The organism is Luteimonas panaciterrae (assembly GCF_020511115.1).
GTDB lineage: Bacteria > Pseudomonadota > Gammaproteobacteria > Xanthomonadales > Xanthomonadaceae > Luteimonas > Luteimonas panaciterrae.
Genome location: NZ_JAJAVH010000003.1, coordinates 1 through 41,364, shown reverse-complemented (window position 1 = coordinate 41,364; position 41,364 = coordinate 1). Strand labels below are relative to the sequence as shown.

Genomic DNA, 41,364 nt, shown 5'->3' with positions numbered 1-41,364 from the left:
GGTTGGCGCGCTGCATCCGAATGAGCAGCGGACGTTTTCGTTGGCGGTGGAGATGTTTACGCCTGCTGTTAAGGGTGGGCGGCGGCATTGAGTCACGCCTGGCCTTTTTTGGCATCCGGCCCTAACTTCGTTGAAGAGCAGAAGCGTTTCGCCCCTTCGGGGCGAGTTCATTTCTTTTGGTAAGCCCCAAAAGAAACGAACCAAAGAAAAACGCTTTTCTCGACACAGCAATCCCATGGCGGAGAACGCCCCAGGATTTTCCGACTCGCCATCCATGGCTCGGTCGGAAAACGGCGGGCATCCTGCCCGCCGCCCTTCGGGTCTAGAGGCAATCATGGCTCGCAAGGTTTAGACGCCAAGAGCAAAAAGCTTTGCTCGGCTTCAGCTTTGCCTTTCGCTTCTAAAGACGAACCACCCTCAGACCCTGGAGACCCGGAGGGCGGTGCACAGGATGTGCGCCGTTTTTCGACCGAGCCGTGGATGGCGAGTCGAAAAATCCTGGTAGCAATGATGCTATGGGGCTGATTTGTCGGGGAAAGCGTTTTTCTTTGGTTCGTTTCTTTTGACGCTTATCAAAAGAAATGAACTCGGCCGCGCAGCGGACGAAACGCTTTTGCTCCCCCCAAAAACAATTCACATAACCGGCAGACTAATGAAACTCGCCTGCTGCGGCGTATGCCACACACGCTGCGTCGCCTTCCGATAATCCTCCGGCCTGGCAAAGAAGATGTTCGGCACAAAGGTCTGCGGGTTGCGGTCGTACAACGGGAACAGAGTCGACTGCACCTGCACCATGACGCGATGCCCCGGCAGGAAGACGTGGTTGGCCGTTGGCAGTCCGAAGCGATAGAGCAGCGTCTGGTTGGAGGCGATCGCCTGCGGCTTCTCGAAACTCTCGCGATAGCGGCCGCGGAAGATCGCCAGCGAGACTGCCAGTTCGTATCCGCCCATCGCCGGGCTCGAGGCCACCTGATCGGGATAGACGTCGATCAGCTTCACGATCCAGTCGCTGTCACTGCCGCTGGTGGAGGCCTGCAAATTCACCTGCGGCGCACCGCCAATACGCAGCGGCGCTGTCAGCGGCTCGCTGACGAAGGTGAGCACGTCGGTACGGCCGTCGACGAAGCGCTGATCCTGCACCAACCAAGTCGTCCACATGTCGCGATCGCTGAAGCGCACCGGCCGCTGCGCGAACGGCACCGGCTTGGCGGGATCGGAAACATATTCGTCGTATTCGGCCTGTCCCGCCACTGGCGCGTCGAACGACAGTTTGCCGCCGGCAAGCAGGTACAGTGGTTTCGGTTGCGCGCCACAACCTTGCTCGCAACTGCGTGGCCACGCCGTGTAGCGATCCCAATGATTCTCGCCCGTGTTGTAGATGAACACCGGCGGCGTATCGGCTTTGGGTGCGCCCTCGACGAGATACTGATCGAAGAACGGCTTGAGCACGTCGCGGCGGAACTGCAGCGCGGTATCGCCGTTCCACTTCAGCGCACCCAGCGACGAAGCGTCGTAGTTCACCTGACTGTGACGCCAGGGCCCCATCACCAGATAATTGAGATTGTTGCCGCTGTCGCGCGGCTCCATCGCCGCGTAGCTGTGGATCGCTCCCCACATGTCCTCCTGGTCCCACAGGCCTTGCAGCCACATCGTGGGCACCTTGAGCGGCGTGCGCGCCATCACCTTGTCGAGCGCTTGTTCCTGCCAGAAGGCGTCATAGCTCGGGTGTTCGCTGATCTTGAGCCAGTACGGCAACTGATCAAGCCCATTCGCTTTCGCATAGGCACCGGCGGAGCCAGCGCGCAGCAGATTGGTGTAATCGTCGTAAGCCGAATTGACGATCGATGCGCCCTTGCCGCGCGCCGACGTCTGTCCGGTGAAGTAACCGAAATTCACCTGCCGGAAGGCGCCGTAGTTGAACCAGTCGTCGCCCATCCAGCCATCGATCATCGGGCTTTCCGGCGCCGCCACCTTCAACGCCGGATGCGGGTCGACCAGTGCCATCACCACGGTGAAGCCTTCGTACGACGATCCGATCATGCCGACGCGGCCATTGGACTCGGGCAGGTGTTTCACCAGCCAATCAATGGTGTCCCAGGCATCCGTGGCGTGGTCGACCTTGGTGTTGTTGAGCGGTCCGCGCAGTGGACGCGTCACCACGTAGTCGCCTTCCGAGCCGTACTTGCCGCGAATGTCCTGGAACACGCGGATGTAACCCGCTTGCACGAACACTTCGTCACCCTGCGGCAGCACATCGATCATACGCGGCGAATCCATGCGGCTGGCTCGCCCGCTGGCGTCGTAAGGCGTGCGCGTCAGCAGGATCGGCGCGTTGCGCGCACCCTTCGGCACCACGATCACGGTGTGCAGCTTCACGCCGTCGCGCATCGGGATCATCACCTCGCGCTTGTCGTAATCGTAGCTGCTTGTGGGGGTGACGAACTTCTTGCCGGTGATGTCCGGCGTCATCGGCGGGGTCTGCGAAAAGGCCATGCCCGAGAGCAGGACGGCCAACGCGGGAACCAGCCAACGAATCGATGCAACGCGCATGGAGGTGCCTCCCGAAGGGAAGCGCCGACTGTATGTCACATGCCGCCGGGCTTCACAGTGACGAATGGCATATCCGCATGCCCGCTAAGGCAGGTTGCGCGTCTGTCCCGTACCGCGCACGACGAAGCGTTCCACCGTCAGCGACTCCGCGCCCATCGGCCCGTAGGCATGCAGGCGCGTGGTGGAGATTCCGATCTCGGCCCCCAGGCCGAGTTCGCCGCCGTCGGAAAAACGCGACGAGGCATTGACCATCACCACCGCGGCACGCAGCGACTGCACGAACTTCTCGGCATTGGCCTCATCGCGCGTGGCGATGACCTCGGTGTGGTCAGAGCCGAAGCGGCGGATGTGCGCGATGGCCTCGTCCAGCGAATCGACCACCCGCACCGCGATGATCAGATCGAGGAATTCGGCCGCGTAATCGTCATCGCTGGCGGGTTTGATGCCTTCGATCGCGGCCTGTGTGCGTTCGTCGCCGCGCAGTTCCACCCCATGCTCGCGCAGCATCGCCGCCGCCTTCGGCAGGAAATCGGCGGCGATATCGACATGCACCAGCAACGTCTCGAGCGCATTGCACACCCCCGGTCGCGACACCTTGCCGTCGAGCAGCAGGCGCAACGCAAGCTCCTGATCGGCGCTCGCATCCACGAACAGATGACAGACACCCTTGTAATGCTTGATCACCGGCACGCGCGCATGCTCGGCCACGAAACGAATCAACCCCTCGCCTCCGCGCGGGATGGCGAGGTCGACGATATCGTTGAGTTGCAGCAGTTCCAGCATCGTCTCGCGGCTCAGATCCTCGACCAGCGTCAGCGCGGCATCCGGCACTCCCGCCTCGCGCAGCGCCCGCTTCAGTGCCGTGGCGATCGCGGTGTTGGAATGGATGGCCTCACTGCCGCCACGCAGGATCACGCCGTTGCCCGCCTTCAGGCACAACGCTGCGGCGTCCGCGGTGACGTTGGGGCGCGCCTCGTAGATCATCACCACCACGCCCAACGGCACGCGCACGCGCTCGATGCCGATGCCGTTCGGACGAGTGTCGCGGCGCGTGATCAATCCGACCGGATCGGGCAACTCGGCCACTTCGCGCAACGCCTGGGCGATGCCGGCGAGGCGTTTTGGATCCAGCTTCAGGCGGTCAAGCATCGCGCCAGTGATGCCCTTCTCCGTCGCGGCCGCGAGATCACGCGCATTGGCTGCGAGGATCGCAGCCTCGTCGGCCTCGAGCGCGGCGGCCATCGCCCGCAACAGGGCGTTCTTGTCGTCCGTGGACAGCTGCGCGACGGCTTGCGCGGCGTCACGACACGCGATGGCTTGTGACTTGATGTCGCTCATGACTGTGTCTCTCGAACGTTCACCCATCCACCTTTCGCGGAAGAAGCCTACAAAAGCGTCAGATCGTCGCGATGGATGATCGTCTCGCCGTAGTTGTACCCCAATGTCGCCTCGATGTCGCGCGAATGGCGGCGCGCGATGCGGCGGATATCGGCCGCGGAATACTGGCTCACGCCGCGTGCGATGCGCTGCTCGCCACGTTCGTTGCGCCAACGCACCTCTACCATGTCGCCACGGCGGAAATCGCCCTGGGCATCCAGGACGCCACCGGGCAGCAGCGACGCGCCTTTCTCGATCACCGCATGCGCGGCGCCATCATCGACGAAGATGCCACCGGGTTCGGCAGGCGCGTTCTGCAGCCAGTGCTTGCGCGCGGCCAGGCGGCTGCGCGCGGCGTGGATGCGTGTGCCGGTCAGGCGATCGCGCGCCAGGCCTTCGAGCACGTCCGCGCGCGTGCCGTTGAACAGCACCGTCGCCACACCGGCCGCCGCCGCGCGTTGCGCCGCTTCCAGCTTGGTGCGCATGCCGCCGGTTCCCACGGAACTGCCCGCTCCGCCCGCGACGGCCAGCAGCGATGCGCTGAGTTGCGCAACGACCTCGACCGGCTTGGCATTGCGATCGGTACGCGGATCGGCATCGTAGAGGCCGTCGATGTCCGTGGCGATGAACAGCACTTCCGCATCCACGAGCGCGGCGACGATCGCCGCGAGCGTGTCGTTGTCGCCGAGTTTCAATTCGTCGACGGAGACCGTGTCGTTCTCGTTGACGATCGGCAGCGCCGATCGACGCAACAGTTCGCCCAGCGTGGCACGCGCATTCAAATAACGGCGGCGATTGCGCAGGTCATCGTGCGTCAACAGCACCTGCGCCACGGGGCGGTCGAAGAATCCTTGCCAGAAACCCATCAGCTGCGCCTGCCCGAGCGCGGCCAACGCCTGACGCTCGGCCATCGCCGCGCCCGGCGCCGGCTGCCGATGCGCGATCGCACGTCCCGCGGCCACCGCCCCGGAAGAAACAATCACCACCTCGCGGCCCGCGCGATGGCTTGCAGCTACGAACCCCGCGATCGCCTCGGCGTAATGCGGCGACAACCCACCGCCGTTGGCAGCCAGCAAGCTGCTGCCCACCTTGAGCACGGCGCGTCGCCAGGGCGGCAGTTGTTGTTCGGTGAAACCGCTCATGCGTCCTGCTTCGTTTCGATGAGTTCATCCAGACGCGCGCGCAGCACGTCCAGACGCAAGTCACCAGCCGCACCCGGCGAAATACGCGCCGCGAGGCTGGCCGCGGGATCGCCGCCCGCCCAGCGCTGCGGATCGGCGGCCTGTTTGTAGGCATCCCGGAACGGTACGCCCTGCTTCGCCAGATCGATCGCCAGATCGGTGGCGTACATCGACGGCTCGATCGCCGCTTGCATCCGCTGCTGGTTCCACTCCAGATTGCGCAGCAGGTCCGGCAGCAGCGCCAGCGCCGGTACGCCCTTGCCGAAAGCGTGGAACAGCGCGCCCTTGCTCGTCTGCAGATCGCGGTGATAGCCGGACGGCAGTGACAGCAGGTGCTCGATCTCGCTGCGCGCGGCAGCGACGCTGGCATGGCTGCCACGCATCAGTTCGACCACGTCGGGATTGCGCTTGTTCGGCATGATCGAACTGCCGGTGGTGTATTGCGGAGGCAACTTCACGAAACCGAATTCGGCGGCGGTGAACAGACTGAGATCCCACGCCAGCCGGCGCAGATCGAGCGTGGCACTGCCGAGCGCCTCGATCGCCGCCATCTCGAACTTTCCACGCGAGAGCTGCGCGTAGAGCGGCGAGACCTGCAAACGCGCGAAGCCGAGCGCTTCCGTGACCTCATCGCGCGCGAGCGGCAGGTTCACGCCGTAGCCGGCCGCGGTACCGAGCGGATTGGCGTCGATCCAGGCGTGCGTATCGCGCGCGCGGCGCGCGTTGTCGATGTAGGCCTCGGCCCAGCCGGCCCACCACATGCCCAGCGAAGACACCACGGCACGTTGCAGATGGGTATAGCCAGGCAGCGGCACGTCGGCTTCCGCCTGCGCGCGCGCGAGCGCGATGCCGGCCACTTCGATGCACAAGGCATCGATGCGCGCCAGCTTTTCCTTCAGCCAGAGCCGAGTGGCGACGAGGATCTGATCATTGCGACTGCGGCCGGTGTGGATGCGACGGCCGGCATCGCCCAATCGCTCGGTCAGGCGCGCCTCGATCGCGCTGTGGCCATCTTCGTAACGCGCGTCGAGCTCGAAGGCGCCGCTGCGAAAGTCCGCCGCCAGCGCATCGAGTTCCAGTGACAGCGCGCCAAGCTCGTCCTCGGACAGGATACCGATACGCTGCAGCCCTTCTGCGTGCGCCTTGCTCGCCACGATGTCGTGCAGGAAGAACTCACGGTCGAGCAGCACGTCGTCGCCGGCCAGGAATGCCTGGATTTCCGCATCGACGGTGACGCCGGGTTTTTGCCATAGCAGATCAGACATCGGGAATGCCCTCAAATTCGTTGAAGCCGAAGGCCAGGTTGAGATTCTGCATCGCCTGCGTCGCGGCGCCCTTGAGCAGGTTGTCGAGTGTGGAGACGACCACCAGACGGCGCCCGTCCGGCGACAGCGTGAAGCCGCCGATCTCGACGCCATGCTTGTTGGCGATCTCGCTGACCCAAGGTGCGCGATCACTCACCTGCACCAGCGGTTCGTCGGCGTAGTGCGCGACATAACGCGCCTTGGCGTCTTCCAGCGTTACTTCTTCGCGCAGATGCAGGTTGGCCGTGATCGTCAGCCCACGGAAATGCGGCGCGACATGCGGCATGAACTCGACCGGGCGCCCGAGCTGGCGCGTCACTTCGCGCTCGTGCATGTGATCGGCCAGCGAATACGGCATCAGGTTGTCGCGCAGCTTATCGGGATCATTGCGATCCGACGGGGTGGTGCCGGCACCGGAGTAGCCGGAAACACCGAAGCACTGCACCGGACCGTCGATCAGTTCCAGCATCGGCGCGATGGCGAGTTGCATCGCGCTGGCATAACAGCCTGGATTGCTGATGCGCTTCTGTCCCGCGTAGCGGTCGCGCGTCAGTTCCGGCAATCCGTAGTACCAGGCATCGTCGAAGCGGTAATCAGCGGAAAGATCGACGATCACAGGCCCCGAATCAGCATGACCGGCACCCGCAGCATCGAAGGCCGCCACGCAATCGCCGGCCTTGCCGTTGGGTAGCGCCAAGACCACGGCATCCGCACCCAGCGTCGGCAAAGTTTTGTGCGCGGGTGCGCTGTAGCGCAGATCGCCGCGATATTCGGCCACATGCGCCGAGACCGGTTGTCCGTCGAGTTCCCGCGACGACACGAAGGCGAGGTCGAAGTGTGGATGCCCCGCGATCAACCGGATCAGTTCCGCGCCGGTATGGCCGCGCGCACCGACGATGCCGACCGACTTGCTCATGGCTGCCCCGCTCCTTCACCGACGCGGTGATTCGCCAGCTTGTATTGCAAATGCCGCCTCGCGGCTGGCCATTCGGACTCGATGATCGAGAACACCACGGTGTCGCGGATGCTGCCATCGGCATGACGTTTGTGGCCTCGCAGCACACCATCCTGCTTGGCGCCAAGACGCGCGATGGCCGCGCGCGAAGCATGGTTGAACCAACTCGTTTCGAAGAACACCGAGATGCAACCCAATGTTTCGAAGGCATAACCCAGCAACAGCAGCTTGGCCTCCGTATTTAGCCCGGTCCGCTGCACGCGGGGCGCGTACCACGTGTAGCCGATGCTCAGCTTCGGCACTTCGGATTCCATGGCGTAGTAGCGCGTACTGCCGACCACTTCTCCTGTTGCATCGCGCACCACGAATGCAAGCGCATCGCCGGCCGCCTGCATCTTCAACGCCGCCGCAACGTAGGCGTCCACCGTTTCGGGTTTGGGCACATTGGTGTACCAGGCGCGCGACAGCACCCCATCCCCTAGCGATGCTCGCAATTCGTCGGCATGCGCTTGGGCCAGCGGCTCCAGCAGGACATGCTCGCCACACAGCGTCGGCACTTGCGACCACAGGCTCATGCCGCCACCGCACGATCAAACAAGGTCGGCTCACGCGTCGCGCAGTGCGCCACCGCCTGCTGGATCTCGTCGAAGCTTTCCAGCCCGTACCAGAACACCTTCCATTTCTCCTGCTTGTAGCAACCGTCGGACTCGGCGTAATAGAAATGGTTGACGGCGTTATGGTGGCGTGAGCGCCAGAACAGCTTCGGTGTCTCCTCGCGCATGACCTGCCACACCGCGCGCCCGAGCCCTTCGCCCTGCGCATCGTCCAGCACGGCGAACTTGTCGAGATACGGCAGTCCGTCCTCCTCGGTCAGGATGACGGCCGTGCGGTAGTTCTCGCTGACGTAGGCGCGCAGCAGCCGGGTGCGTTCGAAATAGTCATCCACCAACTGGCGGCCGAAGCTGGATTCGATCAGGCCGCGCAGGCGATCGAGATCCAGATCACTCCAGGACGTGGCGCGCTGCACGCGTTCGCCGCGCCGCACCAGCGTGCCCGACCCCTTGTGGGTGAACAATTCCTTGGCAAGATCGGCCGGACGCGTGATCGAGACCGACGATGCCAGCGGCAGATCATCGAGCAGATCCTTGATCTGTTCGATCTTCACGCGCATGCCGCCGTTGATCCACGGCTGCTGCATCAGATGCTCGTATTCGGTCGACAGATTGATCGAATCGATCACCTTGCCCTTCTCGTCGAGCAGCCCACCTGTGCCGGTGAGGAAGATGATCTTGTACGGCTGCAGTACCTGCACCAGCTCGTTGGCGGCGAAATCGGCGTTGACATTGAGAATCTGCCCGCCGGGCGTCTCGCCGAGACTGGCGATCACCGGGATCGAACCGGCCTGCAGACTGGCTTCGATCGGCGCCAGATTGACGCGCTTCACCTCACCGACCAGGCCATAAGTGTCGCGATCGAGGTATTCGGCTTCGAACACGCCTGAGGTGATCGAAGTCGCACGCGCGTCGGCGGCTTGCAGGGCTTCGACCAGCTTGAGGTTCGACGACTGGAACACGCGGCGCACGATCGCCAGTGCTTCCGGCGAGGTGACGCGCAGTCCGTTCACCGTCTTCTTCTCGATGCCGGCGGCGGACAGTTCCTCGTCGAGCTGCGGGCCTGCCCCATGCACGACGATCGGCGTCAAGCCGACCTGTTGCAGGAACGCCAGTGACGAGGTCAGCGCGTCGAGATCGTCGCGCAACACCGCGCCGCCGACCTTGACCACGGCGAAGCGCTTCGCATCCAGCTGCGAGAAGCGCTTGAGGTACTGGCTGATCTCCTTCGCGCTGGCCATGCTGGAGAGCAGGCGCACGATGGTTTGACGGGTCTGTTTATGCGCTTGCATGTTCGATGATCCGGGCAACGTGCTGCGTGTAAGTCTGCAATTGTTCGAGCGACACCCACTCGTCCGCGGTATGCGCCTGGGCGATGTCGCCGGGGCCGAAGACGACGGCGGTGAGGCCGGCGTCGGAGAACAGCGCCGCCTCGGTCCAGAAATCCACGGCGTTGCCGATCGGCAGGCCGAGCGCGTCGGCGAGATCACGCGCGATCAAGCGCCGGTTTTCCGCATCAGCGGTATCGCCGGCCGGCAGCGGCAAGCCCTGGAAGGTCGGTTCGTAGAGCGTGCCTTCGGGCGCGAGCGCGTGGAAGCGCGCATGAAGAGCATCGAGTCCTTGCGACGGCAGCGGCCGGAAGCCGAAACGCAGTTCCGCCTGCGGCGCGATCACGTTGGCCTTGATGCCGCCGTCGATGCGGCCGATGTTGAAGCGCAGGCCGGTGAGTCCGCCGAAGCGCTGGTGCGATTCGGCGGTGACGAGCGCGAGCGCGTCCGAACCCCAGCGGATCACCTGATGCAGTGCGCTGGTCTGCAGGGCTTCGGCGCCGGAGGCATGCCCCGCCCGCCCCTTGAACTCCATCCGCACCGAAGCGATGCCGCGATGCGCGAGCACCGCCTCGCACTGCGTCGGCTCGGCGACCAGGACTTCGTCGAAGCCGTGGTCCGTCTTGAGGAAAGCGTCGATGCAGCGCGCATCGTTGGCTTCCTCGTCGGTGGAGAACAGGAACGCGGCATCGCCTTGCACCGCGTTCGCGGCCGCGATCAGGCAGGCGGCGGCGCCCTTGATGTCGCAGGCACCGAGGCCGATGGCGCGATCGCCGGTGACGCGCAGCTTCAACGGATCATCCGACCACGCCGGCGAACTCGGCACCGTGTCCAGATGCACGTTGAACAAACGCTTCGGCGCACCGCGCACGGCGAACAACGTGACCGCGCCGGCGCCATGATCGCGCACGTCGATGCGGAAATCCGGCAGCTGCGCGCGGATGTAGTCGAAGATACCGCCGGTGCCGATGGCACGCGGCGGATTGCGAGTATCGAAGGACACCAGCGCGGCGAGGTGTTCGAGGACGGAAGGCAGCATGTCGGTCTCGATTACTTTCGGTTCACTTCCGCCCACAGCGTCGAACTCATGCCGTAGAGCTTGATGAAACCCTCGGCCTCGGCCACGCCCCAGTCCGCCGATTGCGCGTACGTGGCGCCCTTGGCGTTGAGGATGTGCGGCGAGGACACGGCGACGGCATCGACGCGTCCACCGCGCGTTTCCAGCACGACTTCGCCGTTGACGGTCTTCTGCGACGTGGCGAGGAAGGCTTCGAGATCACTCTTGAGCGGATCGTGGAAGAAGCCTTCGTAGACCAGCTCCACCCACTTGCGTCCGATCTCCGGCTTGAAGCGGTTCTGCTGCTTGCTCAGCACGGCTTCCTCGAGCGCGCGATGCGCGGCGAGCAGTGCGGTCAGGCCCGGCGCCTCGAACACGATGCGGCCCTTGAGTCCGATGGTGGTGTCGCCGGTGTACAAACCACGGCCGACGCCGTACTGCGCGAACATGGTGTTGAGCTTGGCCAGCAGCTTGGCGCCGGGCAGTTCGACACCGTCGAGCGCCACCGCTTCACCTTCGACGAAACGCACGGTGGTCCGCAGCGACTCCACCGGCCAGGCGCTGCGCGGCGCACACCAGCCGCGCGCGCCCTCGCCCGGCGCTTCCCAGCGGTCGATCTCGCCGCCGGACATGGTCAGGCCCAGCAGATTCTCGTTGATGGTGTAGGCCTTCTGCTTGGCGCGCACGCCGAAGCCGCGTTCCTCGAGATAACTCTGCTCGTAGGCGCGCACCTCGGTGTGCTCCTTCTGGATTTCGCGGATCGGCGCGAGGATGCGGTAGTCGCCGCTGGCCTTCACCGCCAGGTCGAAGCGCACCTGGTCGTTGCCCATGCCGGTGCAGCCGTGGGCGATCGCGTTCGTGCCGAGGTCGTGCGCGCGCGCAAGCGCGGCGTCGACGATGAGATAGCGGTCGGACACCAGCAATGGATACTGGCCCTGATACGCCTCGCCCGCCCACACGAACGGCTTGACGAAGCCGTCCCAGATCGCCGGGCCGCCATCGACGGTGACGTGGCTGGCCACGCCCAGCTCCGCGGCGCGATCCTCGATGAACTTGCGCTCCTCTTCATCCACGCCGCCGGTGTCGGCGAACACGGTATGCACGCGCCAGCCGCGCTCCTGCAGGTAAGGCACGCAGAAACTGGTGTCGAGGCCGCCGGAAAACGCCAGGACGACGTCGCCCTGGGCGCCGGGTTCGGAAGATTGAGGAGCAGTCATGGGGGTACTCGTGATAACGGGGTGGGGGCAAACCGGAAAGGGATACAACAGGCAGATTGCAGTCTTTGGACACCGATGCCGCTGGTGGGTCAGCCCTGTGCGGCCAGGGCGGCCATCACCGCCTTCTGGACGTGCAGGCGGTTTTCGGCTTCCTCGATGGCGATGCAGCTCTTGGAGTCCATCACCGCATCGGTGGCCTTGACGTTGCGGCGCAGCGGCAGGCAGTGGCTGAAGACGGCGTTGTTGGTCTTCGCCATCTTGGCCTCGTCGACGATGAAGTGCTTGTAACGGTCGCGGATGGGCTTCTCGGGCTCCCAGTTGCCGAAATACGGCAATGCCCCCCAGCTCTTGGCGTAGACGACGTCGGCGCCGGCATAGGCGCTGTCGATGTCGTGGCTGATCGTGAGCGAGCCGCCCGATTCCTGGACGTTGTCGCGTGCCCAGCCCATGTAGCGTTCGTCGAGCAGGTATTGCTCGGTGGGACACAGCAGGGTCACATCCATGCCGAGGCGGGTGGCGATGGTCAGCGCGGAGTTGGCGACCGCCGTGTTCAAGGCCTTCGGGTGGTAGGTCCAGGTGAGGACGTACTTCTTCCCGCGCAGGTCGGCGGTGCCGAAATGCTCCTGCAGCGCCAGGGCGTGGGCCAGCTCCTGGCAGGGATGGGTGATGGTCTCCATGTTGATCACCGGCACCGTCGCGTACTTGGCGAAGCCGGCCAGCACCTTGTCCTGGCGGTCAACGGACCAGTCGACGAACTTCGGGAAGGCGCGCACGCCGATCATGTCGACATAGCGGCTGAGCACGCGCGCCACCTCGGCGATGTGCTCCTCGGTCTCGCCGTCCATCACCGTGCCGAGTTCGAACTCGATCGGCCACGCGTCCTTGCCGGGCGCCAGCACCACGGCATGCCCGCCGAGCTGGAAGGCGCCCAGTTCGAAGCTGGTCCGCGTGCGCAGCGACGGATTGAAGAACACGAGCGCGATGGACTTGCCCTTCAGCGCATCGCCGAGCTTGTTGCGCTTGTAGAGCGCCGCCTGCGTCAGCAGCGCATCGAGATCGGCGCGGCTCCAGTCCTGGGTGTTGAGGAAGTGCTTCATGGTGGCAAGAACCCTAGCTGTTGCATTGAAAAGTCCGCACATGAAAGTGCGGGCTCTTGCGGAGGGACCCGCATAACACATAAACGAAAAAACCCGGCATTCGCCGGGTTTCTAGCTCGAGACGCGAAACCGCCTCCGGCTTACCCAGCGAGCAATCGGGTTTCCGGTCGGCGCGCGCGCGACGTCATTCCGGCCGCCATGCGGGCGGAGGTGAGGATGTCGGCGGCGGCAAGGGTCTGGCGCATCGTGTGCGCATGGTCGCATGGGGCGGCGGAGCACGCAAGAAACCCCGCTCGGCCCGGCGATGGTTTGCCTAGTCGTTGTCGGTACCGGCCACGATCGGGGTCACCGACACCCGCACGCGCAGGCGGTTGCCCGGATCGTATGGCAGGCGCGACCGGTATTTGATGCCGTGATGGACGTAATCGACGTCGTAGGCGATCGGCCGGCGGAATTCCTTGTCGACCGGCACCAGCCGGCACTTGCGGCCCTTGGCGGGCGGCGTGCCCGCCGTCTCCTCCTCCGGCTGCCGGGTTTCGGCATTGGAATCGGACGTGAAGACGCCCTTGACCGAATCCAGGAACTTCATGAAACCGCGCGGCTCCTCGCCGTTTTCCGGCTTGTTCTTGCGCTTCTCCGCCCGTGTCGGCTCCTCGCATTCCTCCGTCATGCCGGTGGCGCGCAGGGTCTGGTAGATCGGCTGCGCCCGCAGCACTTGCGCGAACTCGGTGCGCACGTTCTCCGGCTGAGGCATCACCAGTTCCTGCCCCGCCGCCGGGAGCGCCACGGCGGCAAGCAACACGACGGTGGTAAGGAGACGGCTGTGTGGCATTAACCTTGGACGGAATCCGGGATGGCAGCAGTGTAGGTGCTCGTTTCGCGACGGGGGCTGAATCTCGGCTGTCATGGCTCCGCCCCGGCCGGTAGAATCCCTGCTCCTCCCGCCTCTCCTCCCGATGAGCCTGCGTCTTTTCAACACCCTGACCCGCAGGGTCGACCCGTTCGTGCCCCTAGACCCGGCCTGCCCGACGATGTACGTCTGCGGCCCGACCGTCTACAACTACGTGCACATCGGCAACGCCCGCGGCCCCGTGGTGTTCGGCGTGCTGGCCGCGCTGCTGCGCCGGCGCTTCGGGGCGCTGAAGTACGCGCGCAACATCACCGACATCGACGACAAGATCAACGCGGCCGCCGGCGAACAAGGTGTGCCGATCAGCGCGATCACCGATCGTTTCGCTGCCGCCTATCGCGAGGACATGGCCGCGCTCGGCGTCACGCCTCCGGACATCGAACCCGAGGCCACGCGCCACGTCGCGCAGATCATCGCCATGATCGAGACGCTGATCGCGAATGGCCACGCCTACGCCGCCGAAGGCCATGTGCTGTTCGCGGTCGATACCTTCGACGGCTACGGCAAGCTCTCGCGCCGCGATCCCGAGGACATGCTGGCCGGCGCCCGCATCGAAGTGGCGCCGTACAAGCGCGGCCCCGGCGATTTCGTGCTCTGGAAGCCTTCCAGCGACGATCTCCCCGGCTGGGAGTCGCCCTGGGGACGCGGCCGCCCTGGCTGGCACATCGAATGCTCGGCCATGGCCGCCGCGCATCTGGGCGACACCATCGACATCCATGCCGGCGGCGTCGACCTGCAGTTCCCGCATCACGAGAACGAGATCGCACAGAGCGAATGCGCGCACGGCGGCAAGACCTTCGCGCGGTTCTGGCTGCACAACGGCATGCTCAATTTCGCCGGCGCGAAGATGTCGAAGTCGCTGGGCAACATCGAGAAGGTGCACGACCTCGTGCGCGCACACCCGCCCGAGGCGCTGCGCTACGCGCTGCTGTCGGCGCACTACCGGCAGCCGCTGGACTGGTCGCCGGCGCTGATCGAGCAAAGCATCCGCACACTGGATCGGCTGTACGGCACGCTGCGCGATCTGGTGGACATCGAGGCGGCGCCCGAGATCCCGGAAGTCGTCGAAGCGGCGCTCGAAGACGATCTCAACACGCCGCAGGCGCTGGCCGAACTCTCGGCCATTGCCGCCGATGCGCGCAAGACCGACGACGTGGAAGCCAAACGCCGCCTGAAATCGCAGCTGCTCGGCGCCGGACTGGCGCTCGGCCTGTTGCAGCAGCCGCCCGCGGACTGGTTCGCGCGCGGCGTGTCGGAAGACGACGACGAACGCATTCAGGGCCTGATCGACGAACGCGCGGCCGCGAAGAAGAACCGCGACTTCGCCCGCGCCGATGCGATCCGCGACCAACTGGCCGCCGAAGGCATCCTGCTGGAGGACACGCCGCAAGGCGTGCGCTGGAAGCGCGCGTAACCCCGCTTTTCCTTCCCCCTCTGGGGCAAGGTGGCGCGAAGCGCCGTATGAGGGAAGGAAATCACTGACCGATGTACGTTTTCTCGCAAGTCATCCTCCCGCCCTCATCCGCCCCTGCGGGGCACCTTCTCCCGAGGGGAGAAGGGAAAAGCTGAAGCCGTTGCATAAGCACTTTTATCCCCCATTGTTGCCGTAATGAACGCTACCGCTCCCCTGTTCCCGCTCGAAGCCACCGCGACCGAAGCCCAGGCCGCGATCAAGGACGAGTTCGCCTTCTTCGGCGACTGGTCCGAGCGTTACCAGTATCTGATCGACCTGGGCCGCAAGCTGCCGGCCTTCCCCGAAGCATGGAAGACGGAAGAACATCGTCTGCACGGCTGCCAATCGCTGGTCTGGATCGTGCCGTCCGGGGATGCCTCACGACTCGATTTCGCGGCGGTCAGCGATTCGGCCATCGTCTCCGGCCTGATCTTTCTCGCCTTGCGTGTGTACTCGGGACGCAGCGCGCAAGAGATCCTCGATACCTCGCCTGACTACATCGCCGCCGTCGGCCTGGCCAAGCATCTGTCGCCGACGCGCAGCAATGGGCTGGCGGCGCTGCTCGCCTACATCCGCGACACGGCACAGCGCAAACTGTGAACACCGACGCTTCCGCCGCCGTTGGGGCGGAAGCTGTTTCGCCACTGCGCAACCGCGGCTTCCTGTCGCTGATGCTGTACCGCATCTGCACGATGCTGTCGTACCAGATCGTCGCGGTCACCGTCGGCTGGCACGTCTACGAAGTCACGCGCCAGCCGTTCGCGCTCGGCCTGATCGGATTGGCGGAAGTGCTGCCGTATTTCTGCGTGGCGCCGTTCGCCGGTTATCTCGTCGATCATTTGCCGCGACGCAAGCTCGGCATGGTGGCCTGTCTCGGCCTGGCGCTGACGCCGTTGCTGCTGATGGTGTTGACGATCGGCCTGCTCCCGATCGTGGGCGTGTGGCCGATCTATGTGGCGATCGCCTTCACCGGCATGGTGCGTGCGTTCCTCGGTCCGGTCTATAACGCGCTATTCGCGCGCGTGCTGCCGCGCAAGCAGTTCACGCGCGGTGCCAGCCTTGGCAGCGTCGTGTTCCAGACGGGCCTGGTGATCGGGCCGGCGCTCGGTGGTGCGCTGGTTGGCGTGGCCGGCAAGGCGGCCGCCTACGGCACGGGCGCCGCTATCGCGCTGCTGGCCGTCGCCGCGCTGGCGTCGATGCGCGTCACCGAGCCGCCGCAGCTGCTGCAGCGCGCGCCGATCTTCTCCAGCATCGGCGAAGGTCTGCGCTTCGTGTTCGGCAACCAGATCATGCTCGCGGCGATGGCACTGGACATGTTCTCGGTGCTGCTCGGCGGCGCGATGTCGATGCTGCCCGCCTTCATCCACGACATCCTGCATTACGGACCGGAGGGCCTCGGCATCCTGCGCGGCGCGCCGGCGCTGGGTTCGATCGTGGTCGCGCTGTGGCTGGCGCGACATCCGTTGCAGAAGCATGCGGGCCGCGTGCTGCTGATCGCCGTCGCCTGCTTCGGCCTGTGCACGATCGCGTTCGCGCTGTCGCGGCAATTCTGGCTGTCGGCGGCGATCCTAGTGGCCTATGGCATGTGCGACGGCGTCTCGGTGGTGATGCGCTCGACCATCATGCAATTGGTCACGCCCGACGACATGCGTGGCCGCGTTTCCTCGATCAACGGCATTTTCATCGGCTCCTCGAACGAACTCGGCGCCTTCTACGACGGCGTGATGGCGCGATTGCTCGGCCTGGTGCCTGCGGTGATCGTGGGCGGATTCGTCACGCTGGGCGTGGTCGGGATCACGACTTGGAAAGCGCCGAGACTGCGCAGGCTCGATCTGCGCGATCTGCAATAAACAACGGCAACCGCCGTCACATCTCCAACGATGCCAGTCACGGCGATGTCGCATCGGCGCATGCATACTCGCGCGGCCGCACTCTTGGGGGAATGCGGCGACAGGCAACTTCAAAATAGGAGAGAACCATGTTGAAAGGCATTCGTGCCTCGGTCTGCGCGCTCATGCTGATCGCCGCTTCCGCGCTCACCGTCGCATCCGCCGACGAACGCAACGCACCGGCCGGCGATCTCGCCCAACTGTCGGCGGCGCTGGAAGGCAAGGCCCCGGCACCGCGCGCGCTGTCCTTCGATGACGAAGAAACACCATACGAAGCCTGCTTCCGCTTGTGCCGGGAATACTGGCAGGAAGAGTGCCCGGAGATCGGTCGCGAGAATTGCGAGGAAGGCTACCAGCGCTGCTACGAGAACTGCTGGTGGTGAGCATCTCCGCGCTGTGCAAGACGAAAGCCCCGCCATGCGGGGCTTTTTTGTTTCAGCGGACGATCAAAGCCACTCAATTAGGTCAATCCGCCTGCCCTCCGCTGGCTCGGCATGTTTAACTGGCGACAGCGAACCTCGGAGATGAGTTTGCAGAACGATCGCACCAACGCCGCAGCCGACACCAAGCCACCCGCCTCGCGCTCGGGCAGCGCCGCCCTCATGGCCGTCGGTTCCATGATCTCGGTGCAGTTGGGCGCCGCGCTGGCGCAGCCGACCATGCACGACTACGGGCCCTTCGCCACGACCTGGGGACGGCTCGTGTGGGCGGCACTCCTCCTGTGCGTGGTGGTGCGCCCAGATTTCCGCCGCTATCACGGCAAGGAGATCCTCGCCGCGCTGGCGCTCGGCGCCGCGATCGCGATGATGACGCTCTCGTTCTTCGTGGCGATCACGCGCGTGCCGCTCGGCCTGGTCGTGGCGATCGAGTTCGTGGGGCCGCTCGGGGTGGCAGCGCTGGGATTCGCGCGCAGCTGGCGCCTGGTCTGGCTGTTGCTTGCCTTCGCCGGTGTGCTTCTGCTGGTGCGGACTCGCGAAGGCTGGAGCGTCGATCTGGTCGGCTTCGGCTTCGCGCTTATCGCTGCCGTGGGATGGGGGGCCTACATCCTGCTGAGCAAGCGCATCGGGCAAGCCTTCCATGGTCTGGAAGGACTGGCGATCTCGCTCGCGGCCGCGGCACTGATCGCGACACCCTTCGGCGTGTACGAAACCCGCCTCCACATTCCCGACGGGCTGATGCTGCAGACGTTCGGCCTCGCGATCCTGACGCCACTGCTGCCGTATGCGCTGGAAATGATGGCGCTGCGCCGGCTGCCCTCGGCGACGTTCGGCGTGCTGATGAGCGCCGAACCCGGCATCGGCGCGCTCGCCGGTTATCTCATCCTGCAGCAGCCGCTGAGCCTGCAACAGATGGCGGGCATTCTCTTCGTGATCTGCGCCAGTGTCGGAGCCGTGGTCAGTACACGGGAATGACGTCGGCGCTTGAGGTGCCTAAAAACAAATCGTCATCCCGGTGGAAGCCGGGATGACGAGCGGAAGAACAGGCGTTCTTCAGTTCTGGATCAGTCGCCGATCTGCTTCTGCAGATGTTCCCAGCGTTCCTGTTCGTCGATGGTGCGCTCGGCGGTGAGGCGCGCTTCCAGGCGCTCCAGGCCGATCTCCTCGCCCGAATCGACGCTGTAGCCGTATTCGCCGGCATCCAGACGCTTGAGCGTGCTGTCGATCTTGCCGATCAGCTTGCGGTAGCGGTCGCGGGTGCGCAGTTCCAGCGAGTTCTCGGTTTCGCGGGTGGCGCGTTCGGCTTCGTCGCCGACGTCGCGCACTTCGTCCTTGAGGTTCTCGATGGTCTGCTTGGATTCCTCGACCAGGTCCGCACGCCACTGCAGCAGGCGCTGGCGGAAGTACTCGACCTGCAGCGGGCTCATGTATTCCTCGTCCACGCTCGGCTTGTAGCCGTCGGGGACGATCGGACGGCCACTGGCCTTGTCGGTCTTGTACGGCACCACCTTGACCTTGACCTTCGGCGCGGGCGTGGTCGGCTTGGCCGCGATGGCCACGGCCACCTTGCCTACCGGGCGCGGCGCGAACGCCGACTTGACGGCGACGGGCTTGCTGTTGGTTTCGCTGGCGGCGGGTGCCTTGGCGGGAGCCGGCTTCTTCTCGGCGACTGCCGGCGCTGGCGTCGCGGCGCGCGTCGGCGGGGCCGGCTGCTTTTTCTCGGGGGCAGGCGCGGGAACCGGAGCCTTCTTCACCGGTGCCGGCTTCGCGGCGGCGGCAGCAGGCTTGGCGGCCGGCTTTGCCGGGGCCGGGGCCTTCTTCACCGCCTTGGCTGGCGGCGGCGCCTTCTTGGTCGCCGGAGCCACTTTCTTGGCAGCCGGCTTCTTGGCGACGACCTTCTTCGCAGGCGCCGACTTCTTGGCCACGGCTTTCTTCGCCGCCGGCTTGGCAACGGGCTTCTTGACGGCGGCCTTCTTGGCGACGGGCTTTGCGGGCTTCTTGGCGGCCTTGGCGGCCTTTTTCGCGGGTTTCTTCACTGCCACTTTGCTGCAATCCTTCCTGATTTTCCCCCGGATGGGAGAGGATTCCCTTGGACGGGAAAGCGCGCTGTTATACCCTTCTCGGCTGACAGCGGCAACCGCGGCAGTATGCGGTGAGCCCCATTCACCCGCCGTGATCGACCGCCTCCTTATTCTCCTGCTACGCGGCTATAAACGTTGGCTGAGTCCCCTGCTCGGCCAGCGCTGCCGTTTTGTGCCGACCTGCTCGGAATACGCCATAGAAGCCATCGCCCGTTTTGGCGCCTGGCGTGGCGGCTGGCTGGCGATCCGCCGCATCGGCCGCTGCCATCCGCTGCATCCGGGCGGGCACGACCCTGTCCCGCCCCACTCCTAAAGGACTCCGCATGGCCGATACCTTGATCGTCAACGCCCGCCTCGTCAGCGACGGGCGCGAATCCGATGGCGACCTGCGCATCGCGCACGGCCGCATCGAGGCCATCGGCAGCGGCCTGAGTGCCCGCGAGGGCGAGACCGTGATCGACGCGCGCGGCCGCCGCCTGCTGCCGGGCATGATCGACGATCAGGTGCACTTCCGCGAACCCGGCCTCGAACACAAGGCCGATATCGCCACCGAATCGGCTGCGGCGGTGGCCGGCGGGCTGACCAGCTTCATGGACATGCCCAATACCAGCCCGCCGACGCTCAACGCTGCCGCGCTGGAGGACAAATACCGCCGCGCCGCCGGACGCGCCCGCGCCAACTACGGCTTCTACTTCGGCGCGAGCAACGACAACCTCGCCGACGTGCGCAGCCTCGATCCGCTGGCCGCGCCGGGCATCAAGGTGTTCATGGGCGCTTCCACCGGCAACATGCTGGTGGACAACCCCGACACGCTGGACGCCATCTTCCGCGAAGCGCCGACCCCGATCATCACCCACTGCGAAGACACGCCGATGATCGACGCGCTGCTGGCGAAATATCGCGCCGAATACGGCGACGACATTCCCGCCGACAAGCACCCGGACATCCGTTCGCGCGAAGCCTGCATGAAATCGACGCAGCTCGCGCTCTCGCTCGCGCGCAAGCACGACACGCGCCTGCACGTGCTGCACATTTCCACCGCCGACGAACTGGCCCTGTTCACGCCAGGCCCGCTGATCGACGGCAATGGCGTGCGCAAGCGCATCACCGCGGAAACCTGCATCCATTTCCTGCGCTTCGATCGCGCCGACTATGCCCGCCTCGGCCATCTCATCAAGTGCAATCCGGCGATCAAGGACGCGAGCGATCGCGAGGCGCTGATCCGCGCCCTCGCCTCGGATGTGATCGACGTACTCGCCACCGACCATGCACCGCATACGCTGGAAGAAAAGTCGCAGCCGTACACCCGCGCACCCAGCGGCCTGCCGCTGGTGCAATACGCCTTGGTCGCGGCGCTGGAACTGGTGCACGAAGGCCGCCTGAGCACCACTCAGGTCGTGCAGAAGTTCGCGCATGCACCGGCGCAGTTGTTCGACGTGAAGGAACGCGGCTACCTGCGCGAGGGTTATCACGCCGATCTGGTGCTGGTCGAGGACACACCCTTCACGGTGCGGCGCGAGGACGTGCTGTCCAAGTGCGGCTGGTCGCCGTTCGAAGGCACGACGTTCCGTTCGCGCATCGCCTCCACCTGGGTCAACGGCGAGCTGGCGTGGGATGGCTCGCGACTGATCGGCGAACCGCGGGGCCAGCGACTGGAGTTCGCGCGTTGAGGTCGACGCTGCGGGCGATCTTCGTCATTCCGATACTGCTGTTCACCGCCTGCTTCGGCGTGGCGGCCGCGCAGGACACCGCCGATCAGCGCGTCGTCTTCCCCACCTCCGTCTCGCAGGGCGCTCTGGTGCTCGGCAAGGTGCCCGCCGGCAGCCATGTCCACTATGCCGGTCGCGATCTGCGGCCGACGCCCTACGGCACGGTGGTGTTCGGCGTCGGACGTGACGAGAAAGGGCCGCTTTCGATCCAGGTGCGTCGCGCCGATGGTCATGACGACACCGTCTCGATCACGGTGACGCCACGCGACTGGCCGGTGGAACACGTCAACGGCGTCCCACCGAAGACCGTCAACCCGCCGCCCGAGATCGCCAAACGCATCGAACGCGAACAGGCCCTGGTCACCGCCGCGCGACTGCGCGACGACGACCGCGGCGACTTCGCCCAGCCCTTCATCTGGCCCGTGCAGGGTCGCATCAGTGGCCGTTTCGGCAATGCGCGCGTATACAACGGACAACCCGGCGCGGGACATTCGGGCATGGATATCGCCGTTGCGGCGGGCACACCGGTCAAGGCACCGGCCGCCGGTGTGGTGACCTTCGCCGCACCCGATCTCTACCTCACCGGCGGCACGCTGCTGATCGACCATGGCCATGGCGTGAGCAGCAACTTCCTGCATCTGTCGCGGATCGATGTGAAGGTTGGCGATCGCGTGCAGCAGGGGCAGATCGTTGCCGCCGTGGGCGCGACTGGACGCGCGACCGGGCCGCATCTGCACTGGGGGATGAACTGGTTTGATGTGCGGATTGATCCGCTGCTGGTGTTGGAGAGGGTTGGTAGTCGCTAGCTTGGGGGTTTGACTTCACTTGAAGTCTTAGAAAAAGCATTTCGCCCCTGAAGGGGCTAGTTCATTTCTTTTGATAAGCGTCACTGCACGCGCAGGAGCGCGTGCGAACGGCGAAGCCGGCCCCGAAGGGATGAGCGCCATGGATGGCGCGAATCAAAGAAACGAACCAAAGAAAAACGCTTTTCTCGACACAGCAATCCCAACGCGGGAAGTACCCCAGGATTTTCCGACTCGCCATCCATGGCTCGGTCGGAAAACGGCGGGCATCCTGCCCGCCGCCCTTTGGGTCTAGGCACATCGCGGCTCGCAAAGATTCTTAGCAGCCAAGAGCAAAAGCTTTGCTCAGCTTCTCTTTAGCATTTCGCGTCTAAAGATGAATCACCTTCAGCTCCCGGAGACCCGGAGGGCGGCGCACAGGGATGTGCGCCGTTTTTCGACCGAGCCAGGAGGGCGAGTCGAAAAATCCTGATAGCAATGAAACCCTGGGGCTGCTTCGTCGGGGAAAGCGTTTTTCTTTGGTTCGTTTCTTTTGACGCTTATCAAAAGAAATGAACTCGGCCGCGTAGCGGACGAAACGCTTTTGCTTTTTAACGGCAAGAGCAAAGACAAAAGCCAAATGGATCCCAGCTTCCGCTGGGACGACAAACAACAACCAAGGCCGCCAAGCCCTTCTTACGGACTCCCCTGCCCCGACACCCGCGCCACCGCATCATGCGCATGCAAACTCTCGAAATGCGCCACGGCAACATCGAAACGCTCGACATGCGCATCCCGCGCCAGCACCGCCGCAACCCGACGCGCCGCGTCCTCGCAGAACATCAGATTCTCGGCATTGAGCCGCGCGAACGCTTGCTCATCCTCGCGCTTGACCGCCGTCTGCACCGGCGTCCCGAGCGCGCTCTCCACGGTGTCGACGAAATGTTCGATCGACAAACGATCGAAGGCCGGACGCAACGTCAGGCGCATGTCAGCACGGCTGCGCTGCGCATGCGGAGTCGCAGCCAGGCCGCGCTCGGAGGCGAGCCAGTCGCGCACCACGCCGGTGGAAAGCGGATGCGCGGTGGCAAAGTCCTCGGCGAACCGCTCCGCGTTCAACTGCCGCGACAGCGCGGCCGACGCCGGACAGGTACTCGAATACTCGACCGAGAATGCCAGCGTCAGCGCGAGATGACCGTCGCGCAGCGTGGCGTCGATCTCGACCGGATACGTTTTCCAGCCGGCATGCTCGCTGGAGAGCGCCTTGCGCTTGAGCAGCTGCTCATAGCGCAGCACCAGGCGCGCGGCCGAGGACAGGCCGCCCTGCGAGTCGATGCAATCCTGCAGTACGCGACGCAGGCCGGCGGGCGTGATCGCCTCGCTGCTCAGCGCATCCTGCAGTCGCAGGTACAGGCGCGACATATGGATGCCGCGCGCGTCGGCGTCGCGCAGGTCGACGAAGACGTCGGCCCAGGCGCTCACCAGGACCGAATCGCCACCCGGGCCGGGAATGCGCAGGGGGAGCGCGATGCGCTGCATGCCGACCCAGTCGAGGGGGCGGGCGGCGGTCGCGGCGTCGAAGGCGACGTCTGGCAGTTGTCTGACGGGAGGAACGTTCACGGCGACGGTTTACGGCAGGGGGAGGCCGTCAAGGATGTGGGCATTGTAACGACACACCACCGCCGCCCGCGCAACGGTGCGTTGAAGCGCCGGTTGCCGGTCGTCAGCGGGCCGGGCCCGGATTCAGGCCGCCGGAAACCGTCCCCCGCCCTCAGGGAAGCCGGTCGAAGGTTTCCTCCGACTGCCGATACGGCCCGTGCGCGGCAATCTCCGGGTTCGCCAGGGCGAGGAAATCGGGCGGGTACAGTCCGTCCTGGCTTCGGGCGCTCTCGGGCGCCTCCAAAAGATGGATTTTCATGCGCCAACGCCCGGCCGGGAGTACCAGGCTCCTGATCGCGGGATCCGGCTTCCCGCCGATGTACTCGATGCCGCTGACATTGGCCGTGCCCGTGGAAACGAACAGGTACTCCTCCGACGAGGCCGTCACCCAAGCCGATTCGGCATCGGCCAGCGCGCTCGGCGCGTCCGCCCGCCCTACCCGGATCTCGATGGCCGGGGAGCCGTCGGCGTGAACGTACAAGGGCACGAAGTGGCCGGCGCGGATATGCCGTTCGTTGTCCTGGGTCTCCAGTACCTGCTTCTCCCACGTCTCGTATCCGCAGATGTCGGCATAGGCCGATGGATCCCAGATGGCGTGCATGCCCGAATCCGTCGGCAGCACCGCCTGCAGGCGGGTCGTTGATTCGCCTTCGAACGTTTCGGGGCAGGACTTGGCCGTCATCGTCGTATTCGCCGCGGAATCGCGAGGCGTTCGCGACAACCAAACGACCAGCGCGATCGTGATGACCATCAGGATGGCGATGATAGGGAGAAGCAGTCTTCCCATGCGTGGAAACCCCGTTGTCGTCCTTGTCGAGATGAACCCGGCTTGATTATTCCGACCGGGCCGCGCGCCACGCCAGCCACACGCTGCGCCAGGGCCGGGCGGCACGCAACGGCTGATCTGCCGCTAGCTGGGAAAGCCGTTCGTACAGCAGCGCGGACTGGATGCGACGCGGACGTGTCGCTTCCCTGCCCCGTAGCCTAGCGGCAACGAGGGTGCGCGCCTGATCGGTCGCGCCATGTGACAAGGCGTGCTCGGCCAGGACATCGGCCAGGACACGGTCCACCGCGCCGCCTTGTCCATTTTCACCCTCGAAGAGGATCGCCTCGATTCGCGCCACGGCCGCCGCGAAAGCCTGCAGTCCGGAAAGCGCCGGCGGCACGATTCCGCGCGCCGCCTGCAGTTCGCGCAGCGAACCCGACAACGCTATCCAATCCACGGGCTGACGCTGCAACGTCGCGCCGAGCGGATGGCGTCTCGCCCCTTTCGCCCAGCCGCGCAATTCCTCTCCCCACCAGGCCAGCTTGGCGAGGCCCGGTGTGGCGTCCTCACCGCTCCAGGCGGCGTCCGTGAATTCCTGCAGCAATGTGAACCATGCGTACGCCGTCTGCCGTCGAGACGCCGGCAGGAAGACTTCCGCCACCGACCATTCCGGCCAGCGGTCGCGCCATTTGGCGATGAAGCTGTCGAGGGCTTCGTGCTGATTGTCGGGCGTGCTCATGCGGCTGGCGCGTGCGTGGAGGCGTCGCGCGCCTACGTGGCGCGTGCGGGCCAGCGCGCGGAGTCCAGCAAATCGTGCGGCGATTCGACCATCACGTCGCCGCCCCACTCTTCCGGCAGATCCCCGGGCACGCGATAACCCCACAGCGCCACCACCGACGGCATGCCGGCCGCGCGCGCGGCCTCGATGTCGCGTTTGTCGTCGCCGACATAGACGCAGTCTTCCGGCGCCAGTCCGAGCGCAGCCGCGGCATGCTGCAACGGCATCGGATGCGGCTTGCGCTCGGGCAGCGTGTCGCCGCCGATCAGCACGCCGCAGCGGCTTTCCCATCCCAGCACGGGCATCAGCAGCCGGGCGAGATATTCCGGCTTGTTGGTAACGATGCCCCAGCGCCCGCCATCGGCCTCGATCTCCGCCAGCATGGCTTCGATGCCGTCGAACGGCGCGCCGTGATGGCCGAGTTCGCGCTCGTAGATCGCCAGGAACACCGGCACCAGTGCCGCGCGCGCCTCGGCGTCGAGTTGCGGAAACGCCGCGCCCACCATCGCGCGGCTGCCGCGCGAGACGAACGGACGCAACTGTTCCAGTTCCATCGCCGGTTCACCACGTTCGACGCGCATCGCGTTCGCCGTGGCGAGCATGTCCGGCGCGCTGTCGAGCAGCGTGCCGTCGAGATCGAACAGGACGCCGCGCGGGAAACGACGACTGCCGGACGTGGATCGCTCCTGCTTTTCCGATTCCCGGTTCCCGGTTCCCGGCTCCCCACTCCTCACGGCTTCACCGCGCAGGCGAGATAGTTCACATCCGTTCGCGAGATCACCCGCGCGGCATTGCGCCACGGTTCGTACATCAACCCGCTCACGTCCTCGAGTTCCAGACCGGATGCGCGCAGCCACGCCGAAAGCTCGGACGGCTTGATGAAATCGCGATACTGGTGCGTGCCCTTCGGCAGCAGTCGCGCCACGTATTCGGCGCCGACGATGGCGAGCGCGAACGCGGCCGGCGTGCGGTTGAGCGTGGACACGAACAGACGACCGCCGGGCTTCAGCAACGTCGCGCAGGCGGCGATGATCGCCGCGGGATCGGGAACGTGCTCGAGCATTTCCATGCATGTGATCGCATCGAATTCGCCCGGTTGCGCCGCGGCCAGCGCTTCCACCGATTGTTCGCGGTACTCGACCTTCACGCCGGATTCGAGACCGTGCAGCTTGGCGATCTTGACCAGATCGGGCGCCAGGTCGATGGCGGTGACGCGCGCGCCCTCCTTCGCCAGCGCCTCGCTGAGCAGGCCGCCGCCACAGCCGACGTCGAGCACCATCGCATCGCGCAAGGTGACGCGCTCGGCGACGTAGCCCAGGCGCGCCGGATTCAGCGCATGCAGCGCTTTCTGGGGGCCGTTCGGGTCCCACCAGCGATGGGCGAGTGCGCCGAACTTGTCGAGTTCGGATTGGCGGAAATTGCTCTGGTTGGATGATGCAGTGCTTGTCATGCCCGACATTCTCTCAGATCGTCATTCCCGCCTGCGCGGGATGGCGAGCAACAGCAGACGCGGGTTCATGCGCCTCTCACCGCTCCGATCCGTTCACGCCACTCCCGCGTCTTGGCCAGGAGTGCCGCCGTATCGATATCGACCAGCTCGCGCCCACGCAGCTTGGCCTTGCCGGCGATCCACACATCGTTGACCTGATGGCGGCCAGTGGCGTAGATCAGCTGCGAAGCCACGTGATGCAGCGGCTGGGTCTCCAGCTGCGAGAGATCGATGCAGACCAGGTCCGCCTGCTTGCCCGGCTCGATCGAGCCGATCAACGCATCGAAACCGATCGCCTTGGCACCGCCCAGCGTCGCCGCGCGCAGCGCGGTGGCGGCGTCGAAACCGGCGGCGTCGTTCGCCACCGCTTTCGCCAGCAGCGCGGCGGTGCGCGTTTCCCCGACCATGTCGAGATCATTGTTGCTGGCGCAGCCATCGGTGCCAATGGCGAGCGTGACCCCCGCGCGCTGCAACGCGCAGGCCGGGCAGAACCCCGAGGCCAGCTTGAGATTGGATTCGGGGCAGTGCACCACGCTCACGCCGCGTTCGGCGCACAGATGGATCTCCGCTTCGGTGAGCTGCGTCATGTGCACCGCGATCAGGCGATCGTTGATCAGGCCAAGACGATCGAGCCGCGCGATCGGGCGCTGCCCATGCTTCTGCACCGACTGCTCCACTTCCTGCGCGGTCTCGTGCAGATGCAGATGCACCGGCACGTCGAGCTGATCGGCGAGCATGCGCACCCGCTCGAAACTGGCGTCGCTGACCGTGTACGGCGCATGCGGCGCGAAGGCGGTGGCGATCAGCGGATCGCTGCGCCACTGGTCGTGCACTTCGCCGGCCTTGTCGAAATATTCGTCGTCCGAACTGGCCCAGGCCGACGGGAAGTCGATCAGCGGCAGCCCGACACGAGCGCGGAAGCCGTGACGCTTGTAGGTGGCCGCCTGCACGTCGGGGAAAAAATAGTTCTCGTTGACGCAGGTGGTGCCGCCGCGCAGCATCTCGGCGATCGCCAGCGCAATGCCGTCGGCGACGAATTCCGGTCCCATCACCGCGCCTTCGATCGGCCAGATGTGCTCCTGCAGCCACACCTTCAGCGGCAGGTCGTCGGCGACGCCGCGCAGCAGCGTCATCGGGTTGTGGGTGTGGGCGTTGACCAGGCCGGGGATCAGGACCGCGTCGGGACGCGAAACGGTTTCCTTCGCCGCGAAACGCGCGCGCGCCTCGTCGATCGGCAGGATGGCCTGGATGACGCCGTCATGCACGGCGACGGCATGCCGCTCCAGCACGACACCATGCGGTTCCACCGGCACGACGAAGCCGGCCTCGATCAGCAAATCGACGGGTTGCAACGCTCGTACCTCGCTCTGTCGTGCCTCGCTCTGTCGTACTTCGCTCAAGCGGCAGGCTCCGGTTTTTGGCGACGGAAGCACAGGCGCCGCGCCAGCATCGTCAACGGGAAGATCACCAGGAACACGAAGCCGCCCATCCAGATCGGCAGCACGTACGCCAGTGGAATGCTGGCGGCGAACACCAGCACCGGGATCAGGCCGCGCAGCAGCAGCCAGCGCACCTGCACGTCGCCCAGTCTTTCACGCAGGTTCTCCTGCCGAACGACCATGCGCCGGGTCAGCCAGGAGAAAAACGAAATCCCGAACAGCACGGCGCTGTAGAAAGCGAACCGGCCGGCGCTTTCCGAACTGAACGCCTCGGAATACAGATGCGTCGCGAACGGCATCAGCGCGACAAACATCAGTTGCAGGATCGAGGACCACACCAGCTTGCCGGTGGCGCGGGTCACATGCTTCCAGGTCAGCATGTGACCGCTCCAGAACAGAGCGATCACCAGGAAGCTGACGATGTAGGCGATGAACAGCGAGACCACCTCGCGCGAGGCGGCCTCCGCGCCGACGTGCTCGACCATTTCCTGCGTCGGCAATCTCAGCTCGATGGCGAGCAGAGTAATGGCGATGGCAAAGACCGCGTCGCTGAAAAAGACGACGCGGTCGTGCGGAAAGACATCCCGGGCTGCTTCCTTTTCGCTCATGGCTGCCTGTGCGGTTGAGACTTACTTCACGCTGTCTTACTTCACGCGGCTGACGTACTCGCCGCTGCGGGTATCGACCTTGATCACCTCGTCCTGGCCGACGAACAGCGGCACGCGCACCACCGCGCCGGTTTCCAGCGTGGCCGGCTTGCCGCCGCCACCGGAGGTGTCGCCACGGACGCCCGGATCGGTCTCGACGATCTTCAGCTCGACGAAATTCGGCGGCTGCACCGCGATCGGGGTGCCGTTCCACAGCGTGACCACGCAGGGCTCCTCGCCCTTCAGCCACTTGGCGGCATCGCCCACGCCGGTCTTGTCGGCCTGCACCTGCTCGAAGGTTTCCTGCTGCATGAAGTGCCAGTATTCGCCGTCGGCGTAGAGGAACTGCATGTCGGTATCGACGACGTCGGCCGCTTCCAGCGAATCGGTGGCCTTCATGGTCAGCTCGACCACGCGGCCGGACTTGATGAAACGATATTTGACGCGGGTGAAGGCCTGGCCCTTGCCCGGCTTGACGTACTCGGTGTCGGTGATGATGCAAGGCTCGTTGTTGACGAGGATCTTCATCCCGTTCTTGACGTCGTTCATGCCATAGCTGGCCATGCTTACTCCTGCAAAAAGTGAGGCGTGATGGGCCGCATCCGCGGCCAAAAGGGGTGTGTACGAAGTTCCGGAGAGGCCGAAGGGCTAAAATGCCCGGCCCCGGAACGGATCACACATGATACCTGCTGCCTCCCCTGCCCCGCACCCGCGAGACGCCGCCCCGAGCGGCGACTGGCGCCGGCTCTGGCGCGAAGCCGTGCGCGATCCGCGCGAACTGCTGACCCTGCTCGGGCTGGACGAGGCCGCCCTGCGCATCTCCGACGCGGCCGCGGCACAGTTCCCGGTGCGGGTACCGCGCGGCTTCGTCGCGCGCATGCGCGCGGGCGATCCGCACGATCCGCTGCTGCGCCAGGTCCTGCCGCTCGACGTCGAGATGCAGCCGGCGCCCGGCTTCGCGCTCGATGCCGTGGGCGATGCCGCCGCCCGCGCCGGGCATGGCGTGATCCGCAAATACCGCGGCCGGGCCCTGCTGATCACCACCGGCAGCTGCGCCGTGCACTGCCGCTACTGCTTCCGCCGCCACTTCCCCTACGCCGAGGAAACCGCCGCCGCCGGCGGCTGGCAGGAAGCCCTCGATGCCCTGCGCGCCGACCACGACGTCAGCGAGGTGATCCTCTCCGGCGGCGATCCGCTGTCGCTGGCCACGGCCAAGCTCGCCGAACTCACCACGCAGCTGGCGGACATCCCGCACATCCGCCGTCTGCGCATCCACACGCGCCTGCCGATCGTGCTGCCGGAGCGCATCGATGACGAACTGACCACTTGGCTAGGATCGCTGCCCTGGCCCGTGGCCGTCGTCGTCCACGCCAATCACGCCAACGAATTCGATGCCGATGTCGACGCCGCGATGGCGCGCCTGCGTGACGCCGGTCGCGCTTTCGGCGGCATCGCCCTGCTCAACCAGGCCGTGCTGCTGCGCGGCGTCAACGACTCGATCGAAGCGCTGACCGCGCTGTGCGAACGCGGCTACGAGGCCGGCGTGCTGCCTTATTACCTGCACCAGCTCGACCGCGTGCAGGGTGCCGCGCACTTTGAAATCCCTGATTCACAAGCATTGGCGCTGCATGCGGAACTGGTCTCGCGACTGCCGGGATACCTGGTGCCCAGACTGGTCCGCGAAGTGGCCGGCGATGCCTCCAAACGCCGCCTCGCTTGATCGCGGGACCATAGGTGCGATGGACGAACCGCGCCGCCTCATGGCATAAACGCCCGTCTCCGCCCCCGAGGTGACAATGCCGCCGAGTCCGGACCAAGCCCTGCGCCTGCTGATCGTCGACGATAGTGTCGAAGCGGCCGAAGCCATCGTCAGCGCTCTGCGCAATTCCGGCATCGCGGTGCGGCCGCTGCGGCCGGTTTCCGACGAGGAGCTCGTCGCCATGCTCGGCGCGCAACCCATCGATCTGGTGCTTGCGGCACAGCGGGCGAAGATCATTCCGTTCGCCGAGGTGGTCCAGCACGTCGTCGCCAGCGGCAAGGACATCCCGGTCATCGCCGTCGGCGACAGCATCGACGATGCCAGCTTCCTCGAAGCGCACAGCGCCGGCGCGCGCAACATTGCCCTGCGCCGCAAACCGCAGCAATTGCTGGCCGTGGTGCGCAACGAATGGAACGACCTCGAGGACCGCCGCGCCCTGCGCAAGCTCGAGGCGCGCGTGCGCGAGAGCGAACGCCGCTGCGACACCCTGATCGAATCCTCGCGCGACCCCATCGCCTACGTCCACGAAGGCATGCACATCCGCGCCAATGGCGCCTACCTCGAGATGTTCGGCCTCGACAGCTTCGAGGACATCGAGGGCATGTCCCTGCTCGACCTGGTCGCGCCACAGCACGTCGAGAACCTGAAGTCGCTGCTGAAAAGCCTCGCCAAGGGCGAAACGCCGCAGCCGCGCTACGAACTGGACGCGCGCGACATCGCCGGCGGCGTGTTCGCCGCGACGATGGAATTCTCCCCCGCCACCTACGAGAACGAACCCTGCCAGCAGGTGATCTTCCGCCGTCAGGAGATCGACACCGAACTGGCGCAGGAGATCGAAGCGCTGCGCCAGCGCGATCAGGTCACCGGCCTGCTCAATCGCCCCACCTTCCTGCATGCGCTGGAGGATGCGGTGACCGAGGCGGCGCAAGGCCAGGCCCAGCACGGCCTGCTGATGATCGAACCCGACCACTACCAGCGCCTGCTGCACGAGATCGGCCTCGATGCCGCCGACAGCATGCTCGCCGCGATGGGCGAACGCCTGCAGGGCGTGCTGGAGGAGAACCCGGGCGCCGTGGCCGCGCGTTTCTCCGAGCACCGGCTCGCGGTCCTCCTGCCCAACGCAGACTACAAGGCGACCACCACGCTGGCCGAACGCATCCGCGAAGCCTTCGCCTCGCACGTGTTCCCGATCGGATCGCGTTCCAGCACGATCACCGCCAGCATCGGCGGTGTGCAGATCGGCGAGAAGATCGCCAGCGTCACCCAGGTGCTGGCCAAGGCCAGCCAGGGCGTGCAGTCCTCGCTCGACGTCGGCGGCAACTGCTCCGAGATCTTCGATCCCGCAGCGGCCGATCGCGCCGAGGAAGAGCATGTCCAGGCCTGGGTCACACGCCTGCGCGACGCGCTCGACCAGGAACGCTTCGTGCTGCACTACCAGCCGGTGATCGGCCTGCAGGGCGACGTCAGCCCGGTCTACGAGGTGTTCCTGCGCATGGACGCGGGCGACGGCGAACTGGTCAAGCCGCTGTCCTTCCTGCAGATCGCGGAGGAGAACGGCCTGCTCTGGGAAATCGACCGCTACGTGGTCGGGCACGCCATCGAAATCATCGGGCGCCGCAGCCGCAACGGCAAACCGATCACGTTGCTGGTGAAGATCAGCCAGTCCTCGCTCGACGACGACAGCCTCCTGCGCCACATCGGCGATCAGCTGGCCGCGCACGGCGTCCCCGGCGAACGCCTGATGCTGCAGTTGCCCGAGGCCAAGGTCTTCACCCATCTGAAGGCGACGCAGGAATTCGCCGCCACCGCCAACAAGCTCGGCGTGCGCATCGTGCTGGAGCAGTTCGGCGTCGGGCTGGATTCGTTCCAGCTGCTCACGCATCTGCAGCCGGACATGCTCAAGATCGATCGCAGCTTCGCCGAGGAACTGCCGAAGAATCCGACCAACCAGGAGCGCGTGCGCGAGATCGTGGCGAAGGCGCGCGAGCTCGACATCCAGACCATCGCGGAATTCGTCGCCGACGCCACCAGCATGTCGTTCCTGTTCTCGGCGGGCGTCGATTACGTCCAGGGCGAGTTCCTGGCCGGCGTGGGGCCGGAAATGAATTACGAGTTCGAATAGCCGCGGCGTCGTTTCCGGCGCCGGTCAGGCAAAAAGAAGCCCGCCATTCGGCGGGCTTCTTCATTCATGACGGCGGCTTCGCTCAGGCCACGACGCCCTGGCGCACGCTGCTCTCGTCGAGCCTGGCGTTGCGCAGCGCCTGGATGCGCTCCTCCAGCGGAGGATGGCTCATCATCAGCCGCTTCACGCCGTGCGGGATGGCGCCGGCGATGCCGAAGGCCTGGATCTGCGTCGGCAGCGTGCTCTGGCCGTGGTTGAGCGCCAGGCGCTCCAGCGCGGCGATCATCTTGTCGCGGCCGGCCAGGCGCGCGCCACCGGCGTCGGCGCGGAATTCGCGCTGGCGCGAGAACCACATCGCGGTCACGCTGGCGAGCAGGCCGAACACCATCTCCAGCACGAACACGATCGCGAAGTACGCCAATCCGCCACCACCGTTCTCGTTGTTGCGGCCGCCGCTCAGATAGCCGTCGACCACGCGGCCGACGATGCGCGCCAGCACGATCACGAAGGTGTTGAGCACGCCCTGCAGCAGGGCCATCGTCACCATGTCGCCGTTGGCGACGTGGCTGACCTCGTGACCGAGCACGGCCTCGGCTTCATCGCGGCTCATCGAACGCAGCAGGCCGGTTGACACCGCGACCAGCGCCTTGTTGCGGTTGGCGCCGGTGGCGAAGGCGTTGATCTCCGGCGCATCGTAGACGGCGACTTCGGGCATGCCGATGCCGGCGGCCTGCGCCTGCCGCTGCACGGTCGTGACCAGCCAGCGCTCGGTTTCGTTGCGCGGCTGTTCGATGACCTGGGCGCCGGTGGTGCGCAGCGCGATCCACTTCGACATCAGCAGCGAGATGAACGAGCCGCCGAAACCGAACAGGGCCGCCATGATCAGCAGGCCGGCGTTGGTCGACGGATTGATGCCGAAAATCGCCATGACGATGCTGACCAGGGCCAGTACCGCCAGATTGGTGGCAAGGAACAGGAAAATACGCTTGAACATCGGTGGGGTTTCCTATCGCGCGAGGGCGCGATCGTTTGGCTGTTGTAATGTAGTCGGCGCGGTTTGAATTCAAGTTCCGCGTCGCTTTTGTGCCGCCAAACGTGCGCGAAGTTCCTACACTCATCCAGCATTCGATGAACGAATCCCAACCGCAATTCAACGCGCCCTATCGCGGGCGCTTCGCGCCCTCGCCCACCGGCCCCTTGCATTTCGGTTCGTTGCTGGCGGCATTCGGCAGCTGGCTGATGGCGCGTCGTGCGCATGGGCAGTGGTTGGTGCGGATCGAGGACATCGATCCGCCGCGCGAAATCGCCGGTGCCGCGGACGCGCAATTGCGCACGTTGGCCGCCTTCGGCCTGCTCCCGGACGAACCGGTCCTGCGGCAAAGCGAACGCGGTGACGCCTACCAAGCCGCGCTGGAACGGCTGCTGGCACAGGGCGACGCCTTCCTTTGCCATTGCAGCCGCAGCGATCACGCGGACGTGGGCGGCGTGCATCGCGCCTGCGTGCCTGGCGCCTCGCGCGTCGATCCGGCGCTCCGCCTGCGCGTGCCCGACGGCACCACCGTCGTGTTCGAAGATGCGCTGCAAGGACGCATCGAACAGGACGTGGCGCGCGAGGTCGGCGACTTCGTGCTGCGCCGCGCCGACGGATTGTGGGCATACCAACTGGCCGTAGTGGTGGACGATGCCGCCCAGGACATCAGCGAGGTCGTGCGCGGCGCCGATCTGCTCGATTCCACGCCCCGGCAGATCCTGCTGCAGCAACGGCTCGGATTGCCGACGCCGCGCTACGCGCACCTGCCGCTGGTGCTGGGCGACGATGGCCGCAAGCTGTCGAAATCATCGGCCTCGCTGCCGGTCGCCGAGGACGCGCCGGTGGCGACCCTGCGCAGGGCTTGGCTCGCGTTGGGACAGAACGGCGACGCGCTGGCCGAGGCGGCTTCCGTCGCCGATGCCCTGTCGTCATCGCTTCGTCATTTCGACCCGGCGCGCATCCCGCGCGATCGAACGCTGTCATTCACTCCGGCGTAACGCGGCGGGCAAGCAGAGAACCTTTGCGGAAACGTTACACAAACAACCGTGTCTGCTACCGCATTGCACAACGAACTTATCCCCGCCCAAGAATAGAATTCTCCTTAAGCGCAATCGCGCGCGCATCGAACGTATTTGGAGAACAGGGCATGGCATCTCGGGTGGCATTGGTGACAGGGGGAACCGGGGGAATCGGAACGGCCATCTGCAAGCGGCTGATCACCGGCGGCTACAAGGTCGCGACCAATTACCGCAACGAGGAAAAAGCACGTGCCTGGCAAGCGCAGATGCAGTCGGACGGTTACGAGGTCACGCTCGCCAAGGGCGACGTCTCGAACTACCCGGAAGCCGAAGCGATGGTGCGCGACGTCGAGCGTCAGCTCGGTCCGGTCGACATCCTGATCAACAACGCCGGCATCACCCGCGACGGCACCTTCCACAAGATGACGCCCGAGCAGTGGCAGGACGTGATCAACACCAATCTCAACTCGGTGTTCAACGTCACCCGCCCGGTGATCGAGGGCATGCGCGCGCGCAAGTGGGGCCGCATCATCCAGATCAGCTCGATCAACGGCCAGAAGGGCCAGTACGGCCAGGCCAACTACGCCGCCGCCAAGGCGGGCATGCACGGGTTCACCATCTCGCTGGCGCAGGAGAACGCGAAGTTCGGGATCACCGTCAACACGGTCTCACCCGGCTACATCGGCACCGACATGGTGATGGCCGTGCCGGAGGACGTGCGCGCCAAGATCGTCGCGCAGATTCCCACCGGTCGCCTGGGCGAGCCCGACGAGATCGCCTATGCGGTGAGCTTCTTCCTGCCCGACGAGGCCGGATGGATCACCGGGGCCAATCTGTCCGCCAATGGCGGGCAGTACATGGGCTGGTAAGGAGGTTGGCGCTAGCCGGCGTGCCGGCCAGTGCCCCCAAAGTTTGCTGCGCAAACCTTGGGCCCCACCAGGCCCGTGGCTTCCACAACCGCGCCGCTGTCGCGGCGTCCCCTTAACTTCAGGGGCTATTTGCCCGGAAAGCCGGCAGCGCGAGGCCAGGCAGATCGGCGATCGAGGGTTCCACCGGTATCCGTACTGGCCAGTATTGTGATCTACGGCGGATCGCGGTGTCCGAAGTTGCAAGCGGTGCTGCACTGCGCCATGCTGCCCGCCTGCAACGTTAGAGCCTTTGCTCCATGACCAAGCCGCGCGTCATCAAGAAATACCCGAACCGTCGTCTCTACGACACCGACATTTCCAGCTACATCACCATCGAGGACGTGCGGCAGCTCATCGTCGACGGCGAAGACTTCGAGGTGCGCGACGCCAAGACCGGCGAGGACCTGACCCGCCAGGTGCTCCTGCAGATCATCGCCGAGCACGAGCAGGACGGTCAGCCGATGCTCTCCACGCAATTGCTGAGCCAGCTCATCCGCTTCTACGGCGATTCGCTGCAGGGCTTCATGGGCACCTACCTCGAACGCTCGATGCAGACCTTCCTCGAGCAGCAATCCCAATTCCGCCAGCAGATGGGCAACATGCTCGGCCAGACGCCGTGGGCGATGGTCAATCAGCTCACCGAACGCAATCTGGAGCTGTGGCAGGAATTCCAGCAGAACCTGATCGGCGGCCTGGGCCGTAGCGCTTCGGCCAAGCCGAAGGAAACCGCCGACAAGCCGCGCGGCAAATAAGCGCCACACTCTCTGTTCCGATGCGGCGCGCGTGATGCGCGCGCCATGCGATGCGATCACTCTTGTCGATCGCATCGGCTCAAGGCCCGAAGGCCACGCCGCGAATCAATAAGCCGTTGCCAACTCAGAGGGCTCCGGCAGCACCGCCCTGTTCGCAGAAACGCTTGCGATACTCCATCGCCTTCGGCATCAACGCCTGCAGGTTCTGGATGCGCGTGCCGGAACTCGGATGCGTCGAGGAAAACTCCGGCGGCGCCTGTCCGCCGCTGGCCTGATCCATGCGCTGCCACAGCGCGATCGCTTCGTGCGGGTTGTAGCAGGCCGCGGCCGCCAGCATCAGGCCCATCTCGTCGGCCTGCGTCTCCTGCTTGCGCGCGTACGGCAGCGAGCGGCCATAGCCATACACGGCCATCACCATCTGCATCTGCTGTGCATCCATGCCGCTCATCGCGCCAGCCATCTGTCCGATCTGCGCCAGCTTCTGCTCGGTCATGCGCTGCGCGCCGTGGCGCAGGAGCGCGTGCGTGATTTCATGCCCCATCACCACCGCCATCGCGTCCTTGTTCTGCGCCACCGGCACCAGGCCGGTGTAGACCGCCATCTTGCCGCCGGGCAGGCAGAACGCATTGGCCTGGTCCGATTGCAAGACCGTCACCGCCCATTCGAACTCATTTTCGATGTGCTGCGCCTGCAGGCCGTGCTCGGCGGCAAGCGCGTCGGACACCTGCGGAATCTTCGCGATCAGGCGCTGCGCGATCTCGCGCACTTCGGCCACGATCGGGGAATTGGCATCCACCGGCCGCTCCTGCTGCAGGATCTCTTGATAAGCCTGCAACCCGAGCGCCTTTTCTTCCTGTGGCGAGATGCTCTTGTCGATCAGCACCTTCTCGCCGGTCAGCGGATCGACGGTGCGGTTGGAGAAATAGTAATAAGCGGCGTAGCCGATGAACGCCACCAGGATCAGCAGGCGCGGATTGAATCCGAAGCCACGCCGCTGCCCGCCCTGCGATTCGTAACCATTGCCGAACGGGTTCTGCCGCATCGCCTTCTCCCCTCACCTGCGCATGAACGGCCGGACCCGGCATCGGCCCCGACCCCGTGGATCGTCAGGGCGCAAAATAGCGGTAGCCCAAATATGTCGCAATCCCGACCACGGCCCAGAAGACGAGCCCGAAGAACGCGCCCATCTCGGCATCCAGCACCCTGCGCCCGTCGGAAGTGCGATGAAAACCGTGCCATTTCGGATAAACCCGCACGCCCTTCACGGCCGGCTCCACATGAACGTAGCCGAACGTGAAGATCGGCACGACGACCCGGCTGGTGTAGTAACCGGCGATTTGCAGCACCAACTCGGCGATCGGCCTGAGGATGAATTCACCGATGATTTCCCCAGGCATCCCCCTCTCCTTCAGATATCCCGCACCACCCGGAAACCGACGCGCGCATTGGTATTGTCCACGCCGGCCGGCGCGCGCCAGGCCGAGCGCGTCTGCGCCGGCGAACTCGCCCACGAACCGCCGCGGATCACCCGCGTCCGGCATCCCGGATTGACCCAGGCCGCGCCGTCCTTCGGCGCGCGCCGGTAGTTGTCGTGCCAGCAGTCGGCGACCCATTCGCCGACGTTGCCCGACAGGTCATGCAAACCCCAGACATTCGGCTTGAAGTGCCCGACGGGCGCCGGTCCCCAATAGGTGTCGCTGTAACCGTTGAAGGCATTGCTCCAGCGGCGCGTGCCGTTGGGCGACACGTCGCGCGCACCTGTGAAGTTGCCGCTGCCGACCGGCGGCGCGCCATCGCCCCAGGGCCACATGCCGGTGCCGCCCGCGCGCAACACGTATTCGAATTCGGCCTCGCTCGGTAGGCGGTAATGCTTGCCGGTCTGCTCCGTCAGCCACTTCGCGTAGGCATCGGCGTCCTTGGCACTGATGTGCAGGACGGGCTGATCGTCGCCCGCCAACCGGCCGGCATAGTCGCTGAACCAGTCGACATTGCTGCGGCGCGCGAAATTGCCGCTGCGCTCGTCGTAGGCCATCGAGAACCCGCGCCGCATCGCCCGCGTCTTGCGTCCGGTGGCGTTGATGAAGCGGCGGAACTCGCCGACGGTCACTTCCGTCGCCGACATCGCGAAGCCGCGATCGAAACGGATATTGCGTTGCGGCTTTTCATTGTCCGCCGCCGCGCGATCGTCATCCGCCGATCCCATGCGGAACGCACCATGCGGCACGACCACCATCTGCGGGCCACGGCCGCCGTTCTTCATCGCATCCGTGAAGGTCTGTCCCGGCCGGTACAGGCCGTAGTGCTGGGCCAGATCGATGCGCTGGCGCAGTTCCGCGGCGATGGGATCGCCGGGCTTGGCGATCAGCAGGATGTCGGCGAGTCGTTTGCGGGCGGTGGCAAGGCCGTTGTACTGCGACAGCGCGGCGATGCCGGCATCGCGCAACTGCGCGATGCGCGCGCTGCGCATGCGCTCGATGCGCTCGCCCGCGTCGCGGACGGTGGTCATCTTGGGGCGCAGTTTCACGGCGTCGGCCAGCCAGCGCTGCGCGGTGGCGAAATCGCCGTCTTCTCCCGCCAGCTCCGCCCTGCGGATCAGCGCGCTCTCCACCGCCGCCACACCCTGCATCGCCCGCGGCTGCTCGGGTTTGATCGCAAGCACCTCGCGGAACTTGGCCAGCGCGCCGCCGCCGCGTTCGCCGTACTGGGCATTGGCCAGGGCATGTTCGCCTTCGCGATTGAGCTCCCACAACGTGTCGGCCGTATCGATGCGCGCCAGGAACGCCTGCACCGCCTCGTCGCCGCCATCCACCGCGCGTGCGACGGTGGCGATCTCGTGCGCCTTGCGCAAGGCATCGATCTCGTCATCCGCTCGTGTCAGCGCCTCCTCGCCTTCCGCGAGCAGTGCCCGCAACGCGCGCCGCAGGCCGTCCTGCACCGCCTTGTTCTTCGGATCACGCTGTGCCAGCGCCAGGTAGAGCGGGATCGCGGAATCGCCATCGGCATACAGATTCCCCACCGCCAGCGCCGCATCAGCGCGCTTGCGGGCGCGGGTGTCGCCGTCCTGCGGAATCTGCACCGCCGGCACGCGCCAGGTCAGCGTCTGGGAGATGCTGTCGTCACCGCTGACCGTCACCACGCCCGCGCGCACTTCCGCCCTCGCCTGCTGTTCGGCGCGCGAAGACGGGTCCTGATCGCGCGAACAGCCCACGAGCAATGCCGGCAGCAGCAATGCAGCGATGGCGATCCGGTGGATGGCGCGCAAACCTCGTTTCCTTGCCGACGCGGGGGCATCAGATTACGCCATCGCCTGCGCCGAGGCACCGCGGCGGTGTTGTGACGCCGTCCCGTCTTTGCCCGATGCGTGTTTGCCTTGTTCACCTCGCCGCCATTAGGCTGGCATCTTTCAACATCATGTCTTCAAGACAGCAGATGCCTTCCATGGCGCCACGTCATCGGCTTCGGAACCTCAAGCCCGGCCATCCATCGCCGGGCATCCGAGGTTCGAGCCGCTGCCAATAGGGCATCGGCTCAGACCCTTATCTCAATGCCGCTCTGGATCAACAGCCCTGCAGACCTCGCCTCCCGGATTGCGCAATGTCCCTCGCGGATCGGCCTGGACACCGAGTTCGTCCGCGAACGCACCTACTGGCCGCAACTGGCATTGGTCCAGATCTCCTTCGGAGACGGCGACGACGACATCCTGCTGATCGATCCGCTCATCCCCGGCATCACCGCCACCCTGGCGCCGCTGCTGTCGGATACCTCGATCCTGAAGATCACCCACAGCCCCGGCGAAGACCTGGTCGCGCTCAAGCATGCCTGCGGCGTCGTGCCGCGGCCGCTGTTCGACACACAGACCGCCGCCGCACTGACCGGCATCGCCGCCGGCATCGGCTATCAGCGGCTGGTACAGGACGTACTGGGCATCGCCCTGGCCAAGGGCGAAACGCGTTCGGACTGGCTGCGTCGTCCGCTGACGCCATCCCAGCTCGACTACGCCGCCGATGACGTGCGGCACCTGTTCGCACTGCACGACAAGCTGACCGCCAGCCTGCAACAACTCGGACGCGGCGAATGGCAGGAAGAAGACTGCACCCGCATGGTCGACAACGCCGAGCGGGACGAAGCCGACCGCTGGCCGCATCTGGCACTCCGCGCCGCGCAATTCTTGGACACTCCGGCGCAGCATCGCCTGCTGCGCCTGCTGCGCTGGCGCGACGTCTACGCGCGCGAAACCGACCGACCGCGCAACTGGATCCTCGACAACGAACTCGCCACGCAGCTGGCGCGCGACTCCCTGCCGGACCGGGAAGCCCTGCAACGGCTGCTCGACGCGCATCCCAAGGCGCCGCGCAAGCTGGCGGACCTCCTCTGGAACATCCTGCAGACGCCACTGGCGGATGAAGGCGAAGCCCCGCCACCACGCGGCGACGACCGCGACAAACAGGCCCTGCGCCGCCTGCAGGACGCCACCGCGGCCCGCAGCGCCGAACTCGGCCTGCCCGACGGCGTCCTCGCCTCCCGACGCTGGCTGGAGCGTCTCCTGGAAGCCAGCCCGCTCGACGACGACACCCGTCGCTGGCCCGGCCCGCTCTCCGGCTGGCGCCGCGCGCAACTGGAACCATCCCTGGCCCCCTTGCTCGCCACCGCTGGCGGCAACGCGAGCGCCTCCGTATAATTCGCGACTTCGTGGGGCGGTAGCTCAGCTGGGAGAGCGTCGCGTTCGCAATGCGAAGGTCGGGAGTTCGATCCTCCTCCGCTCCACCACCTCTAAAAAAACCGACAGTCTCTGTCGGTTTTTTTTCGTCCAACACCCCCCTATTTCCGCACCGTTTCGCGTTTGTGCGAAAACGGCCCGCTCTTCGGGAAGTCGAAAATTTCTCCGTTTCCGTCTCCGCGCGGTCTCCAGTCTCCGTTCTGCGAAAATGCCATTTTCGCAGGCCGAAAAAATTTTCCTTGTGTGGCGGGTACTTAGCGCCCCCCTCTCTTCGCTGTTTGCGAAATCACCTTCGTGCCCCGAAAGAGGATCGAAACAACGGCCGCTATCGGCCATAAGCG

The 41,364-nt window shown here is 65.6% G+C and carries 39 protein-coding genes and 1 tRNA gene; 15 read left to right on the top strand and 25 right to left on the bottom strand.

Annotation, left to right across the window (positions count from 1 at the left end; genetic code table 11):
* Nucleotides 1–633: 633 nt before the first annotated feature.
* The 11 genes from LG367_RS04850 to LG367_RS04800 all read right to left on the bottom strand — a co-directional run bounded on the left by LG367_RS04850 (nt 634) and on the right by LG367_RS04800 (nt 13,509).
* Nucleotides 634–2,493, bottom strand: a complete 1,860-nt coding sequence (locus tag LG367_RS04850; RefSeq protein ID WP_425490920.1) for a CocE/NonD family hydrolase — start codon at nt 2,491–2,493, stop codon at nt 634–636.
* A 141-nt stretch (nt 2,494–2,634) separates the two neighbouring features.
* Nucleotides 2,635–3,888, bottom strand: coding sequence for a glutamate-5-semialdehyde dehydrogenase (locus LG367_RS04845; protein ID WP_226468106.1), 1,254 nt, complete (start codon nt 3,886–3,888; stop codon nt 2,635–2,637).
* Between the two features lie 47 nt (nt 3,889–3,935).
* Entirely contained in the window at nt 3,936–5,069 is a 1,134-nt protein-coding gene (proB, locus tag LG367_RS04840; RefSeq protein WP_226468105.1) for a glutamate 5-kinase, read from the bottom strand.
* Entirely contained in the window at nt 5,066–6,373 is a 1,308-nt protein-coding gene (gene argH / locus LG367_RS04835) for an argininosuccinate lyase (protein WP_226468104.1), read from the bottom strand. Before argH ends, proB begins: the two co-directional genes overlap by 4 nt.
* The gene (argC, locus tag LG367_RS04830; protein WP_226468103.1) at nt 6,366–7,328 is read right to left on the bottom strand and encodes an N-acetyl-gamma-glutamyl-phosphate reductase; all 963 of its coding nucleotides are present in this window, start codon (nt 7,326–7,328) and stop codon (nt 6,366–6,368) included. The genes argH and argC overlap by 8 nt, the downstream gene beginning before the upstream one ends.
* Nucleotides 7,325–7,942 carry a GNAT family N-acetyltransferase gene (locus LG367_RS04825; RefSeq protein WP_226468102.1) on the bottom strand — a complete coding sequence of 206 codons (618 nt, stop codon included), beginning with the start codon at nt 7,940–7,942 and terminating at the stop codon, nt 7,325–7,327. The genes argC and LG367_RS04825 overlap by 4 nt, the downstream gene beginning before the upstream one ends.
* Entirely contained in the window at nt 7,939–9,270 is a 1,332-nt protein-coding gene (locus LG367_RS04820) for an acetylglutamate kinase (protein ID WP_226468101.1), read from the bottom strand. Before LG367_RS04820 ends, LG367_RS04825 begins: the two co-directional genes overlap by 4 nt.
* Nucleotides 9,257–10,345, bottom strand: coding sequence for an acetylornithine deacetylase (locus LG367_RS04815; RefSeq protein ID WP_226468100.1), 1,089 nt, complete (start codon nt 10,343–10,345; stop codon nt 9,257–9,259). The genes LG367_RS04820 and LG367_RS04815 overlap by 14 nt, the downstream gene beginning before the upstream one ends.
* An 11-nt stretch (nt 10,346–10,356) precedes the next feature.
* Nucleotides 10,357–11,580 carry an argininosuccinate synthase gene (locus tag LG367_RS04810; protein WP_226468099.1) on the bottom strand — a complete coding sequence of 408 codons (1,224 nt, stop codon included), beginning with the start codon at nt 11,578–11,580 and terminating at the stop codon, nt 10,357–10,359.
* Between the two features lie 89 nt (nt 11,581–11,669).
* Nucleotides 11,670–12,719, bottom strand: coding sequence for an N-acetylornithine carbamoyltransferase (locus tag LG367_RS04805; RefSeq protein WP_226468098.1), 1,050 nt, complete (start codon nt 12,717–12,719; stop codon nt 11,670–11,672).
* A gap of 271 nt (nt 12,720–12,990) precedes the next feature.
* Complete coding sequence (locus LG367_RS04800; protein WP_226468097.1) at nt 12,991–13,509, bottom strand: hypothetical protein; 519 nt, start codon at nt 13,507–13,509, stop codon at nt 12,991–12,993.
* A 124-nt stretch (nt 13,510–13,633) separates the two neighbouring features.
* Between LG367_RS04800 and cysS the strand changes: the two genes are divergently transcribed.
* The 5 genes from cysS to LG367_RS04775 all read left to right on the top strand — a co-directional run bounded on the left by cysS (nt 13,634) and on the right by LG367_RS04775 (nt 18,341).
* A complete protein-coding gene (cysS, locus tag LG367_RS04795; RefSeq protein ID WP_226468096.1) occupies nt 13,634–15,001 on the top strand; it encodes a cysteine--tRNA ligase in 1,368 nt (455 codons plus the stop codon).
* 195 nt (nt 15,002–15,196) lie between these two features.
* Nucleotides 15,197–15,640, top strand: a complete 444-nt coding sequence (locus tag LG367_RS04790; protein ID WP_226468095.1) for a SufE family protein — start codon at nt 15,197–15,199, stop codon at nt 15,638–15,640.
* 44 nt (nt 15,641–15,684) lie between these two features.
* Nucleotides 15,685–16,890 carry an MFS transporter gene (locus LG367_RS04785; protein WP_264179791.1) on the top strand — a complete coding sequence of 402 codons (1,206 nt, stop codon included), beginning with the start codon at nt 15,685–15,687 and terminating at the stop codon, nt 16,888–16,890.
* Between the two features lie 128 nt (nt 16,891–17,018).
* Nucleotides 17,019–17,312: a hypothetical protein gene (locus LG367_RS04780; RefSeq protein WP_226468093.1), complete on the top strand. Its 294-nt coding sequence runs from the start codon at nt 17,019–17,021 to the stop codon at nt 17,310–17,312.
* 141 nt (nt 17,313–17,453) lie between these two features.
* Nucleotides 17,454–18,341 carry an EamA family transporter gene (locus LG367_RS04775; protein WP_226468092.1) on the top strand — a complete coding sequence of 296 codons (888 nt, stop codon included), beginning with the start codon at nt 17,454–17,456 and terminating at the stop codon, nt 18,339–18,341.
* A gap of 89 nt (nt 18,342–18,430) precedes the next feature.
* Here LG367_RS04775 and dksA read toward each other — a convergent pair whose 3' ends face one another.
* The gene (gene dksA / locus LG367_RS04770) at nt 18,431–19,408 is read right to left on the bottom strand and encodes an RNA polymerase-binding protein DksA (RefSeq protein ID WP_226468091.1); all 978 of its coding nucleotides are present in this window, start codon (nt 19,406–19,408) and stop codon (nt 18,431–18,433) included.
* A 130-nt stretch (nt 19,409–19,538) separates the two neighbouring features.
* Here dksA and yidD point away from each other — a divergent pair, with 130 nt between their 5' ends.
* The 3 genes from yidD to LG367_RS04755 are packed head-to-tail and all read left to right on the top strand — an operon-like array spanning nt 19,539 to nt 21,962.
* Nucleotides 19,539–19,760 (top strand): membrane protein insertion efficiency factor YidD, encoded by a 222-nt coding sequence (yidD, locus tag LG367_RS04765; protein WP_226468090.1) that lies wholly within the window; start codon nt 19,539–19,541, stop codon nt 19,758–19,760.
* A gap of 10 nt (nt 19,761–19,770) precedes the next feature.
* Nucleotides 19,771–21,117 carry a dihydroorotase gene (locus LG367_RS04760; protein ID WP_226468089.1) on the top strand — a complete coding sequence of 449 codons (1,347 nt, stop codon included), beginning with the start codon at nt 19,771–19,773 and terminating at the stop codon, nt 21,115–21,117.
* 26 nt (nt 21,118–21,143) lie between these two features.
* Nucleotides 21,144–21,962, top strand: a complete 819-nt coding sequence (locus LG367_RS04755) for a M23 family metallopeptidase (protein ID WP_226468109.1) — start codon at nt 21,144–21,146, stop codon at nt 21,960–21,962.
* A 367-nt stretch (nt 21,963–22,329) separates the two neighbouring features.
* Here LG367_RS04755 and LG367_RS04750 read toward each other — a convergent pair whose 3' ends face one another.
* The 9 genes from LG367_RS04750 to efp all read right to left on the bottom strand — a co-directional run bounded on the left by LG367_RS04750 (nt 22,330) and on the right by efp (nt 29,280).
* The gene (locus LG367_RS04750; RefSeq protein ID WP_226468088.1) at nt 22,330–22,614 is read right to left on the bottom strand and encodes a hypothetical protein; all 285 of its coding nucleotides are present in this window, start codon (nt 22,612–22,614) and stop codon (nt 22,330–22,332) included.
* 20 nt (nt 22,615–22,634) lie between these two features.
* A complete protein-coding gene (gene folE2 / locus LG367_RS04745) occupies nt 22,635–23,558 on the bottom strand; it encodes a GTP cyclohydrolase FolE2 (protein ID WP_226468087.1) in 924 nt (307 codons plus the stop codon).
* Nucleotides 23,559–23,709: 151 nt separating this feature from the next.
* Entirely contained in the window at nt 23,710–24,384 is a 675-nt protein-coding gene (locus LG367_RS04740) for a hypothetical protein (protein ID WP_226468086.1), read from the bottom strand.
* A 46-nt stretch (nt 24,385–24,430) separates the two neighbouring features.
* A complete protein-coding gene (locus LG367_RS04735) occupies nt 24,431–25,102 on the bottom strand; it encodes an isoprenoid biosynthesis enzyme family protein (RefSeq protein ID WP_226468085.1) in 672 nt (223 codons plus the stop codon).
* Nucleotides 25,103–25,134: 32 nt separating this feature from the next.
* The gene (locus tag LG367_RS04730) at nt 25,135–25,875 is read right to left on the bottom strand and encodes a phosphoglycolate phosphatase (RefSeq protein WP_226468084.1); all 741 of its coding nucleotides are present in this window, start codon (nt 25,873–25,875) and stop codon (nt 25,135–25,137) included.
* Nucleotides 25,872–26,591: a bifunctional 2-polyprenyl-6-hydroxyphenol methylase/3-demethylubiquinol 3-O-methyltransferase UbiG gene (gene ubiG, locus LG367_RS04725; RefSeq protein ID WP_226468083.1), complete on the bottom strand. Its 720-nt coding sequence runs from the start codon at nt 26,589–26,591 to the stop codon at nt 25,872–25,874. Before ubiG ends, LG367_RS04730 begins: the two co-directional genes overlap by 4 nt.
* Nucleotides 26,592–26,656: 65 nt before the next feature.
* Nucleotides 26,657–27,982, bottom strand: a complete 1,326-nt coding sequence (locus LG367_RS04720; protein ID WP_226468108.1) for a TRZ/ATZ family hydrolase — start codon at nt 27,980–27,982, stop codon at nt 26,657–26,659.
* Nucleotides 27,983–28,026: 44 nt separating this feature from the next.
* The gene (locus LG367_RS04715) at nt 28,027–28,677 is read right to left on the bottom strand and encodes a TMEM175 family protein (protein ID WP_226468082.1); all 651 of its coding nucleotides are present in this window, start codon (nt 28,675–28,677) and stop codon (nt 28,027–28,029) included.
* 36 nt (nt 28,678–28,713) lie between these two features.
* Entirely contained in the window at nt 28,714–29,280 is a 567-nt protein-coding gene (gene efp / locus LG367_RS04710) for an elongation factor P (RefSeq protein WP_226468081.1), read from the bottom strand.
* Nucleotides 29,281–29,395: 115 nt separating this feature from the next.
* Here efp and epmB point away from each other — a divergent pair, with 115 nt between their 5' ends.
* Both epmB and LG367_RS04700 read left to right on the top strand, forming a co-directional pair.
* The gene (gene epmB, locus LG367_RS04705) at nt 29,396–30,436 is read left to right on the top strand and encodes an EF-P beta-lysylation protein EpmB (protein WP_226468080.1); all 1,041 of its coding nucleotides are present in this window, start codon (nt 29,396–29,398) and stop codon (nt 30,434–30,436) included.
* A gap of 76 nt (nt 30,437–30,512) precedes the next feature.
* On the top strand, nt 30,513–32,597 hold the full coding sequence (locus LG367_RS04700) for an EAL domain-containing response regulator (RefSeq protein ID WP_226468079.1): 2,085 nt from the start codon (nt 30,513–30,515) through the stop codon (nt 32,595–32,597).
* Nucleotides 32,598–32,679: 82 nt separating this feature from the next.
* Here the strand turns inward: LG367_RS04700 and htpX are convergent, their stop codons facing one another.
* Nucleotides 32,680–33,591 carry a protease HtpX gene (gene htpX, locus LG367_RS04695; RefSeq protein ID WP_226468078.1) on the bottom strand — a complete coding sequence of 304 codons (912 nt, stop codon included), beginning with the start codon at nt 33,589–33,591 and terminating at the stop codon, nt 32,680–32,682.
* A gap of 134 nt (nt 33,592–33,725) precedes the next feature.
* Between htpX and gluQRS the strand changes: the two genes are divergently transcribed.
* The 3 genes from gluQRS to phaR all read left to right on the top strand — a co-directional run bounded on the left by gluQRS (nt 33,726) and on the right by phaR (nt 36,306).
* Nucleotides 33,726–34,625 (top strand): tRNA glutamyl-Q(34) synthetase GluQRS, encoded by a 900-nt coding sequence (gluQRS, locus tag LG367_RS04690; protein ID WP_226468077.1) that lies wholly within the window; start codon nt 33,726–33,728, stop codon nt 34,623–34,625.
* 149 nt (nt 34,626–34,774) lie between these two features.
* The gene (gene phbB / locus LG367_RS04685; RefSeq protein ID WP_226468076.1) at nt 34,775–35,515 is read left to right on the top strand and encodes a beta-ketoacyl-ACP reductase; all 741 of its coding nucleotides are present in this window, start codon (nt 34,775–34,777) and stop codon (nt 35,513–35,515) included.
* A 296-nt stretch (nt 35,516–35,811) separates the two neighbouring features.
* Nucleotides 35,812–36,306 carry a polyhydroxyalkanoate synthesis repressor PhaR gene (phaR, locus tag LG367_RS04680; protein ID WP_226468075.1) on the top strand — a complete coding sequence of 165 codons (495 nt, stop codon included), beginning with the start codon at nt 35,812–35,814 and terminating at the stop codon, nt 36,304–36,306.
* A gap of 124 nt (nt 36,307–36,430) precedes the next feature.
* Here the strand turns inward: phaR and LG367_RS04675 are convergent, their stop codons facing one another.
* The 3 genes from LG367_RS04675 to LG367_RS04665 form a co-directional block, all read right to left on the bottom strand.
* Complete coding sequence (locus LG367_RS04675) at nt 36,431–37,348, bottom strand: M48 family metallopeptidase (protein ID WP_226468074.1); 918 nt, start codon at nt 37,346–37,348, stop codon at nt 36,431–36,433.
* A gap of 64 nt (nt 37,349–37,412) precedes the next feature.
* Nucleotides 37,413–37,703 carry a hypothetical protein gene (locus tag LG367_RS04670; RefSeq protein WP_226468073.1) on the bottom strand — a complete coding sequence of 97 codons (291 nt, stop codon included), beginning with the start codon at nt 37,701–37,703 and terminating at the stop codon, nt 37,413–37,415.
* Between the two features lie 11 nt (nt 37,704–37,714).
* A complete protein-coding gene (locus LG367_RS04665) occupies nt 37,715–39,568 on the bottom strand; it encodes a formylglycine-generating enzyme family protein (protein WP_226468072.1) in 1,854 nt (617 codons plus the stop codon).
* A gap of 282 nt (nt 39,569–39,850) precedes the next feature.
* Here LG367_RS04665 and rnd point away from each other — a divergent pair, with 282 nt between their 5' ends.
* Complete coding sequence (gene rnd, locus LG367_RS04660) at nt 39,851–40,984, top strand: ribonuclease D (protein WP_226468071.1); 1,134 nt, start codon at nt 39,851–39,853, stop codon at nt 40,982–40,984.
* A 13-nt stretch (nt 40,985–40,997) separates the two neighbouring features.
* A tRNA-Ala gene (locus tag LG367_RS04655) sits at nt 40,998–41,073 on the top strand.
* Nucleotides 41,074–41,364: the final 291 nt, after the last annotated feature.

Coding starts and splice junctions, on each gene's coding strand:
- LG367_RS04815 (WP_226468100.1), bottom strand. CDS start 10,345: ATGCTGCCTTCCGTCCTCGAACACCTCGCCGCGCTGGTGTCCTTCGAT.
- phaR (WP_226468075.1), top strand. CDS start 35,812: ATGACCAAGCCGCGCGTCATCAAGAAATACCCGAACCGTCGTCTCTAC.
- LG367_RS04675 (WP_226468074.1), bottom strand. CDS start 37,348: ATGCGGCAGAACCCGTTCGGCAATGGTTACGAATCGCAGGGCGGGCAG.
- LG367_RS04780 (WP_226468093.1), top strand. CDS start 17,019: ATGTTGAAAGGCATTCGTGCCTCGGTCTGCGCGCTCATGCTGATCGCC.
- rnd (WP_226468071.1), top strand. CDS start 39,851: ATGCCGCTCTGGATCAACAGCCCTGCAGACCTCGCCTCCCGGATTGCG.
- proB (WP_226468105.1), bottom strand. CDS start 5,069: ATGAGCGGTTTCACCGAACAACAACTGCCGCCCTGGCGACGCGCCGTG.
- htpX (WP_226468078.1), bottom strand. CDS start 33,591: ATGTTCAAGCGTATTTTCCTGTTCCTTGCCACCAATCTGGCGGTACTG.
- LG367_RS04845 (WP_226468106.1), bottom strand. CDS start 3,888: ATGAGCGACATCAAGTCACAAGCCATCGCGTGTCGTGACGCCGCGCAA.
- LG367_RS04790 (WP_226468095.1), top strand. CDS start 15,197: ATGAACGCTACCGCTCCCCTGTTCCCGCTCGAAGCCACCGCGACCGAA.
- efp (WP_226468081.1), bottom strand. CDS start 29,280: ATGGCCAGCTATGGCATGAACGACGTCAAGAACGGGATGAAGATCCTC.
- LG367_RS04820 (WP_226468101.1), bottom strand. CDS start 9,270: ATGCAAGCGCATAAACAGACCCGTCAAACCATCGTGCGCCTGCTCTCC.
- LG367_RS04670 (WP_226468073.1), bottom strand. CDS start 37,703: ATGCCTGGGGAAATCATCGGTGAATTCATCCTCAGGCCGATCGCCGAG.
- LG367_RS04805 (WP_226468098.1), bottom strand. CDS start 12,719: ATGTGCGGACTTTTCAATGCAACAGCTAGGGTTCTTGCCACCATGAAG.
- LG367_RS04800 (WP_226468097.1), bottom strand. CDS start 13,509: ATGCCACACAGCCGTCTCCTTACCACCGTCGTGTTGCTTGCCGCCGTG.
- LG367_RS04775 (WP_226468092.1), top strand. CDS start 17,454: ATGAGTTTGCAGAACGATCGCACCAACGCCGCAGCCGACACCAAGCCA.
- LG367_RS04715 (WP_226468082.1), bottom strand. CDS start 28,677: ATGAGCGAAAAGGAAGCAGCCCGGGATGTCTTTCCGCACGACCGCGTC.
- ubiG (WP_226468083.1), bottom strand. CDS start 26,591: ATGACAAGCACTGCATCATCCAACCAGAGCAATTTCCGCCAATCCGAA.
- LG367_RS04760 (WP_226468089.1), top strand. CDS start 19,771: ATGGCCGATACCTTGATCGTCAACGCCCGCCTCGTCAGCGACGGGCGC.
- argH (WP_226468104.1), bottom strand. CDS start 6,373: ATGTCTGATCTGCTATGGCAAAAACCCGGCGTCACCGTCGATGCGGAA.
- LG367_RS04850 (WP_425490920.1), bottom strand. CDS start 2,493: ATGGCCTTTTCGCAGACCCCGCCGATGACGCCGGACATCACCGGCAAG.
- argC (WP_226468103.1), bottom strand. CDS start 7,328: ATGAGCAAGTCGGTCGGCATCGTCGGTGCGCGCGGCCATACCGGCGCG.
- LG367_RS04740 (WP_226468086.1), bottom strand. CDS start 24,384: ATGGGAAGACTGCTTCTCCCTATCATCGCCATCCTGATGGTCATCACG.
- LG367_RS04700 (WP_226468079.1), top strand. CDS start 30,513: ATGCCGCCGAGTCCGGACCAAGCCCTGCGCCTGCTGATCGTCGACGAT.
- gluQRS (WP_226468077.1), top strand. CDS start 33,726: ATGAACGAATCCCAACCGCAATTCAACGCGCCCTATCGCGGGCGCTTC.
- LG367_RS04810 (WP_226468099.1), bottom strand. CDS start 11,580: ATGACTGCTCCTCAATCTTCCGAACCCGGCGCCCAGGGCGACGTCGTC.
- phbB (WP_226468076.1), top strand. CDS start 34,775: ATGGCATCTCGGGTGGCATTGGTGACAGGGGGAACCGGGGGAATCGGA.
- epmB (WP_226468080.1), top strand. CDS start 29,396: ATGATACCTGCTGCCTCCCCTGCCCCGCACCCGCGAGACGCCGCCCCG.
- LG367_RS04825 (WP_226468102.1), bottom strand. CDS start 7,942: ATGAGCCTGTGGTCGCAAGTGCCGACGCTGTGTGGCGAGCATGTCCTG.
- LG367_RS04735 (WP_226468085.1), bottom strand. CDS start 25,102: ATGAGCACGCCCGACAATCAGCACGAAGCCCTCGACAGCTTCATCGCC.
- cysS (WP_226468096.1), top strand. CDS start 13,634: ATGAGCCTGCGTCTTTTCAACACCCTGACCCGCAGGGTCGACCCGTTC.